Raw genomic sequence first — 57,671 nt, 5'->3', positions numbered from 1 at the left:
GCTGGCGAACATCTCCTCGTTACGCATAGTTCCGCGGTATATCTGATGGAAAACCTCCCCATCCTTGATAAACAGCACCCTGCCCGCATGGCTTGCTGCCATGGTGCTGTGGGTAACCATCAGGATGGTCTGTCCTTCCCTGTTTACCTGGGAGAACAGATTGAGCATCTTCTCCGCTGCCCTGGAATCCAGTGCACCTGTGGGCTCATCGGCCAGCACTATCTGCGGATCAGTAATCAGGGCGCGTGCCGCGGCCGCCCTCTGCTTCTGCCCTCCTGAAACTTCATACGGGTATTTCTTCAGAATATCCTGGATTTTCAGCTTTCTGGCCAGCGGCGTGATCCTTCTGACCATCTCCTCATGAGATTTGCCTGAGAGGACCAGCGGCAGATAAATATTATCCTCGAGAGAAAACGTATCCAGCAGGTTAAAATCCTGAAATACGAATCCCAGATTTTCTCTTCGAAAAGCAGCCAGTTCCTTTTCTCTGACCTTGTTCATGCTCTTTCCGTTTAGCAGGACCTCTCCGCTGGTGGGCCTGTCCAGGGATGCAAGAATATTCAGAAGAGTAGTCTTTCCCGAACCACTCTCCCCCATAATAGCTACATATTCCCCTTCTTCTACAGAAAAATTTACATTTTTAAGCGCCTGGACCTGATTTCCTCCAAACCTTGTTGTATATACTTTTTTTAAATTTTTAACTTCCAGCAATGACATTTTTCGTCCTCCTCATTAATACTTTTCTCAGGTTCTGACACTATTTTAATCATAAACAGTCTGTACTGCCATAATTTCATATTACATTTAAGACGGCATCCTTACATTTTTGTAAGAATGTTACTGGTCACTCCGTGGCCAGTAGCACGCTTTGCGATGCACAGAAACGGCTAAAAACGCCGTTTCGCGCTGCAATCCTCGGGATTTTATGCATCAAAAGCGATATCAATTGCAGAAACAGTATAGTATAATATCATCAGGCAGCTAAGTTCAGCCTGTCTTTTTACCATCTCAGATCCCATCACATCTAACATTCCCATGTCAAATATTTCCTCCCCCAATTCAAAAAAGAGCACTGAAGCCACGTATCTGCAGACGAGGGGATGATCCGTCAAAAACAAGCTTATCACAGACTGATTCCATAGTAAAGGAGCTGACAATCAAATGAAAAAAACAACAAAACCACTAATTCTTGCAGCCTGTACGGCCCTCTGCCTTTTTCCTGCAAGTATTCTGACCGCCTCTCCTGATGCCAAAAACAGGGTCCCTGCTCAGCTGGCACTGACAGGCAATTACTATGACTATATGATCATTGAAACCGTGGACGGATGCCAGTGGTTCCTGGATAATACGCCGTCCCTTCGGAATCCTTATATGAAATATGAAGCAGGGCGTTATATACCGGCTTTTGAAGACGGGCAGCTGGTCCAGGTGCTCTTTGACACAAAAGGAACGGCGGATGTGACAGACGACAGTATCATATGTGTCCGCAGCATTGATTCCAGATACCCTTTGTGATCCTGCCGCATCCTTTCCTGTATGCGAAGTCAAAAAAAGACCGCACTATATAAGCGCGGCCCATAGTATAAACTGCATTCAGATCTTAACTGTAACCATTCAGCAAAACTGTATATTTACTCTTAACTCTTTTTCTTCAGCCTGTCAAAAAGGCTCTGTACTTTTTCTTTCCGGCTTGCAGTTTCTTCCTCCAGCACAGAAGCTCTTCCAGCCTCCCAGGTTATCACATCCCCCTCTACCGGTCTGGTATCAAATGCCTCAAGGGGGATCTCTATCATCCTGCGCTGCTCCATCTCACAGACAACTATCTGCCCCTCTATCCTGTCTATTGTCCCTTTCATCCTGATCCTCCTGAATTATTACTGTGGCGGGCTGCACTTACTGCAGGGAGTATATCCGCTTGCTTTTGCATCCTCCAGCGAAATCTCGATATCTGATTTCTTAAGGTACTGACACCCGGCACTGTGATACTTTTCCCCCGTTTTTGTGATATGTACGATTGTGGCCTGACTGCCATCATCTGAACTTGCTGCCTCTCCTTCGCCGTCTCCCTGTTCCGCTTTGCCTTGTAGCATTGATGTGTTGGCTGAAGTCCCCCATACAATCTCTTTCCCATCAGATACAGCTACGACCGTACCCTGCTCATCTGTCCTGAATACCTGTATATTCCTGTCTCTGAGTTTTTCCAGCGTAGATGGTGTGGGATGGCCGTAGGAATTATCCCTCCCACAGCTGATCACCGCATATTCAGGGTTCACTGCATCTAAAAACTCTGCTGTGCTGGAGGTATCGCTCCCATGATGGTTTACTTTATAGACATTTGAGGCAATATCCGGCTGCCCTGCAATAATGTCCTGTTCAGCTTCAGCCTCGGCATCTCCGCACATGATAAAGCTGTTTTCTCCGTTTACAAGCCTGATGCCCACAGACCAGTCATTCAGCTCATCACCGTAATCCCTGTTTGGAGCCAGGATTGTAAATACTGCGCTTCCAAGCTCATACTTCTGACCCGGCTCTGGAATAGTAACTGAAAGACCTTTTTCGTCAACAGCTGTCAGAACATCCTCAAAACTTTTAGAAGTATGTGCCTTATCAGGCATCAGAACATTTTCTACATTAAAATGTTCAATCACTGAATCCATGGACCCGATATGGTCCTCATGAGGATGTGTGCCTATCACATATTCCAGATTCTGGATTCCCTGGTCTTCCAGGTAGGATATGATAGTGTCCGCATCATCATTATTGCCCGCATCTATCAGCATAGCTGAACTGCCTGATTTAGCAAGGATACAGTCCGCCTGCCCCACATCAATAAAATGCACTTCCAGATTAACACCAGCCTCATCTGAGGCATCAGCCGCATTTAAAGTAACTGCCGGTACATTTACAAGGCCGCTGACCATCAGTATCAGGCTCAGCATCCATATTATAACGCTGCGATTTCTTGTTTTCATACAACACTCTCCCTTTTCATTTGTTTTTTTCTATTATTCTCTTTATACAGACCTTCAGATCTCCACATATTCTCTGCGTGACATATCTATCATGACCTTCGTTCCCCTGCCGGGCACAGAACTCACGCTTATGGAATGGCCAAGCTTATCAAGTATCTGCCTGCAAAGATACAGGCCGATCCCTGTTGATTTTTTCTCCATTCTCCCATTATATCCTGTAAATCCGTTCTCAAAGATTCTCGGAAGGTCTTCCTCCTTGATCCCCATACCGTTATCTTCGATCACAAGAGTATTTTCCTCACCCTCCAGCATATATACAGAGATACTGCCGCCTGTGTCTGTATATTTCAGAGAATTAGACAATATCTGTTCTATCACAAATACAAGCCATTTCTCATCTGTCAGCACTGTATTCTCCATATCCTGAAGGTTCAGACTGATTTTCCTGTGTATAAATATAGTTCTGTCCTTTTTGACAGCTGCATTAACCAGCTTTTTGACTTTTACCTCCCTCAGCCTCAGGTCTGAGGACATGTTCTCCATTCTCAGATACTGAAGGACCATCTCCACATAGCGCTCTATTTTAATAAGCTGCTGGGAAAGCTCTGCCTTTCCTCCCCCCTCCTGCGCCTGGATGAGCAGGTTCAGTGCCGTGATAGGTGTTTTGATCTGGTGGGCCCACAGGGTATAATAGTCTGTCATATCCTTCTTTCTGGCATCCTCCAGTGAGATCACTTCTTTATTGCAGGCATACAGTCTTCCCAGGACAGCCTGATAGTCACTCTCCAGAAGGCTGTCTGCCTTGGGAAGGCCCTTCAATTCTACATTTATCCTGTCGTATATATCGAGAAGCTCCATATGCTTCTTTCTGTATCTGATGAAATCCCATCCCAGAAACAGGAGCAGAAAAAAAACTGCCAGCAGATATGCATACCCATAAGACTCCGGCGGAACTCCTCCCAGGTAAAATACAAACCAGAACACAAATGCCAGAACAAGGACAGCGCAAAACAGCCGCCATTTCCCCTTTGCATACGTAAATGCCAGAAACCAAAATCCTGTCTTTCTTATATCTTCAGTCTTTTTATCTCTGCCCTCTTTAACGCTTTCTGCCATAATATCCTCCGTCAGGACATTCGTCCTGCATCTTTCAGACAAGCATATAGCCAAGTCCTTTTTTTGTTACTATAAAATCCTTCAGGCCTATCTCTTCCAGTTTTCTGCGCAGCCTTGTCATATTCACAGTCAGCGTATTATCATCAATAAAGCTTTCACTCTCCCAGAGTCTTTCCATGATTGAATCCCTGGATACTACCTTCTGGGCATTCTGAAATAATATTTGAAGTATCTTAAAGTCATTCTTGGTCAGATCCAGCTTCTTATCCCCATAATGAAGGGTCGTATCATTCAGGTTTAGTATGACTCCCCTGTGCTCACATACACTTGTCTCCCCCTGAAATGAATAGCTCCTCCGCAGCATTGCCTGCACCTTCGCAGTCAGTACAGCCATATCAAAGGGCTTTGCCACAAAGTCATCTCCTCCCATATTGACCGCCATCACAATGTTCATATTGTCGTTCATAGATGACAGAAATATGATAGGGACCTTTGATATCTTTCGGATTTCCTGGCACCAATGATACCCGTTAAAAAACGGAAGCGCAATATCCATAAGCACCAGCTGCGGAGAAAACTGAAGGAAAAGCTCCATCACATGCTCAAAATCTCTCACATATTCCGTCTCATAGCCCCAGGTCTTCAGGTATTCACACACCGAGGAGGCGATTATCTCATCATCTTCTACCAGCAATATTTTATACATAGCTCTCTTTGTTCACCCTTTCTATAAGCTCCGCATCTATTATAACACCTGACGGCCAGGCGTACAAGGTTTCCTTCCAGCTGGTTATTTTCCGCCGGAAATACAAAAAATGCCGTTTCTCTGTGCCAGCCTGCAGCACATAAAAACGGCATTTAATTATCTGTAGCTGTTCAGCACCTTCACAGGTACGATCATCTTACTGTTCTTCCCCCGGCATCTGCCAGGCATTGTGGTCTGTATGCAGCAGCTCATGTGACCGGTGGGACAAAGGACGCTGCAGATAGCACTCATAGCACTTCTGCACAGAGGGGTTCTCATGTGAGAATCTGATCTCATTTATCTTATCCAGTCCATAAAGTACGTCAGCCCTGTCACCTGCAAGCTCCTGGCCGTCATTGATCGGCTGTCCGCCTCCGCCAGAGCATCCTCCGGGACATGCCATGACTTCCACAAAATCATAGGAAACTTTCCCTTTTCTCAGGGCTTTTATGAGCCTCCTTGTATTTCCCAGGCCGCTGACAACAGCCACCTTCAGAGGCGTACCGGCCAGATCGAAGGAAGCCTCCTTCCAGCCGTCCATACCCCGGACATCCTTGAAGGCATCAGGATCCGGATTAGTTTTTGTTACCAGATAATAGGCGCTTCTAAGTGCAGCCTCCATAACACCGCCAGTTGCGCCGAAGATAACTCCCGCGCCTGAGCCTACACCGAGAGGAGTATCAAATTCTTCCTCCTCCAGCTCCTGGGGCACAATATGTTCAGCTCTTATCATCCTGTCTATTTCTCTTGTAGTCAATACCACGTCTACATCCTGGCCGGCGCCTGCGTCATTCATATTCGGCAGATCACATTCATGCTTTTTCGCCAGGCACGGCATAACTGACACACTGAATATATTTTCCGGATCAACGCCCAGAAGATCAGCGTAGTAGCTCTTAGCCATTGCCCCGAACATCTGCTGGGGGGATTTGGCTGTTGACAGCTGCGGCACCATATCAGGGTACTGGGACTTCAGGAAACGCACCCAGCCCGGACAGCAGGAGGTGAACATGGGGAAAGTTTCCTTATCCTTGTTCCCCAGCCTTTTGAGGAATTCACTTCCCTCCTCCATAATAGTCAAGTCTGCCGAAAAGTTTGTATCGAAGATATAATTGAATCCCATCCTTCTCATAGCAGAAACAAGCCTCTTCACAGTAGCGAATTCCCTTTCAAGCCCAAATGGCTCTCCCCAGGCAGCGCGCACTGCAGGCGCGATCTGTACTACTGTGATCTTATCCGGGTCTGCCAATGCTGAAAATACTTTTTCCGTGTCATCACGTTCCCTGAGTGCTCCCACAGGACAGTGGGTAATACACTGGCCGCAAAGGGCACAGTCAGCCTCGGTGATCTTCCTGTTTTTGGAGACGTCCACCGTTGTCCTGGAACCTGTGTTCGCAATATCCCAGATATTGAGGCTCTGGACTGTATCACATACCTGGATGCACCTCATACATTTAATGCATTTCTCATAATTCCGGATAAGCGGAAATTGCTTTTCCCATTTTGTAAAGCTGACCTTCTTGTCATATGGAATCTCCAGGATTCCCAGGTCATTTGCTATTTTCTGCAGGTTACAGTTCCCGCTCCTTGCACATGACGGACAGCTGCAGTCATGCTGGGACAGGATCAGTTCCACATTCGTCTTTCTTGTCTCTCTGACCTTGGGGCTGTTTGTATGGATGACCATGCCCTCCCCAACACAGTTATTGCAGGCTGTGACAAGTCTTGTAATTCCCTCTATCTCTACTACACAGACTCTGCATGCGCCGATCTCATTGATATCTTTCAGATAGCAAAGAGTGGGAACAGGAATTCCCGCAGTCTTTGCCGCTTCCAGGATGGTAGTCCCTTCTGGTACCTCTACTGTTCTGTTGTCTATTGTCAATTTTACCATTTTTCGTTCCTCCCGCCTTTAAAGATACCAAAACCGAAGTGGTCGCAGCGCAGGCATCTTCTGGATTCCTGACATGCTTCCTGTTTTGTCATGCCGCACTCAATTGGTTCAAAATCATTTTTCCTGTCGCAGGCATCTCTTTCTTTCATGTTCACACGGCCGCACGCCATCCTGTCGTCAAGACTGATCTTGGGGATGGCAATATCTGCTTTTATAGTGTGATGGTATCCAAGATACTCATCAATATTAGCTGCTGCCACTTTACCGGCAGCGATTGCCCTGATAACAGTAGCCGGTCCTGTAACACAGTCGCCTCCCGCAAATACACCCGGTATATCCTTAATACCGCTCCAGTTCAGTGCTTCGATCACGCCCCGCTTCACAGGGATCCCATATTCTTCAAAAGGCTTCGACTCAATACCCTGACCCACAGCCACCAGAACGGTATCACATTTCAGGCATTTTTCAGACTCATCAGCCTTTACAGGCGTTGCCCTGCCCCTCTGGACAGGCCCGATAATCTGCGGCTGCGCCCAAAGCGCTGCTACCTTGCCGTCCTCATCCTTCTCGATCCTGGTCGGCGCCATCAATTCCAGTACTTCGCAGCCCTCTGCAATAGCCCCCTGAACTTCTTCAGGCATAGCCGTCATGTCTTCTATTCTTCTCCTGTAAACGATCCTTACACTCTCAGCCCCCAGTCTAACAGCGGAACGCGCCACGTCCATAGCTACATTGCCGCCGCCGATGACTGATATATTCCTGCCCGTAAAATCGGGCATATCACCGTCGCCAATTTTGCGCAGCATCTCAACAGCAGATATTACGCCCTCTGCGTCTTCACCTTCAATGCCGATCTTCTTGTCAGTATGGGCCCCTATGGCAATATATACTGCATGATAGAGGTTGCGCAGATCTACAATGCTTGGCTCCTCCCCTACAGTCACTTCTGTCTTTACTTTCACTCCCACCGAAAGAAGCGCTTCTATCTCCCTGTCAAGCACTTCCCGGGGAAGCCTGTAATTGGGGATACCGTACCGGAGCATACCGCCCAGCTGCTTTCTCTGCTCATAGATAGTCACATCATGGCCCATGAGCGCCAGATAATAGGCTGCGCTTATGCCTCCCGGTCCTCCGCCTATGACTGCCACTCTCTTTCCTGTAGATGGTGCCGGCTCCGGCACCGGTACATCACCTGCATTGTCAACAGCAAATCTTTTTAATCCTCTTATATTAACAGATGCGTCTATCATGTTCCTGCGGCAGCGGGCCTCACATGGATGTTCACATATTAGAGCACACACAGAAGGCATGGGGTTGTCTTTTCTGATCAGAGAAACAGCATCCGCATAGCGTCCTTCAGCTACAAGAGCCACATATCCCGGTATATCCACACCTGCAGGGCAGAGTGCCACACACGGAACAGGCTGGTTCAGCTCACATGTACACCTTCCTCTGAGCACATGTTCTTCAAAGTCATCCCTGAAGCCTTTTAATGCCTTCAGGACCATATTAGCCGCTTCATAGCCGATAGCGCAGTCTGCCGAATAGTAAATGCTCCTCGCTGTCTTTTCAATTAAGTCAATAGTCTCCATGCTTCCTCTGCCGTCCAGAACGTCCTCCATGAGGTTCTGGAGCTGCCCCAGGCCTACACGGCAGGGCACGCATTTTCCGCATGTCTGTGCATGGCATACCTTTAAAAAGGAAACTGCCAGGTCCACAGGACACAGCCCCGGGGGGCTGGCCACAATTCTTCTCTCAAGGTCTTTATATAATTCTTCTACCGTAGTCTGCGCTTTGTCTCTTGTAATAATGCTAAGCCGGCTCATCTACGTTCCTCCTTTCTGTCACTGTCCTCTGTTTTATTTATCCATCACTTCTGCTGTCTCAGGATTCTTTATTATGGAGGAGCTCATGGGTCTTTCCCTTTAAGAGCCCGTCGTATAATGAAAGCACCAGCGGATTTTCATCTGATTTTTTCAGGATCATATTGTTGTCTGCATTATAGAGGCCCTTTGTCCTCGCCTCTTTTGTCCTGTCGCCTGCCCTGGTGGGCTGTCCGCCTCCCATGATACAGCCGCGCCTGCATGCCATGACCTCTATCAGGTGATAATCAGCCTCGCCGTTTTTCACCTTTTCCATTACTTTTCTGGCATTTGCCAGGCCGCTGACTATGCATATCTTCAGCTCCATATCCTCATATGGGACAGTTACCTCTTTGATTCCCTCATCCCCGCGGACACCGCACTCTGCTATCGCATCAAGCGCAGCTTTCTCATGGACAGGCGTCAGCCTTCTGAGCACCGCCTCTGTCACACCGCCGGTCACGCCGAAGATGACTCCTCCGCCTGAGCCCATGCCAAACGGCATATCACAAGCCTCCGGATCGAGGGTAGAGAATTCGATACCGTAGTTACGAATCATCCTGATCAGCTCTGTTGTAGTAATTACAATATCTGTATCCTGTTTTCCTTTTGTAAAACTGTTTGGCCTGACAGCCTCCATCTTCTTAGCCGTACACGGCATGATAGAAACGACTACCGTCTTCTTTCCGCCTGTGTTCCTCGGATCTCTGTAGTACTCTTTTATAACTGCCGAGAACATTCCCTGAGGTGAACGGCAGGTGGAAATATTATGTACGTATTCAGGATACTGGTCATGGACAAATTTCACCCATGCAGGACAGCATGAAGTGAGCAGCGGAAGGTCTTCCTTCCTGCGCAGCCTCTCCAGCAGTTCTTCTGACTCTTCCATTACTGTCAGGTCTGCGCTGAAAGTGGTGTCATAGACTTCATCAAAGCCCATCCTGTGCAGGACAGCAGCTATCTTGCCCATCACACTCATCCCTTTTTTCATTCCAAACGCTTCTCCTACAGCAACACGCACAGCAGGAGCTACCTGCGCCACGACCCGGACATCAGGATCAGCAAGAGCATCCCATACTTCGTCCACATGTGTCCTGATCGTAATAGCCCCGGTCGGGCAGTATACACGGCACTGGCCGCAGTTCACGCAGTCTGTCTCCGCTATCTTCTTGTTAAAAGCAGGCATTACAGTGGCGTCAGTCCCCCTGAATGCAAAGCCCAGAGCGCCTATACCCTGTATTTCCTCACATGCCCTCACACAATCACCGCAGAGGATACATTTATTCGGATCCCGGATGATAGAAGGTGAGCTGTCATCAATAGGACGTATCTCCCTTGTATTTTTAAACCTGACATCAACAACTCCCATCCTGTGGGCCAGCTCCTGCAGGATGCATTCCCCGCTCTTAACACAGGTGGTACAGTCCCTGCAGTGTGCTGCCAGCAGCAGCTCCACGATCAGCTTTCTGTATTTCTTGATCCTGCCTGAATTCGTATAAATAACCATTCCATCCCTGGGCTCTTCTGAGCAGGATGCGAAGGTCCTTCCTCTGTCATCTTCCACAGTACACAGCCTGCAGGCGCCGAATGTGGATACTTCAGAGTGATAGCACAGCGTTGGCAGGGAGATTCCCGCCTTCCTGATAACGGAAAGGACGTTTTTCTCATCGGTAAACTCTACTTTTCTACCGTCTATTGTCATATATCCCATAGTCAAATCCTCCTAAGCTTCCACATAAACCGCATTAAATGCGCAGTTATCCTTGCAGGCCCCGCACTTGATGCAAAGTTCATTATTGATGGTGTATTTCTCTTTCAGCTTGCCCGTGATAGCCCCTACAGGACAGTTCTTGGCACACTTGCTGCAGCCTTTGCAGAATTCCGGGTTGATCTTGTACTGGCGCAGTGCCTGGCAAGTCTTGGAAGCACATTTTTTCTCAACAATATGCTCCACATATTCATCCCTGAAGGTCTTCAGCGTGCTTAAGACTGGAAGAGGAGCACTCTTGCCCAGGCCGCACAGAGCCATACTCTTGACCATCTCTGCCAGCTCTTCCAGCTGATCCAGGTCTTCCAGCCTGCCCTCTCCTGCAACTATCCTCTCCAGGATCTCCAGCATCCTCTTCGTACCCTCCCGGCAGGGCACGCATTTTCCGCAGCTCTCCCTCTGTGTAAAGCTCATAAAGAATCTGGCCACTTCAACCATGCATGTATGCTCATCCATGACTACCAGTCCGCCGGAACCCATGATCGCGTTATATTTTTTTACTGAATCAAAATCAAGTCCGATATCCAGATGGGGCGTGATCAGACATCCTCCTGACGGCCCGCCGATCTGCACTGCCTTGAATTCGCCGTTTCCCTTGATACCTCCGCCGATCTCATAGATAATATCGCGCAGAGAGGTTCCCATGGGAACTTCGATCAGGCCTGTATTTTCTATAGCTCCTGTTATGGAAAATGTCTTCGTACCCGGGCTTCCCTCCGTGCCTATGGTCCTGAACCACTCCGCACCCTTGAGCACAATATTGGGCACATTGGCAAATGTCTCTACGTTATTTAATACAGTAGGCTTTTCCCAGAGACCTTTTTCCACTGTCCTTGGCGGTTTGACACGCGGCATGCCTCTGTTTCCTTCTATTGATGCTGTCAGGGCGCTGCCCTCACCGCAGACAAACGCACCGGCGCCTCTGTTAATATGGAGATGGAAGGAAAAATCACTTCCCAGAATATTGTCTCCCAAAAGATGATGCTCCTCAGCCTGGGCGATAGCATTTCTCAGCCGGGCCACTGACATGGGGTATTCGGCCCTCACATAGATGTACCCTTCTGAGGAGGCCACAGCATACCCAGCTATTGTCATACCCTCTATCATCTTGAAGGGGTCACCCTCCATAACGCTCCCGTCCATAAATGCTCCGGGGTCACCCTCATCACCATTGCAGACAACATAACGTTCCTTTTCTGCCTGGCGTGCCACCTGTTTCCACTTCCTGCCTGTGGGATATCCTCCGCCTCCGCGGCCGCGCAGACCGGAACGGTCTACTTCTTCGATAACCTCATTGGGCGTCATATCAAATAATGCCTTTGCAAGAGCTGAAAAACCTCCTGCTGCTATGTATTCATCTATATTTTCCGAATCAATGGAGCCGCAGTTCTCCAAAACTACCCTTGTCTGCTTCGCTATAAACGGAATCTCTTCCGGCCTTGCAAAAATTTCTTTTCCTTTAGAATAAAACAGACGCTCCACCGGATCACCATTCAGGACGGTCTTCTCAAAGATCTCCCTGCAGTCCTCCTGCTGTACCTTCACGTACTGGAAATGATACGGTTCGATCCTCATCAGAGGCCCCAGTTCACAGACTCCCTGGCATCCCGTCTTCACAACGCCCAGGTGCGGTACTTCTTTCTGGAATTCTACGGAAACATTTTCCAGTCCCTTACACATCTCAACCATCGTATCATATATCTTCTGTGACCCTGTAGCCACACAGCCCGTTCCGGCACATATGAGAATACGGCACTGGTAGGACGCTATCTCTTCTCTGGCACTGACACGTTTTTCTTCTAATTTCTCTCTGTTATCAATTATCATGCGCCTTCTCCTTTCAATGCATTAATTAAAGCAAGCGCCTTCTCCGGAGTCATTACCGGATGAACCTCATCATTGACAGTCATTGTAGGCGCCAGGCCGCAGGCACCCAGACAGGAAACAGTTTCTACTGTAAACATCATATCATCAGTAGTATGCTTCTTCGGGCTAAGTCCCAGTTCTTTGAAAATGGCCTCCAGTATGGGGGCTGACTTTCTGACATGGCAGGCTGTCCCATCGCAGACCTTGATAACATATTTCCCCTTTGGTTCAAACGAAAAATTCTCATAAAAAGTGGCCACACTATAGGCCTTTGCTTCCCTGATACCGATTTCCTTTGCCACGTAGGTCAGAAGCTCTCCCGGCAGATAACGGTACTCACCCTGGATATCCTGCATGATTGGAATCAGCGAGCTGGCTTTTCGCCCATAATGTTTAATGATTTCATCTACCTTGTCGTAGTATGACTGATCCAGCATCTGTTTACCTCCATTTTATATATTTTTTCTTGTTTTTGTGCCAAAACCTTAATCATTCTTGCGCTTTTGCACACATATGTAGTTTAATTATAGCTTATATTAGTCATAAGCACAACAACAATTGAGAATTTTTTATCAATCTCCCTGTATTCTACCGTTATCATCAATAATCGAATAGTAACACAAAAAAACACTTGCAAAATTTTATAAAACTATATATAATACTAAGGTCGGTAATATTTACCGTATGTAAGCTGAAATAGCTCAGTTGGTAGAGCACTTCACTCGTAATGAAGGGGTCGTGGGTTCGAGTCCCATTTTCAGCTTTGAAATATATAGCGCCAGCCCTGTAAAATGCAGGGTTGGCGCTTTACTGTTTACCTTCAGGCACCTCTCTTGGGGCGCTGCCCGACAGATTTATAATATTGTAAACATCGTCCAGGTATTCTGCCTGAACGGTCATATCGATCCGAAGGTAGCTCATATCTTCTGCGTTCCAAATAAAGCTGACATTTTCATCTTCCCTGTATTGTCCTAAAATGTAATCTGTACTTTCATCCCATAATGCTGTGTTTACCTGCGGTTCCGGAAGGTTTTTCTTACCCCATTCAATAATGCCGGTAAACAAAGCTTCGCATCTTGCATCTGATTTTGTCAGAATAAATATCTCCCATGAAACAAACCGGCCATTTTCAAAATAAAATCTTACATGCTTCTCATCATCCTGGTTAACATCAGGGATGCTGAGATTATCAGCCACTAGCTGGCCATCATCTCTTTCCCTGACATCCTCCCCTAATTTCATCTGGTCAATGACTTCATCCTGTGAAATAAACCATTTCATTTTGCCGGGTAAAATACTTTCGTTCTCATAAGCAACATAATTATCCAAAAAACAACTATCATCTGTGGCGGACGCACAGCCTGATAAAACCAAGGCGCTAAGGCATAATATAATTAAATGCTTTCTCATGATTTTCTCCCCCTCATTGTCCAACATAATAGTATATGGTCATAATTCCTGTCATCAGTACGCTTTGTGTCATACACATATCTTCTATTCTATTTTACCACATTTCCAGCATCTCAAAATATAATCATTTAGTACTTCTTCACAGTTCCCCACGAAGGGTTTAATTTCATAGGGAAAAGCTTTTCCATGAAATTAAAAAGAGCCGCAGCCCAAGACTGTATCACCAGCCTTGAACTGCAGCTCTTACATTTAAAAATATTTTATAAAGGATTATAATCCACGGACATCAGTTGCCTGAAGACCACGGGCTCCTCTAGTGATTTCAAATGTTACTTTCTGTCCTTCGTCTAAAGATTTGTAACCATCATTAACAATTCCTGAAAAGTGTACAAATACATCTTCTCCGTCGGAATCATTTGTAATAAAACCAAAACCTTTTGTTGAGTTAAACCATTTTACTGTACCTTCGTTCATGAAAGATACCTCCTGAATTATAATATTATATTTCCACAAAATAAAAAATCACACACTTTCGTAAGCTATTAATAGAATAATGACTTACAAAAATGTGTGAATCAAAACTTTATTAGGAATACTTCTATATAATAATACACAAATCAGTATATGTCAAGTGGAAATGATAAAAAAATTAAAATAATTATTGCCGGCCGTTATCTGTCTCAAAGCATACTGTTCTGTATACTGCAAAGCAGGCAGCATACCTGAATAAGTACACTGCCTGCCCCTTCGCTGAAGTGCAGCCGATCAGCCGCATCTGGCCTCAAGGCCGCTCACTACCAGCGGCATCACTTCTTCCACAGGTTCATGATATACAAGATCGGCCACATTGTCAGAATAATGTTCCTTCCTGTTTATCAGAATAAGCTTCTGGCCTCGGAAGTATGGAAGTATTTCCCTGCAGAGGCTGGCCGAGAAGTCCATACCGAGCACAAGCAGAACATCCGCTTTGGAGACCTCGTCAGCAGCCGTGCTCATAAGATGGATATCTACCATCTCACCATGCAGGATTCCGCCCGGATGGATGGGAATATTGCACTTATCGCAAAGAGGGATCTTTTCTGCATTCTTTAAGTACTCTACAGGAAAGATCTTCCCGCACCTGGGGCAGTGATTATTTTCATAGATATTTCCATGGAGATTGATCACATTCCTGCAGCCTGCTGCCTGCAGGACATTGTGGATTCCTTTCGTTATAATACATTTTACATAGCCCTGGCTTTCCAGCCTGGCAAGCGCCTCATTTCCCGGCCCAGGGATTATATCCTGGCTGAGGACTTCATTTTTGTAATAATCATAAAACAGCTCCGGCCTGGTATTGAAACAATGTACATTATATAGCTCCTCCGGGGAATATCCGTATTTCCGTTCAGTCTCGTATAGCTGGTCATCATCCTTGTAATAAGAATATCCTTGTTCCCTCAGCATCTCCATTCCTGCCAGGCAAACCAAATGTCTCGAATTCTGAATTGCTTTTTTTAAATATTCCAGTTTCATACGCTGCTCCTCCTGATTTTTAACCCACTCCCAACGTATGCATACCTATTGCCTCATCCCGTCCCTCTATTTAATAAACCGGTCTATTGCTTTATTCAGCTCTTCTATCGTCTGCGTATCGCCGGTTTCCACCGCCTCCACAAGACAATGCTGGATATGGTCATGAAGTATCACTTTTCCTGTATTATTGATCGCTGCTTTCACTGCTGAAAGCTGGATCAGAACTTCACTGCAGTCCCTTCCATTCTCCACCATCCTCTTAATTGATTCCAGATGTCCGATCGCTCTTGAAAGCCGGTTTATTACAGCCTTCGTGTTCTCATGGGTATGGGTATGATTGTGAGAGTGTTCCGTCTGTCCATTTCCATCCTCATGGGTATGGACGTGTTCATACACAGTCCCATCCTCCCTTATATGGGTGTGGATGTGCTGTTCCTTTTGTCCCTCCACCTGTAGTTCACCTGCTTTCTCATTTAGTATTTTCTGATGCCACATGGACATCTATCTGCTTATAGGGAATACTTATCCCCTTTGCATCAAATGCATATTTAACAGTCTCTGTAATTCTCCATTTTGCCGGCCAGTAATCCTCCGGGGCAAGCCATGCCCTGAATCCTATCTGGACACTGCTCTCAGCGAGTTCATCCACAAATACATCCACCGGCTCATTCTGCATAACCTTTTCGTCTGTCCGCAGTATTTCTTCCAAAACTGCTTTAGCCTCTTTAATATCCGCGTCATATGATATCCCCACCGTCAGCCTCAGCTGCCTCTTATCCTGCTTCGTCACATTCGTCATGCTTGTATTTGAGAGGATGCCGTTTGGCAGGCTTACTACCTGATTATCAGGAGTGATCAGCTTTGTGTAAAACAGATCAATGCTGTGGACAGTCCCTTCATTGCCATGGCCATCCTCTCTGATATAATCGCCTACCACAAATGGCTTCATCAGAAGGAGGATCACTCCGCCTGCCAGATTAGACAGGGATTCCTTCAGCGCCAGTACAATGCCGACTCCCATGGAGCCCAGCAGCGCTGCAATTGATGCCTCCTTCACCCCCAGATAAGTGGCAAGGCTGGATACAAGTATCACATACATCAGCGCCTTGATCAGGGAGAGCAGAAAATGAATGGAGCCTTCCTCCAGGCCAGCCCTTGTAAACGAACGCTTTATCATTCTGAGCAGCCAGTTAATGACCTTCTTGCCAATGAAAAATACTGCCAGAACAAGTGCTATTTTTATCAGCAAGTCTATCATGCCCGGAAGCCTGTCCTGAAAATAGTTCAGCAGCTCATTCACCTTTTTCTCAGGTTCTGCCACCATCTCAGCCACATTCTGCGTTAATTCTGTCATATGTTCTTTCATTATTTCTTACTTCTTTTTCTACCCTTCTGTACTTTTGCATCTGCAGCAGGCGCTGCCTTCTGGACTTCTTTTTTAACCGCTTCTGCCGCCTTTTCTGCAACAGGCGCTGCTTTCTTGACTACTGCCTCCACCTTTGCCGTTTCTTTCTTAACTGCTTCCACTGCCTTTTCTGCAGCAGGTTCTGCTTTGGCTGTTATCTGTCTGAGTCCCTCTTCCAGCTGCTTTTCAGCCTCTGCCTGAGCTTCCTGGAATTTGGCAGCCAGTTCATCCTTTAAATTCTTTTTTCCGGCTGCTGCTTTGCCGCCTGCTGTCCCTTTTTTTACAGTTTTCCCTGCTTTTGCTGTATTATTGCTGGAAACTTTTTTATCTGCCTTTGTGTAAGAGAATATTGCAATTCCCATAGGCGGCACTTTTATGGTAATAGAATTCGGCCTGTCATCGCATTCGTCTTTCTTTGACTGCTTCAGCCTCGGATTCACCTCTCCGCTGCCCCCGAACTCTTTTCTGTCACTGTTAAAGATCTCTTTATACTTGCCTGGATACGGAACACCAATCTTATGATTCTCATAGACGAGCGGTGAGAAATTACACACAATGAGAAGCATTTCCTCCCGCTTCCTTGTATTCCTGGTGAATACAAGCATATTTTCATCCGCTGATATATTGTTTATCCACTCAAAGCCTTTAGGATCATAGTCAAGCTGGTAAAGGGCAGGATGCTCTCTGTAAAAAGTATTCAGGGCCTTTACATAATCCTGCATCTTTTTATGTTCCTCATTCTCCAGCATATCCCATTCCAGTTCTTTTTCTTCAGACCATTCAGAGTACTGTGCAAAGTCTTGTCCCATAAACAGAAGCTTCTTGCCCGGGTGCGCCATCATGTATCCGTAGGCTGCCCTCAGATTGGCAAACTGCTGCTCTCTGTCTCCCGGCATCTTTCCGATCATGGATCCCTTTCCATGGACCACCTCGTCATGAGACAGGGTAAGAATAAAATCTTCACTGTACGCATATATCATACTGAAAATGAGTTCTCCGTGATGGCCGCCTCTGAAAAGCGGGTCAAGGCGCATGTAATTAATAAAATCATTCATCCAGCCCATGTTCCACTTATAGTCAAAGCCCAGGCCGTCCTCCTCCACAGGAGTAGTGACCTTCGGCCACGCTGTTGATTCTTCGGCTATCATAAGCGCATCAGGATATCTTTTCTTGAATATGGAATTCAGATGATGGAAAAATTCAACTGCATCGAGATTTTCATTTCCCCCGTAAATATTGGCCACCCATTCACCGTCATTCTTTCCATAGTCCAGATAGAGCATAGATGCCACAGCATCCATCCTGATACCATCTGCATGGTACTTCTCTGTCCAGAACAGAGCATTTGCCAGGAGGAAATTTTTGACCTCAGGCCTTGCGTAATTATATATCAATGTCCCCCAGTGTGGATGAGATCCTTTCCTGGGATCCTGATGCTCATAAAGACATGTGCCGTCAAAATTGGAGAGGCCGAAGGTATCCCTTGGAAAATGGGCCGGAACCCAGTCCAGGATAACGCCGATCCCCTGCTCATGCATGTAATTCATAAAATACATGAAATCTTCCGGGCTGCCGTAGCGGCTGGTGGGAGCATAATACCCAGTCACCTGATATCCCCATGAACCGTCAAAAGGATGCTCCATCACAGGCATCAGTTCAATGTGAGTATACCCCATCTCTTTGACATATTCCGCTATCATGGGAGCAAGTTCTCTGTAATTGCAGAATATCCTGTCTTCCTCCTGGGGCCTCTTCCATGAACCAAGATGCATCTCATAAATATTCATGGGTTCCTTCTTGGTATTCCGCTTCTTTCTGGCAGACATCCAGCTGCTGTCAGTCCACGTGAAATCGCTTATATCTGCAACCACTGATGCAGTTCCCGGCCTTAATTCAGCCGCATTCGCATATGGGTCAGCCTTTAAGAAGGTCAGCCCTCCTTTTGCTTTAATCTCATATTTGTACAGCTGTCCTTCCTCTATCCCGGGAATAAATATTTCAAATATTCCCGAATCCCACAGTCTTCTCATCTGATGCCGCCGGCCGTCCCAGAGATTAAAATCCCCCACAACGCTCACGCGCATGGCATTCGGAGCCCACACGGCAAAGCTGACACCTTTGACTCCATCCACCTCCCTGGGATGGGCCCCCAGCTTTTCATAAATGTCATAACATATTCCGCTGTTAAATTTTTTTGTATCTTTTTCTGAAATCTGAGGTTTAAAGCAATAGGGATCTTTTAACTCTTCTGTCACCCCGTTGTCAAATGTCACCTCATATGTATATTCCGGTATGGATCTCTCCGGCAGAAGGGCAGCAAAAAATCCTGCCTCATCTTCCAGCTCCATCGGGTACTTATCTTTTGTCTTATCCAGCACTACGTTCACACTTACAGCAGTGGGAATAAAAGTCTGAATTAAAATTCCTTCTTCTGTGCTATGGGGGCCAAGCAGCGAATGAGGATTATCCTCCTCCGAATAAACGACTGCTTCTATAGCCGCCCAATCCATCATATCGTACAATTTTTCATTCATAACGTACCCTCCTGTCGAATTTTGCAGACAGCTTCTGCCATTCTGCTTAGTTTACTAACATTCTATCACAGAACGCCTCTGAAAGGAATAAAAAATTCTAACTATTTCAGGCTGTGTATAAAAAGGCCGCTTCTCAGCTTTGGCTCAAACCAGGTGGACTTGGGCGGCATCAGCCTTCCTGCATCTGCCACAGCAAAGAGTTCCCCTATAGACGTGGGATACATTGCAAAGGCTGCTCCGCCTTCGGCATCCACCCTCCGCTCCAGCTCTTCAAGGCCTCTTATCCCCCCGACAAAATCAATCCTTTTATCAGTCTTGGGATCTTCAATTCCAAGGACAGGCCCCAGGATCTCATTCTGAAGAACAGATACATCCAGCCCGTCAACAGGGTCCTGGCTCTTATACTGCTCTTTTATTTTAAGGGCATACCACGTTCCGTCCAGATACATTCCAAGCTCCCCTTTCGCCTTTGGTCCGGCTGCTCCGGCGCACTCACTGACTTCAAAGACTTCTTTAAGCCGAATCATGTATCCTGACTTATCCTGCCCGTTTAAATCTTTTACGATCCTGTTATAACTGAGGATCTTCAGCTCCTCATCAGGGAAAAGAACAGATAAAAAGTAGTTGAATTCCTCCCTTCCTGTATAGCCGGGATTCTCTTCTCTCCTCCTAAGCCCCACCTTCACAGCAGACGCCGCCCTGTGATGTCCGTCGGCAATATAGATCTCATCCACCTTTCCAAAGGCTGCTGCTATGAGAATAATATCATCCGCATCCTGGATCTTCCAGCCTCTGTGCCTGATGCCGTCAGGGGACACAAAGTCGAACACTGCCTTTTCCTCCCTGATCTCAGCAAAGAGCTCCTGAAGGCATTCCTGTTTCCTGTATGCCAGAAAAATGGGGCCTGTCTGGGTATTACATATATCTACATGGCGGATCCTGTCAAGTTCCTTATCCAGCCTTGTATTTTCGTGTTTTTTTATCACGCCGTTCAGATAATCATCTATAGAAGCGCAGGCCACAAGCCCGGTCTGGCTGCGTCCATCCATGGTCAGCTCATAGAGGTAATAGCAGGCTGAACTGTCTTTACAAAATTCCCCTGCCTCCAGCATTTCTTTTAAAATATCATGAGCCTTCTGATATACCTGAGGTGAATACGGGTCCGTACCTTCCGGGAACTGAGTCTCAGCCCTGTCTATTTTCAGAAAGCTCATAGGCTCCTTCTTCACTTCTTCTCTTGCTTCCGCCTCACTGTATACATCATAAGGCAGTGCCGCAATGCGCTCTGCCAGCCCCTCTTTCGGCCTGATACCCTGGAACGCCCTGATTATAGCCATAATTTTCTCCTCTTGATCTTTTTATATATTTCCCTGCCCAGTATCCTGTACTGTTTCTCATGTTTCTTAACTGAACTGATAATTTTTTTTGCAGTCTTTATCTGCCTTATCCTTTTTACTGGTCTCATCTGTATCACACACCCCGCAAACCAATGCCTTCCTGTGAGATAAAAACAGCTGCAAAATATAACTCATTTTGCAGCTGTCCATCTATCACTATTTAATCACACGGACCTTCAGCACGCCGTCGATGGTCTTAATCCTTGAGATCACCTCTTCAGGCGCTGCTTTTTCCAGGTCAAACAGCGAATATGCGAAGTCCCCTTTGCTGGCATTCATCATATTTGCAATGTTAATATCTGCTTCACCGAAAACAGATGCAAATTGTCCGATCATATTTTTTACATTCCTGTGGTTGATGGCAATACGGCATGCATGGATACACTCGCCCATATCGCAGGCCGGATAATTCACGGAATTTTTAATATTTCCGTTTTCCATGTAATCCATAAGTTCTTTTACCGCCATCATGGCACAATTATCCTCAGATTCTTCTGTGGAAGCCCCCAGATGCGGGATCACTATGGCATTCTTTGCACCAGCCATGGTTGTATTCGGGAAATCTGACACATATCTTTTGACTTTTCCGTTTTTCAGCGCTTCCACCATATCTGTTTCTTCAACGAGCAGATCACGCGCAAAGTTGAGCACTACCACTCCGTCCTTCATCTTGGCAATTGACTCTTTATTGATCATCTTTCTGGTTGCGTCCAGAAGCGGCACATGGATTGTAATATAATCGCATTCCTTGTAGATATCCTCCACGGCCTGGATATGCTTGATGCTTCTGGAAAGGTTCCATGCAGCATCCACAGAGATATACGGGTCATATCCATATACTTCCATGCCAAGGTGTGTTGCTGCATTCGCCACAAGCACGCCGATAGCGCCCAGTCCTATAATTCCCAGCTTCTTACCTTTGATCTCACAGCCGGCAAAATTCTTTTTCTCTTTCTCCGTCAGTTTGGCGATGTCTTCATTTGCGCGTTCAGACTGAACCCAGTTGATCCCGCCCACCACATCTCTGGAAGCCAGCAGCAGGCCTGCCAGCACAAGCTCTTTCACGCCGTTTGCATTTGCACCAGGAGTATTGAACACAACGATACCTTTATCTGCACATTTATCCAGCGGAATATTATTGACACCGGCTCCTGCCCGGGCCACTGCCTCAAGTGTGTCAGGCAGTTCCATGTCGTGCATCGAAGCGCTTCTTACAAGGATGGCATCTGCATCATTTACATCCTCGCACTTGTCATATTTATTGTTGAACAGCTCCAGGCCTACACCTGCGATTGGATTTAGACATTTATACTTGAACATCTTACAGATTCTCCTCTTCGAATTTCTTCATAAACTCTACTAACTTCTGCACGCCCTCTATCGGCATGGCATTATAGATGCTGGCACGCATGCCGCCCACGCTCCTGTGGCCTTTCAGGTTTTCAAACCCGGCTGCCTTTGCCTCTTTTACAAACTTCGCATCAAGCTCAGCATCTCCTGTCACAAATGGAACATTCATAAGGGAACGGTCTGCTTTCTCTACTGTCCCGCGGAACATCCTGCTCTGATCCAGGAAGTCATACAAAATGGCTGCCTTCTTCTCATTATACTCCTTCATGGCCTCAAGACCGCCCTGCTTCTTCAGCCATTTAAAGACCTTGCCGCACATATAGATACAGTAGCAGTTAGGCGTATTATACAGGGACTTGGCATCTGAATGTGTCTTATATGTAAGCATCGTAGGTGTTCCTTCCAGGACATCCTCTGTGATCAGATCTTCCCTGATGATCACAATTACCATTCCCGCCGGTCCAATGTTCTTCTGTACGCCGCCGTAAATAATTCCATATTTTGATACATCTACAGGCTCAGATAAAAAGCAGGAGGATACATCTGCCACAAGTGTTTTCCCCTTTGTATTTGGAAGGGTTTTAAATTTTGTGCCGTATATCGTATTGTTTTCACAGATATAGACATAATCAGCATCCTCACTGACCGGCAGATCAGAACAGTCCGGAATATATGAAAAAGTCTTATCCTCAGAAGATGCTATCTTATTAGCTTTTCCATACTTCTGTGCTTCCTGGTATGCCTTCTTCGCCCACTGTCCGGTGACTATGTAATCTGCAACCTTATTCTTCATAAGGTTCATCGGGATCATGGCGAACTGCTGGGATGCACCGCCCTGAAGGAACAGGACCTTGTAATTGTCCGGTATCTTCATCAGATCCCTCAGGTCAGCTTCCGCCTCGCCTATGATGTCATCGAAAACCTTAGAGCGGTGACTCATTTCCATAACGGACATACCGGATCCTTTGTAATCCAGCATCTCTGCTGCTGCCTCCTTAAGTACTTCTTCCGGCAACACGGCCGGTCCTGCTGAGAAATTGTACACTCTGCTCACTTCTTGTTTCCTCCTGTTATACGCTTTTTTACTTTACCGTAACTGTTCAGTACCTTCACAGTTACACTTTACTGTTCTAAATCGATAATGCATGAAACTAATTCTACCTCTTCGTTAAATAATAGTCAATACCTAATTCATTTTTTTCAAGATAAGTCATCCTGATCAAAAGCCTTCTCAATGGATTCTCCTGCCGGTACCATAGGGAATACTTTATCATCGCTGTCGATCTGGCACTCGATCACTACCGGATGTCCTGCCGCTATAGCTCTTTCGATGGCAGGCGCCACCTCTTCCTTCTTTGTGACAAGTATCCCTTCAGCGCCCATGGCTTCTGCCAGCTTCACAAAATCCACTGCGTCATTTAATACTGTATGTGAGTAACGCTTTCCATAGAACAGTGTCTGCCACTGGCGCACCATGCCCAGCACGTGGTTATTGATCACCACCTGGATGATCGGGATATTGTAGCGGACAGCAGTTGCGATCTCGTTCATATTCATCCTGAAGCATCCGTCACCGGCGATATTGAAAACAGTCCTGTCAGGCTTGCCCATCTTGGCTCCCAGAGACGCACCCAGCCCATATCCCATGGTTCCAAGTCCCCCTGAGGTAATAAATGTATGCGGTTTTTTATATTTGTAGTACTGTGCCGCCCACATCTGGTGCTGTCCCACCTCAGTGGTGATGATTGCGTCACCATTGGTAATGCGGTAGATCTCTTCCATGATATACGGGCCTGTAAGCACATCCTTGTCATATTTCAGAGGGAATTTCTGCTTTAATTCTTCTATGTGGGCAATCCACTCACTGTGGTCTTTTGCATTGATCATGGGATTAAGGCGCTTCAGCACCTCCTTCACATCTCCGATCACGCTTGCGTCTACCACGATATTTTTATTGATCTCAGCAGGGTCCACATCTATCTGCACAACTTTTGCATGCTTTGCAAAGCTGGATGGATTTCCAACCACACGGTCACTGAACCTGGCTCCAACTGTCACCAGCAGGTCGCACTGAGTCACACCCAGGTTAGAAGCCTTGGTCCCATGCATCCCCAGCATGCCGCAGTAGCGTTCATCCGTACCGTCAAAGGCTCCTTTTCCCATAAGGCTGTCACCCACGGGCGCCTGCACCTTATCAACGAATTCTTTAAGCTCTCTGGCTGCGTCTGAGATAACTGCCCCGCCGCCCACAAAAATGAAAGGTTTCTTTGCATGGTTGATCAGTTCTGCCGCTTTCTCCAGATCTGCATTTTTGATGTTGTATATGCTCCGCTCAACAGAAAATGGCTTCTCAGGAGTATATTCTGCCATATTCGCAGTGACATCCTTAGTGATATCCACAAGGACAGGACCCGGACGCCCCTCTTTTGCTATCAGGAAGGCTCTCCTGAGTGTCTCTGCCAGTTTGTCCACATCCTTGACAATATAATTATGCTTTGTGATAGGCATGGTAACACCTGCAATGTCAATCTCCTGGAAGCTGTCCTTTCCAAGCAGTGATACTGCCACGTTTGCCGTGATGGCCACCATAGGCACGGAATCCATGTAAGCAGTGGCGATTCCTGTCACGAGATTAGTGGCCCCGGGCCCGGAGGTAGCCATACAGACTCCTACCTTGCCAGTGGCGCGGGCATAGCCGTCCGCCGCATGGGCTGCGCCCTGTTCATGTGATGTCAGGATATGGCGTATTTCTTCACTGTGTTTATACAGCGCATCATATACATTCAGGATCGTACCGCCCGGATAACCGAATACAGTATCAACCCCCTGTTCTTTTAAGCATTCAATTACGATTTCAGCACCTGTCAGTTTCATAGACGCTCTCCTCTCCTATTTGTTATTTCCCGGTATTTCCAGTATAGCACCCCTGCTGGCGCTTGTGACCATTGCCGCATAGCGGCCGAGATAGCCGGTAGTCACTTTAGGCTGGCGCGGCTGCCATTTAGCTCTTCTGGCCTCCATCTCTTCCTCAGAGATATCTACATCAAGCCTGTTTTCCGGGATATTTATTTTAATAGTATCGCCCTCTTCCACAAGCGCGATCGGTCCGCCTACAGCTGCTTCCGGACACACATGGCCGATAGCAGCACCTCTTGAAGCCCCGCTGAAACGCCCGTCAGTTATAAGAGCCACACTGGAACCAAGTCCCATGCCCATGATAGCCGATGTAGGATTAAGCATCTCTCTCATTCCCGGACCGCCCTTCGGTCCTTCATAGCGGATGACTACCACATCACCCTCGTTGATCTGTCCTCCTTTAATGGCGGCTATAGCATCTTCCTCACAGTCAAATACCCTTGCCAGTCCTTCATGGACCATCATCTCTGGTGCAACCGCTGAACGCTTCACCACGCATGAGTCAGGCGCCAGATTTCCTTTGAGAACAGCAATACCTCCTGTTTCACTGTACGGGTTTTCTATAGGGCGGATAACCTCCGGATTCCTGTTCTCACATCCCTCAATATTTTCTTTCACTGTCCTGCCTGTAGCTGTTATCAGATCTGTATAGAGAAGTCCCTTCTTATCCAGTTCATTCATGACAGCATACACTCCGCCTGCCTCATTGAGCTCTTCAATATATGTATGGCCTGCCGGAGCAAGGTGGCAGAGATTCGGTGTCTTTGCACTTATTGAATTAGCAATATCCACATTCAGCTCCACTCCTGCCTCATGTGCGATTGCCGGAAGGTGAAGCATGCTGTTTGTAGAGCATCCGAGAGCCATATCAACTGCCAGTGCATTGTAGAACGCTTTTTCTGTCATGATATCTCTTGGGCGGATATTTTTTTCAAGCAGCTCCATTACCTTCATACCTGCATGCTTAGCCAGCTTCAGCCGCTCTGAATAGACAGCCGGAATCGTTCCGTTCCCTTTCAGCCCCATGCCCAGCACCTCTGTAAGACAGTTCATGCTGTTGGCTGTATACATCCCGGAACAGGACCCGCAGGTAGGGCATGCCTTGCACTCATACTCATTGACCTCTTCCCCTGACATATTCCCGGCCGCATAAGAACCTACAGCCTCAAACATGCTTGAAAGGCTTGTTTTGCCCCCCTGTACATGCCCAGCCATCATAGGTCCGCCGCTGACAAACACTGTGGGTATATTTAATCTGGCTGCAGCCATCAAAAGCCCCGGTACATTTTTGTCACAGTTCGGTATACACACCATAGCGTCAAACTGGTGGGCCTGCACCATGGACTCTGTGGAATCTGCTATCAGATCCCTGGTGACAAGGGAATATTTCATACCGATATGTCCCATGGCTATGCCGTCGCAGACAGCAATAGCAGGAAACATTATTGGCGTGCCGCCTGCCATAGCCACACCCATTTTTACTGCCTGGGCGATCTTATCCAGGTTCATATGTCCCGGCACGATTTCATTATAGGAGCTGACAATAGCCACCAGCGGCCTGTCAAGCTCCTCCTGCGTCATTCCTAATGCATTAAATAAAGACCTGTGGGGCGCCTGCTGCATCCCTTTTTTAACTGCGTCACTTCTCATCTGATTATCTCCTCTTCCGCGATTTCTCTGACTATTATATATATTGGGCGATCAAGTCTCCCATTTTCTGTGTCCCTACCTGTGTGCACCCTTCTGACATAATGTCTGTAGTGCGGTATCCTTCTCCCAGAACTTTCTTGACAGCATTCTCAACTGCATCGGCTGCCTCATCCAGATCCAGGGAATATCTCAGCATCATAGCCGCCGACAGGATAGTAGCGATGGGATTGGCAATTCCCTTTCCCGCAATGTCCGGCGCTGAACCGTGGCTCGGCTCATAAAGGCCGAATTTTGTCTCATTCAGGCTGGCTGAGGACAGCATCCCGATCGAGCCTGTCACCATGCTGGCCTCGTCTGAGAGGATATCTCCAAACATATTCTCTGTAAGGATGACATCAAACTGTCCCGGATCCTTCACCAGCTGCATCGCACAGTTATCTACCAGCATGTGGTTCAGAGCCACATCAGGATAATCCTTTGCAACCTCCTCCACAACAGCCCTCCAAAGCCTGGATGAATCCAGCACATTTGCCTTATCTACGCTCGTCACAAGATGTCTTCTCTTTCTGGCTATGTCAAATGCGCGGACAGCGATCCTGCGGATCTCCTTCTCATCATATGTCAGTGTATCTACTGCTTTTCTGACTCCATCCTCCACAACTGTTTTCCTTTCACCGAAATACAGCCCGCCTGTCAGTTCCCTCATGATCATCATGTCAAAGCCGCTGCCAATAATATCATCCCTTAAGGGGCAGGCAGCCTTCAGCTCTTCATAGAGATATGCCGGGCGGAGGTTTGCAAAGAGGTTCAGAGCCTTGCGGATGGCCAAAAGCCCAGCCTCCGGTCTGAGTGAAGGCTCCAGCTTATACCAGGGGGAAGTGGCCGCATCACCGCCGATAGAGCCCATGAGAACAGCTTCACTGCTCCTGGCTGTTTCAATAGCCTCGTCTGTAATGGGCTTTCCGTGCACGTCTATGGAAGCGCCTCCCAGAAGGACTTTAGTGTACTCCATCTCAAATCCATATTTCTTACCTGCTGCATCCAGCACCTTCTGGGCTTCTGCAACTATCTCAGGGCCGATACCGTCACCCGGAATCACTGCTATTTTATGATTCATAATTTTTCATCCTTTCTGTCCGCTTAGATTCTTTGAGAAATATAATAATTCATTTTTATACAGATTTCAACTAAAATCAATTTCTGTTTTTGCCGCCTGGAAGATTTCCTGCCGGATCTCTTCAGGAATATCCCCCGGAAAATGAGTGGGACGTCCAATATAATAACCCTGCAGATAGTCAATTCCCATGCCTATCAGCATATCCATCTCCATGCTGCACTCAACACCTTCCGCAATGGTCTTTGCGCCATTTTCCCGGCAATAGGCGATCAGGCCTGCCACCAGATCCTGCTTTTTGCTGTCCTCATGGATATTCTTGATAAGGGATCTGTCAAATTTGACAAAGTCCGGGTTCATGCTTAAAAGAATGCTTTCACCATTATACCCCTCTCCAAAATCATCCAGGGCTGTCATACCTTTTGCATCCCCAAAATACCGCATTTTTACCTTCGTCAGTTCTGCATCCGGCCTCTCTTCTTCAGTAAATTCAATAACAAGCCTGGATAAATATGCAGAATATTTCATCTGGAATTCTTTGATTTCCTTATCTGTCATCACCTGGTTGGAAATAGAATTCAGGAAGATCCTGCAGTCCGTCTTTGCAACCTCTTTCTTGCTGAATATCTCCATCCCTTTAAAAAAGGTGAGCTTTTCTATCTGCTGCAGCTTTGACTGGGATCTTGCCAGCGCCAGCAGCGCATCGGGAGATTTAATATTCTCCGTATTAGGCCGCATAAGTGCTTCATATGCATATACGCTTCCGTCCCTCGCATCCACGATCGGCTGGAACGCATAATCAACAAGTCCTTTTTCCAGTATGGTGTTCAGTTCCTCTTTACACTGCAGCAGATATGACTCTTTGCTGTAGCTTTCCAGATTGAACTCTACCACTGCCCCTTTGTTCGTCTTTTTTACCATATACATGGCAAAATCTGCATATCTGATCAGTTCATCATAATTTTCTCCGTCATCAGGATACCAGGCCATGCCGGCGGATGCCCTCACCGGTATACTCGTACCGTCCGGAAGATGGATCTTCGTGTTCTTAAACATCTCATATATCTGATCCATCCTGTGCCTCACAGTGTCCCGGTTCCCGCTCCCGTAGAAAAATGCCAGAAATTCGTCACCGGAGAGCCTGGCCACCACAGAGTTCCTGGTATCCAGGCTTTGAAGCACCCTGGCGGCGGTCCTGATATATTCATCTCCGTAATCATGGCCATAAGTATCATTTACATACTTCAGATTATCCAGGTCGATCATGATCATGGCTCCTATAGCCATACGCTTTTTGTTCATAAATACTTCTTCAATCTGCCTGTAGAATGCTCTTCTGTTATAAAGCCCTGTCAGCAGGTCAAAGTCCCTGTCATGCTCTATCTTCTGCTTTTCCTGCATTTCCTGGGTCATATCCGTGGCAACCGCCAGTATCCGGCCTTTTTCCGAGATCACCTTCAGCCTGACCCACCGCTCCTCTTCAGCTTTTCCAAACTTCAGTATGTACAGTCCTGCTTCCCTGTCACGCTCCACCTGACGTGCCTTCAATTCCGCCATGTGTTTTTTCATGACGCTTGTCGGCAGATAACTGCCTGTCATCTCTTCCTCAGGAATATCCAGGAGCCTGCAGAAATCACCTGAACAATATACCTTCTTCTCAGCTCTGTCCGTGTACTCGCATGCCCCCACTGACACACCTGTCATATCCAGAATCGCTTCCAGCTTGTGGGCATTGTCGGCCACCTCTCTGCTCAGATTCTCAATCGTGCCTGACAGTTTATCGATCTCGTCTATCTTCAGCTCTCCAAGCCTTATAGGGCTTCCGGGATCTGCCATCTTCAGTTTATATGTCAGCGTCTCAATGGGCTTTGTCACAGCTCTTGCCACTATGATTGCCGCCGCCACTCCGATCAATATGGTGACCGCCAGAATAAAAAGGATCGCCCGCTCAAATTCATAGAAGAAACTGAGGAGGTGGTAATCCTCTTCAATCCCTATCAATACCCATCTGTCCCCTGAAAATGGGGCATTTCTCTCATACAGGTTCAGATCATGGATACAGGAGTGTACGGCTCCCTGCCTGCTGCTGGGGCTAAGCAGTGAATGGAAGTTTTTCCTGTAGCTTTCTTTGCTTATACTAAGGACATCCGACTGTCCCTCCAGCTGGTTTATCAAGGCTCCGCTCCTGGCCACTACAGTATATTCTTCAGCTTCACCATCCCCGCTGCCGCTTTTTTTACATGCAAGGATATAGCTACCATAATTATCTTCGCTCAACTCCCTGGCCGGGATCTGCTTTACAAGATAATCCATATTGAGCTCTATTCCCATAACTCCGCAGGGTATGCCTTCTGAATAGACTGGCAGTGAATATGTAAGAATCATGGACTCCCTGCCGCCTGTATCACCGTGCATGGAAAAAGCAGGACACCAGTATCCCAGCTCAGTGCCCTTAAGCTCCGGCCTTTCTATCGCTGTCCTGAATGGTTCATAATAATACTCAGTCCCATCAGCCCCCTCAGTCAGCTGAAAATAAGGGAGCCAGTTGGTGTTAAGAGCTATATTTAATTTTTTCGTTATGCTGGCCGGAGCTCTCACAGCCTGCAGGTCTGAGTTGTCAGAGGCCTCTGTCAGCGGGTCGCTGTCACGAAAATAAAGCCCTGCCTTCTTATCCCTGCCGTCACCATCCAGGATGAGGAATACACCAGTGACCGCGTTGCGCCTCATCCTGAAAATAAGCTCCTCTGACAAGTTTTCCAAAAGCTTTGAAGTATAACTGCTGTCGGGAGTCAGATCAGCTGTGGTGATTCCCTCGCCTTCAATAAAGCTCTCTATGCCATCCCCTATAGTTTCAGCAGCAGACTCTATGGCCGACCATCGTCCAACCATATCATTTTCAAGAGTCCCGCTGCGTCCTGACACCTTTTCGTTGAAGACATCGTAAGCGTTTCCTTTCAGCCCCTCCATGGTGCCGCTGTTAAAAACCACAACGCACAGCAGTATTCCTTCAATCAGCATAACAACCAGAATCGGAATCAAAATCCTCTGCAGCAGTGAACCTTTGAAATGATTCATACCTATTGCTCCTTCTGTGTGTCCTCTAACTTCTGGCAGAAATCACTATACCAGCTTTCAAAATTCTCATCTGTATCATAGCCTGCTGCCGCCTCAGCGCGGCTCATGCCTCCTGCTACAAGTTTATTGATCTCTTCAAGATCAGCATTTATCTTATCCGCCATATTATATTCCAGCACGCTCCTGACGCCGCTGGCGCCCTCAAAAGGCCTGTTCGTATACAGCTTCTGGGAACTGCAGGTATCAAACGCTATTTCCAGCGTTTCCTTTAAATTCTCAGGAATCTGTTCGCCTGAATTTGCAATGGCTGTCTCAAGCTTGTTTTTATCAAGTGCCTCTGTCTTAACCGGCAGATATCCTGAGCTTACTGCAAATTCCAGGTTCCTGTCCGCCTGTGTGAACCACTTCAGGAATTCTACAGCCGCATATTCCTTCTGCGCATCCGATTTAATCACAGCCATGCCGGCCCCCTGCTGGACAGCATATTTTTCTCCGTCAGCAAATACAGGAACAGGCAGTACAAGCGCCTCAATAGGATGGCTTTCGTTCTCCTCATTGAATACTTCCTTTGGGAAATAGCTGGCCGATGTGGTAGATCCTACAAACGCCAGCAGATCGCCTACCTTCGCATCATCCGAACGGAACTTTCCATAAGCCCCAAAATATCCGTTTATGCTCGGCACATAATAGCAGTCCCAGAGCTTGCGCAGTACTTCCTTATCTGTGTTGAAGGTCACTTTGCCGTCCTTCACCTTACACAGCTCTATCCCCAGCTGGCGGCTTCCCACGATGAGATAATTCGCCACCGCATCCCTTCCAAAGAAAGCTTTGCCGTCATCAGGCACATCGGGAGTTCTGGCGTCCGTCCATTCATAATAACCCTTCGCCGTTTCCACTACACCCTCGATCGTTTCCAGCTTATCAAGAGACGCGCCTGTGGCCTCTGCAAAAACATCCCAGTCAGTCTTATTCATCATGAATATCTCTGTTGATTTTGCAGTGGGGAATATTTTCAGCTTATCTCCTTCCCCCAGACGTCCTTCCTCAATATAAGACGGAATGTATTCCTTCAGTTCATCTTCTGAAAGATATTCATCCAGACTGACTATGTTCCCGCCCTTGTCAATATCATATATAGTGTCCCCGTATCCGCATATAATACCGGGGACTTCTGCGGCGCCTACTTTCTTTGCCAGGGAATCTTTCACATCACTGGCCAGCTGTTCCACTGTCCCGTGGTTCTCAGCTTCCACCACGATCCCTCTTTCAAGCCCTTCTGAACTGTTAAATTCTGACACCAGTTTGTTGAAGGCCTCCTGCTGCCCGCCTGCATAATAATGCCATACTGTCACAGTCACCGGATTTTTAGGATCCAGCTTCGCACTCTTTACACCCTGGCATCCGGTCAGCACAAGACTTAAAGCCAGCGTCGCCCCTACCAGCGATCCCATTCTTTTCCTCTTCATTCGCACCATTACCTCCTGTTTCTTATTCTCACTTTTTGCTTTCTCTCTTTATATAGCAAAACACCCCAGTTTCTTACTTCGGAAACTGAGGCGCCCTAAAATACTTTTCTTATTCTGCGTCTGGCTTTTCTACTTCAGCAATTGCTGATTTTCTCATCGGGATTCTGCAGTTTTTGTTGCTTCCAAACTCAACAATGACATCTTCATCTGTAATATCGATTACAACACCATAGAATCCGCTGGTAGTTACTACACTGTCACCTACTGCCAGCTCAGCAAGCATTCCGTTAAGCCGTTTCTGCTCCTTTTTCTGTGGTCTGATTGCAAAAAAATACATAGCGGCACCAATGATGACAACATAGACGATCAGGATGACCATACTGCCGCCCGCATCTGCGGTTAATAAATTCATTTTGTTTCCTCCTCGTGGTTCACACCTATTACTTTCTTATTCTTTTCTTACATATATTACATCATACACAATTTACCAGCGTTCATCAAGTATTTTTCTATATTTTATTTATTTTTTTATATTTTCTTCCTCAAATCCTGCCAATTTTGCCTTTTTATATTCCTGATACCTGTTTTCATCGATGGCTGTTCTGATCTCTTCCATCATATGGTTATAAAAATACAGATTATGGAGAACACACAGGCGCATCCCCAGCATCTCCTTTGCCTTAAGCAGATGCCTGATATAAGCCCTGCTGTAATGCCTGCAGGCAGGACACTGGCACCCTTCCTCTATCGGCCTTGGATCTGTCTCATATTTAGCATTAAACAGGTTGAGCTTTCCTCTGCCAGTATATACATGTCCATGACGTCCGTTTCTGGACGGATACACACAGTCAAAGAAATCCACGCCCCGGTCAACTGCCTCGAGAATGTTGGCCGGCGTGCCGACACCCATCAGATACGTAGGTTTCTCCAGCGGCAGAAACGGCACTACGGCATCAAGTATCCTGTACATCTCCTCATGCGTCTCTCCCACAGCCAGTCCGCCCACAGCATAGCCGTCCAGATCCAGCCGGGCGATCTCTTTTGCATGTTCGATCCTGATATCCTCATAGACCGCCCCCTGGTTGATGCCAAATAGCATCTGGTGCTTATTTATAGTGTCTGGCAGGCTATTCAGCCTTGCCATCTCTTCCTTGCACCTTTTCAGCCATCTTGTAGTGCGCTCTACTGATGCCTGTACATAGATCCTGTCAGCCACGCTTGAAGGGCATTCATCAAAAGCCATGGCAATGGTGGAAGCCAGGTTTGACTGTATCTGCATGCTCTCCTCCGGCCCCATAAAGATTTTCCTGCCGTCGATATGGGAGCTGAAATAGACGCCCTCTTCTTTTATTTTTCTCAGGCTCGACAGCGAAAAAACCTGAAAACCGCCTGAATCCGTGAGGATGGGCTTGTCCCAGACCATAAATTTATGCAGGCCGCCCATTTTCTTCACTATCTGGTCCCCTGGACGCACATGAAGGTGATAGGTGTTAGACAATTCTACCTGTGTTCCTATTTCCTGCAGATCCATTGTAGACACTGCGCCCTTGATCGCAGCCACAGTCCCTACATTCATAAAAACGGGAGTCTGGATCACACCATGTACGGTATGGAGCTCTCCGCGCTTTGCTTTTCCGTCCTGTTTTAATAATTTATACATATTATCTCCATTTCTTTCGTCAATTTTCTAAAATAGTATAGCGTGTATGGATGATTTTTTCAAGACTTGCTATTTGCTATTTTACATAAACTGTCGTATAATGGTATTAGTTCTGCCCGCATTTTGGGACACCATTCAGGGCCTTTTGAACTTGACTGCCGCATATATTATTACTGTATGCAGCTATAGATATTACCTATTAACATGCTATAGAGATAGGAGGATACAGGAATTTCCTGTAAATACATATGAATCAGACTAATTTACATACTCTTGGAATCGATATAGGTTCCACCACAGTAAAGATTGCCATCCTGGACGCAGAAAACAATATTTTATTTTCTGATTATGAGCGTCATTTTGCCAACATCCAGGAAACGCTGTCCTCACTTCTGCAGAAGGCATATGACAGTCTGGGAGATCTTAATGTCTCACCCATGATCACAGGTTCAGGCGGACTTACACTGGCCAAACACATGGAGGTGCCGTTTGTCCAGGAGGTCATCGCTGTATCTACCGCCCTTACGGCTTACGCTCCCCAGACAGACGTGGCGATCGAGCTGGGAGGCGAGGACGCCAAGATCATCTACTTTGAAGGCGGAAATGTAGAGCAGAGGATGAACGGTATCTGTGCCGGGGGCACAGGCTCATTTATTGACCAGATGGCATCACTGCTTCAGACTGACGCAGCCGGCTTAAATGAATATGCCAAGAACTATAAAGCGATCTATCCGATCGCTGCAAGGTGCGGCGTCTTTGCCAAGACAGACATCCAGCCGCTCATCAATGAGGGGGCCACAAAAGAGGACCTTTCTGTCTCCATATTCCAGGCAGTTGTCAACCAGACTATCAGCGGTCTTGCCTGCGGTAAGCCGATCAGGGGGCATGTGGCTTTCCTGGGAGGTCCGCTCCACTTCCTCTCAGAGCTGAAGCAGTCCTTTATCCGTACACTGAAGCTGGACGACGAACATATTATCGCCCCTGACAATTCACACCTTTTTGCAGCCATCGGTTCTGCCATGAATTACCAGGAAGACGTAAATACCAGCTTAACTTCAATGATCAGCCATTTATCAGGGACTATACGGCTGGAATTTGAAGTGGCGCGTATGGACCCGCTTTTTGCATCTGAAGATGAATACCACACTTTCATAGAACGCCAGAATCAGTATAATGTAGTTACTGATGACCTGTCCTCCTATGAGGGGAACTGCTATCTGGGCATCGATGCAGGTTCAACTACGACAAAAGCTGCCCTTGTGGGAGAGGATGGTTCTCTTCTCTACTCATTTTACAGTAACAATAACGGAAGTCCTTTAAAGACTACCATTAAAGCTATCCAGGATATCTACAGCCAGCTTCCTGCCACAGCCAAAATCGTATATTCCTGTTCCACAGGATATGGCGAGGCTCTGATAAAAGCTGGTCTTATGCTGGACGAGGGCGAGGTGGAGACTGTCGCCCACTATTATGCGGCTGCTTTTTTTGATCCTGAAGTGGACTGCATCCTGGACATCGGCGGCCAGGACATGAAGTGTATCAAAATCAAGAACCAGACAGTTGACAGTGTGCAGCTCAATGAAGCCTGCTCCTCCGGCTGCGGTTCCTTTATAGAGACATTTGCCAAGTCCCTGAATTACAGCGTACAGGATTTTGCAAAGGCAGCGCTCTTTGCAAAGCATCCCATTGACCTGGGCACACGGTGTACGGTATTTATGAATTCAAAGGTAAAGCAGGCCCAGAAGGAAGGCGCTGAAGTCTCCGACATTTCTGCCGGCCTTGCTTATTCAGTAATCAAGAATGCCCTCTATAAGGTTATAAAGGTATCGGACGCCTCATCCTTAGGAAAACATATCGTAGTCCAGGGTGGCACCTTCTATAATGATGCAGTTCTCCGCAGCTTTGAAAAAATAGCCGGCTGTGAAGCCATCCGCCCTGACATTGCAGGTATTATGGGAGCCTTCGGTGCTGCCCTGATAGCGCGTGAGCGTTATGATGACAGCAAGGAAACTACTATGCTCTCCATCGACAAGATCAACAGCCTGCAGTTCACCACTACCATGGCCAAATGCAAAGGCTGTACGAACCAGTGCCGTCTTACCATCAACCGTTTTACCGGCGGACGCCAGTTTGTCAGCGGAAACCGCTGCGAGCGCGGTATCGGCAAAGAAAAAAATAAAGAGAACATTCCTAACCTCTATGACTTTAAGAACAGGCTTCTGTTCTCCTATCCTTCACTGGAGGAGGATGAGGCAGAGAGAGGCACAGTGGGTATCCCAAGAGTACTTAATATGTATGAGAACTATCCGTTCTGGTTTAAGTTCTTTACCGCCCTTAAATACAGGGTTGTGCTCTCTCCACCTTCCACAAGGAAGATTTATGAGCTGGGCATCGAATCGATCCCAAGCGAATCAGAATGTTATCCGGCCAAGCTGGCCCATGGCCATGTGACATGGCTGATCAAACAGGGGATACATTTTATCTTTTACCCCTGTATACCGTATGAGAGAAATGAGTTTCCCGATTCCAACAACCACTATAACTGCCCGATCGTCACCTCCTATGCAGAGAATATCAAGAATAACATTGATGAGCTCCGCACAGAGGATATTGATTTCCGCAATCCTTTCATGGCATTTACGAACCTTGAAATACTGACGGAGCAGCTGGTCAGGGAATTTTCTGACATTCCTGCTGAAGAAGTCCGTGAGGCAGCCAGGACCGGCTGGAAGGAGATGGAAAATACACGGGAGGCTATGAAGGTAAAAGGCGAGGAGACGATAAAGTGGCTGAAAGAAACAGGCCGTAAGGGAATCGTCCTTGCAGGGCGTCCCTACCATATTGATTCAGAGATCAACCATGGTATTCCGGAGCTGATCAATTCCTACGGCATCGCAGTTCTGACTGAGGATTCTATCTCTCACCTGAACCAGCCGGAGCGGCCGCTGATCGTCATGGACCAGTGGATGTACCACAGCCGCCTCTATGCTGCTGCCAATTATGTAAAAACTACTGACAGCCTTGAACTTATCCAGCTCAATTCCTTTGGCTGCGGCCTGGATGCTGTCACAACAGATGCTGTGAGTGACATCCTGTCTGATTCAGGCAAGATCTATACCTGCCTGAAAATAGATGAAGTAAATAATCTGGGGGCAGCCCGGATCAGGATCCGTTCCCTGATTTCCGCCATCAAGGTGAGGGAAATGAAAAAGGTGCGCAGAAAAGTAGTGTCAGCCAGCTTCAACCGGGTGATTTTTACAGAAGAAATGCGTAAGAATTATACGATCCTCTGCCCGCAGATGTCGCCCATCCATTTCGGTCTGCTGGAAACAGCTTTCTGTTCCGCAGGGTACAGACTGGAGGTTCCTGAGGTGGATGAAAGGCTGGCAGTTGATACAGGCCTCAAGTTTGTAAATAATGATGCCTGCTTCCCGTCCCTGATCGTTGTGGGCCAGCTGATGAGCGCTCTCCTGTCAGGCAAATATGACCCTGATAAGACGGCGATCCTGATCTCACAGACAGGAGGAGGCTGCCGCGCCAGCAATTATATCGGCTTCATACGCCGCGCGCTTGAGAAGGCAGGATACCCCCAGGTGCCGGTCATTTCCATCAATCTGAGCGGCCTTGAGAAGAATCCTGGATTTAAGATCACCCCTGCTCTTGTGCTGAAGGGAATGTATGCGCTTGTATTCGGCGATATTTTCATGAGATGTGTCTACAGGATGCGCCCCTATGAAAAGGTAAAGGGATCAGCAGATGAAATGCATATGAAATGGGAGAATATCTGCAAAAAGTTTATTTCAAAACGCCATACCTCCATCTCGGAATTCAAGAAGCTCTGCCGTGCCATTATCCAGGACTTCGACAATCTGCCTATCACAGATGTGAAAAAACCCAGGGTAGGAGTCGTTGGCGAGATACTTGTTAAATTCCTTCCTGCTGCCAACAATCATCTTGTTGAGCTGCTTGAGTCGGAGGGTGCAGAGGCTGTTGTCCCTGATCTGATGGATTTCCTGCTCTACTGCTTCTACAACAGCAACTTCAAGGCTGAGAACCTGGGGATGAAAAAGTCCAGCGCCACCCTTGCCAATGCAGGGATCAAGGCTCTGGAAATGTTCCGCGGCACAGCCAGAAAGGAATTTCAGAAGAGCCGGCACTTTACTGCTCCCGCTCATATTGCTGATCTTGCTAAGTATGCGGATCCCATCGTCTCTATCGGAAACCAGACGGGTGAGGGCTGGTTCCTGACAGGTGAGATGCTGGAGCTGATACATACCGGCACAAACAACATTGTCTGCACACAGCCCTTCGGCTGCCTGCCAAACCATGTTGTTGGAAAAGGTGTCATCAAGGAACTGCGCCACCGCTATCCGCTTTCAAATATCGTGGCCATTGACTACGACCCGGGCGCCAGCGAGGTAAACCAGCTGAACCGTATCAAGCTCATGCTCTCAACAGCTTTTAAGAACATGAAGAACCAGGAAGAAGAGAAATAGACAGCATTTATTTTTAGGACCATAAAAAGGACAGCGTCAAAGTTATTTCAGACTTAGACGCTGCCCTTTTTTATATCATATTCTTAGAATACTTTTATCTCATAAGAAGCCTCAAAGCTTTCGCCGCCATCCAGCTTTCTGATGCCTTTCTTTTCGGAAATATCTCCTGCAAAACCTGCATCATCTGTACGGCCATACCAGGGTTCCAAACATACAAAAGGCGCCCCCGGCTTAGTCCAGATCCCCACATACGGAAAGTCACGGCATTCGATCTCGATATATGGCGTCCTGTCAGGATATGATATTCCCACCTCTGAAGCTGTCCATCCTTAAAGATCCACAATAGGCTTTATCCAATTTAATGCTTATTCTCTATCTGCCAGTCAATGGGGCTTAAACCGTTTGCAGTCAGGAATTTATTTGCCCTGCTGAAATGCCTGCAGCCAAAAAATCCTCTGAAGGCAGAGAGCGGGCTGGGATGCGGCGCTTCCAATATCAGATGCTTTGGATTATCCAGCATGCTCTTTTTCATCTGGGCAGGCCTTCCCCAGAGCATAAATACTATTGGGCGGTCCTGCTCATTCAGTATCCTGATAGCGGCATCCGTAAATTCCTCCCATCCGATACCTCTGTGGGAGTTGGCCTGGTGGGCCCTGACTGTGAGCACTGTATTCAGGAGCATAACTCCCTGGTCTGCCCATTTTGTCAGATATCCGTTGTCAGGCACATAACAGCCGCAGTCATCGTGCAGCTCTTTATAAATATTCTCCAGGGACGGGGGAATCTCCACATCAGGCTTTACAGAAAAACACAGGCCGTGGGCCTGCCCGTCACCGTGATATGGGTCCTGTCCCAGTATCACTACCTTTACCTCGCTGAGGGGGGTAAAGGCAAAAGCATTAAATATATCATCCGGCGCCGGGAATATAAGACGTGTCCTGTACTCCTCCATCACCTTTTTATACAGCCTTGCATAATAAGGCTTTGAAAATTCCGCTTTTAAAGGCAGAAGCCAGTCATTTGTAATTGGCGGCATATAAAATTCCTCCTGTATATCACTAATTCTTATTTATAACTCAAAGGCGCACTGATACTCCCTTTTCTGCCAGGAAAGCCTTCAGGTCGCTGATTTCCATCTCTTTATAATGAAATAATGAAGCAGCCAGCACTGCGTCTGCACGTCCCTCTGTCAGGGCATCATAGAAATGCTCCATAGTCCCTGCCCCGCCGGACGCTATGACAGGTATTGATACATTCTCTGCGATAGTCCTTGTCAGCTCAATATCATATCCCGCCTTAGTCCCATCGCAGTCCATGCTGGTCAGGAGTATCTCACCTGCACCCATCCTGTCAGCATTCATGGCCCATTCCACCGCATCCAGCCCGGTGTCGATCCGGCCGCCGTTTTTATAAACATTCCAGCCGCTGCCGTCTTCCCTTTTTCTGGCATCAATTGCAACTACCACGCACTGGCTTCCGAACTTGTCAGCCGCATCACTTATAAGCCTGGGGGTATTGATTGCCGATGAATTGATAGATATCTTATCAGCGCCTTCTCTTAAAAGTGCCCTGAAATCATCTGTAGTCCTGATCCCGCCGCCCACGGTAAAGGGAATGAATACCTTCTCTGCCACCTTGCGTACCATATCCACTACTGTATTCCTGGCATCAGAGGAGGCTGTGATATCCAGAAATACAACTTCGTCCGCGCCTGCCCTGTCATAGGCGGCAGCTATCTCCACAGGATCTCCGGCATCCCGCAGATTCACAAAATTTACGCCTTTTACCACTCTTCCATTATGTACATCAAGACATGGAATTATCCTTTTTGTAAACATCTAACCCTCCTCCTTTCCAAGCTCAGCAAAATTCTTCAGAATATGCAGCCCCACATCACTGCTCTTTTCCGGATGGAACTGGCATGCAAAGATATTTCCCTTTTCCACTGAGGCGTGGATGTCTGTCCCGTACCAGGCTGACGCCTTTACTATTTCCGGCTCTTCAGCTTTCAGATAATAGGAGTGGACAAAATAAACATATGAATTTTCTTCCAGCCCCTCAAACAGCCTGCCGTTATTCGTCAGATGAAGCGAATTCCAGCCTATATGAGGTATCTTCAGCCCCTCCTTATCCGGTATCCGCAGTATCCTGCCCTTCAGGATGCCCAGCCCGCTCACGCCGGGGCTTTCCTCACTGCTCTCAAACATCAGCTGCAGTCCAAGGCAGATCCCCAAAAAAGGAATATCCTTCTCCACAACCTGATGTATCACTTCTTCAAGTCCATAATCCCTGATTTTTCCCATGGCATCCCCGAAGGAACCTACCCCCGGAAGTATTACTTTATCAGCGCCCAGGATCTCATCCCTGTCTCTTGTAATGATACTCTCCTGGCCCAGATAATGAAGCGCCTTCTCCACACTCTTTAAATTTCCCGCATCATAATCAATAATCGCAATCATTTCATGCCTCCATGTCTGTATTTGACAACAGGCAAAAACACGCTGTGCGCATTTCTCTCGCTGCCCGCATAAGCTTCAAAAGGGAACACCGCAAAGACAGCTTCTCTGCAGCATTCCCTTTTATTCTATCATATCTGATTGTGATTCACAATAATTTACTATAGTTTGGAATAACCGTAATTATTCACCATTGCATCCAGCTTTCTTCCTTCTCTGCACATAGGACAGGAGGCTGCCGGATAAGTTTTGTAATCAGGAATATCTTTTTCGGTAAATATAGAATTCACTTCAAGTCCGCCAATCTTTGTGATCGCACTGAAAATAGAAGCAATACCGCTGATCCTGCCTCCATAATACAGAACGCACTCCAGACTGCTCTTGATCGTCTCACCGGTTGTGGCAGAAGCAAACAGCAGAACCACATTCTTATCCCTTATCATATGCTGCATATTCTCCCTGAAGATCAGCTGTCCGCCCGGTGCAGCCTCAGGCGCTGCGATATAGATAGTCTTATGCATGTTCATGGACAGCGTACCCACCTGGGAAAGATCCTGGGCCAGGTAAGCGCCTATGATCTCACACCCGTCCATGCAGATGATGGTGTCCACCACAGTTGATGCGCTGTATCTCGCCGCCAGGACCCTGGCTGCAGCCTCCGCTTCATTCTGCCTTGCCTTCAGATTTGTCATATCAATAAAATAATTAATATGAGAATGTGGTGTGGCAAAATGGCCGCTGTATATCCTCATTGATACAAGATTGTCCGCCCTGGAATAAATCTTAATGCCTTCCTCCATATAAGAACCTCCTATCTTCTGTATTGTCGTGCAAGTTTTCAGATAAGATTATATTACTATATATCGGATATATTTTCCATAAATATTTTGAAAATTTCGAATCTTTCTTTTACCGTTCAGCTTTCTGACCTGTAATATCTGTCATGATTTCACCGCGCCTGCTGTCATGCCGTCGATCATATATCTCTGCAATGCAAAATAGACAAGCATCATAGGCAGTGTTGCCAGAACCAGGCCTGCAAATAATACGTTCCATTGTGTCTGATACTGACCCTTGAACATATAGACAGCCATGATAATAGTCCTGCCTGCTTTACCTGACATGAACATAAGAGGAGTGAAAAAATCATTCCAGATATTGACTGCATTGATGATGACCAACGTACAGATTATAGGCTTGAGCAGCGGAAAGACAATCTTGAAAAAGATTCCGAAAGCGGTGCACCCGTCCAGCGCTGCCGCCTCCTCCAGAGCGATCGGCACCGTATTGATAAAGCCAGTTATCAGAAAAATGCTGAAAGCTGCTCCTCCTGCTATATACAACAGACTGATGCCTCTGTAGGTATTCATAAGTCCCAGGCTTTTGTACAGGTAAAGCAGCGGAATCAGAGTGCTCTGCGCCGGAAGTACAAGCCCCAGCAGAAACAGTACATACATCGTCTGGAACAGGCGCCTGTGTGACTTAGCCCTGACAATTGCATAACCTGCCATACAGTAGATAACTGTGCCGATAATCGTGGAGCTGGAAGTGATGAGCAGAGAATTTCCAAATGCTCTGAAGAAATCCATCTGCTCAAAAGCATATTTGTAATTTTCAAACTGGAAAACCTGTGGAAATGACAATGGAGATACGATCATTTCCATATCTGATTTGACAGACATGAGAAAAATCAAGATAACCGGGTAGAATAATAGGAGTACCAGCAGAATCATGAATATCTCAAAACAATATCCTCTTATTTTTTTCACCTTCATCAGATATCCTCCCTCTTCTTCAAATATGGAAACGTGATCAAGTTCAGCCCTATGATAATCAAAGTCAGTATGACCGCCACTGCACATGCATAGCCATTCAGATTCTGTCCCTGAAGCTTCAGGATATAAGTACCTACTACCTCTGAATGGTTTCCGGGTCCTCCGTTTGTCATAGTATATACCGTATCAAAGACCTTCAGACACCCTATGAAAGACAATGTAAGGTTGATTGTGACAGATGGGGCCAGCAGCGGGAAGGTTATATAGCGGAATCTCTGGAATCCCCCTGCGCCGTCAATAGATGCCGCTTCCGTCAGGTCCGCGGAAATACTCTGCATATTTGCAATAAATATGACAGCAGAATATCCCAGGAATCTCCATATATTAGAAATGGCAACACATACAAGAGCCAGATTTGGTTCCCCCAGCCATGTTTTCTTAAACTGCCCCAGATGTAAGAAATCCAGGATCATATTCACAAGTCCGTTTGTATCATAAATATACGTAAATGCATACGATATAACTATCGTGCTGATTATTGCCGGAGTAAAAAGTAATGTGCGCAGTACATTTGCACTCTTCATTTTCTTACACAGTCCTACTGCAAGAAGAAGGCCGAAAAAATTCTGTATAAGTGTAACCGCCACTGCATAAATCACAGTATTTTTTAATGAAATCCAAAAGGAAGGGTCAATGGCTGCAACCTTATAATTTTTTCCTCCCATGAAATGAAAATCCGTTATGCTCATTCCATCGAAATCAGTAAAGCTGAAAAACACTGTGGTAAGCGTTGGAAGTACCGTAAGTACTATGTATGCGGTAAACAGCGGCAGGACCATAATAAGATAGGGAGCTAACTTTCCATTAGCTATATTACCTGGAAATCTGCTGTTTTTTTTCTTTGCAGCTGTATTCATTTTATCATCTCCTAACACATAAATGCCTCAAAATGAGCGCAATAATGGCGGGACGAAAGTTATTTCTTCCTTCCTCCCGCCTGATTCTTTTAAATCTATGCAGATAACCCTGCATTCTGTACCTGCATTCCCGCGCTGCCTGATTAATTTCCCTGCAGCATCATTGCCTTATCAAATTCTGCGTTAAACTGCTCATTGAGTTCTTCCGGTGTTACTTCCTGCAAGGTGAGAGACTGTGCGGCTTTTGTGACAAATGTCCATTCATCAACAGTAAACTCCTGAGGTATCTCACAGCCAACTGTTACATTGTTGGCAGCCAGCGATTCTGCAAATGGCTCTGCTTCTGGAAGAGACATGCTGGTTCCTCCTATAAGAGGTGAAAAGGCATTCTGGCTTTCTACATATAATTTCAAATTCTCATTGTCATTAAAATACTGCAGGAATTTAATTGCTAAGTCTTTATGTTCTGACTCTGAGTTAACCGCCAGCGCCGTACTGAGAGAACACTGCGCAACAAGCGGCTCCTCATCATTGATTGGAAATGCTGTAAATACAGTTTCCGCGCCGCCTAAGGCTTCGCTCACTTCACCAATCATCCATGTACCTGCCATCAAAAATGCAGAATTCCCTTTTACAAACTCTGTGACAGCTCCTTCATTAAACTCCATTCCCAGAGATTCCTGCCCATTTGTATATCCCTTTTCTATCAGCTCGGAGTACTTCTCAAAATATTTGCCGTACATATCTCCCATGGTCTTTTCACCATTTAAGACTTTTGTGTAGATGTCATTATCATATTCCATAAACTCTGTATACTTGCCGTAGCACATGATAATAGCTCCGCTCCAGCCTGTTTTATTCCCCATAATAAATGGAGTGCCGCCGTTTTCTTTTACCTTCTCACATGCATCTGTCAGCTGGCTCCATGTCTGCGGCAGCGTTTCCACGCCTGCTGCCCTGAGTACATCCATGTTCACAATCATTCCGATACCTGCTTCTTCAATCGGTATGGCAGAAAATTTTCCATCAGGCGAAAGCAGCTTTTTAACATTATCCTGGTATTCTCCTGCAAAGTCTATATCTGAGAGATCTTCTGCATAACCATTCTTTACACAGCTTCTCAGCATGGAATCACTCACCATATATATATCTGATCCTTCACCGGTAGACAGCCTGGTATTTAATACATCATTATAATTATTCGTAGTTGGAATTGCCTCATACTCAATCTTAACACCCGGGTTCTCTTTTTCAAATCCTTTGATGATTTCCGGCAGCGCTCCCTCCTCTTTTCCTGTCTTCCATCCAAGAAAGCGCAGAGTAACTTCCTCCCCTTCTGATGCCTCTGCTATAAAGGGGGCATTTATAACCCCTCCCAATACCATAGCTCCGGCCATCAGCCCGCAGATTGCTCCTGTCATTTTTTTAAACATAAGAATTCTCCTCTCCTGACACATCCTTCTGTATATGTGTCTTTTTTTTATGATGTCAGTATACCAGACTAAAGGAGCACATAAAATGCAATAACGTCGCATACAATGTACACAATCGTTGCATTAAGAGAACTGCCGGTCAATTAATCCTGATCCAGATATATCACTTCACATGGCCGAAAGCTTTCATCTTTTATGCTGGCTGTGAAACCTTCCGGAAGTCTCACCCGCAGAATACGATTCCCATTTTCCGCCGTTATGCCTGCATACAGCCACTGACCTCCCACAGGGATCCTGCACTCACATTTCTCCAGACCCGTATCAGAAAGCCTGAAGCTGATGATATGATTCTGTCTGTCCACTTCACTGATCCCGCAGAGATCTCTGAGATAGCTGTGTATCACATGTGACGCAAAACCATGATTGCAGCTGGCATGGGCAGTCGTGTTCTCCCACAAAGTACCTGTCCGCAATACCATATAGTCAAAAAATTCCTTTGTCTCCTCCAGTATCTGCCCAACCAGGCCGTACCTGGAAAGCAGTTCTACACGCAGATAATTGCCTATAAAAGCATTAGCCGCTCCCACCTCTTTCCACACAGTGTCTGTATTTCTGTCAGGTCCAAAGTCCTGGATAAGGCATTGAAACAGTTCAGGATATGAGTCTTTATCAGCTGTCATAAAGAAGAAGGCATAATACTGGCATACCTCCGTTGATTCAGGAAGCACCACAAGTCTTCCCTGTCCCTCCTTTTCTAAACGTACAGCCTGATCCCTGAAGAATTTTCCGTCAAAGGACTGTTCTCTGATTTTATCAGCCAGCCTCCGGCCTTTTCCGACCCACTCCTCTTCTCCATACATGCTTCCTGCCGCTCTCAGAGCAGCACTGTAAAGCATATTTGAAGGATAATTCACACCCTCTGTAAGTTCATTTGCCCTGGACCACTCTACGAAAATCCAGCCATCCAGATCCTCCAGAAGCCCATCCTCATTTTCAAACTTTTCAAAATATTGAAAAAGCTTTTCTATCTTCCCTCTAAATTTGGCTGTCATACACTCTTCCGGTTTTCGCATCCTGTATTCATACAGCTCCAGAACCAGCCAGAGCGCCCAGTTTGGTATAAAATTACCATCATAATGATCACTTGGATAGCACATAGGAAGCATTCCATCCGGCAGATACGCGAACTCTTCAGGAAGCAGAAAATTCTCCAGAAAAGCATCTTCAACCACAGTCCTGCCTGTCAGATCTGCCTCCACCCTTGCGGTAAAAAAGCTGTCACAGAGCCATCCGGCCCTCTCCCTTGAAGGGCAGTCCATATATACATCCAGGGCATTCTGAGCATACGTTTCCCTGGCCGCTTCAAAAATCCTGTTTAACTGTTCATCAGAAGAATGAAAGACTGTATGGTCACCTGTATGGTTCCTTAATTCTCTTATCTGCGGCCTCTCCACCCGGCATCTGCCCTCAGCTGCCATAATCTTGATATAACGGCAGGTATAAGGCTGGAAAGACTCAAAATCATAATGGCCGCTTTTTAAGTAAAGGCAGATTGTGTTCACACATGACATCCTGTTATATCTCACATCCCCGTCTGTAAGTACCTCATCAAATACAATATAAAGCTTTGAATCCTCTGTACACTGGGCCTGCAGTTTTATAAATCCTGTAGTATTCCTTCCAAGGTCATAGATCTCAAATTCCCCTTTTGAGAGAGTCTCCCTTTTATCTTCTGCCCGGCAGAGTTTACCGGTCACCGTCCTGTCCATCTCCCTGGAGACACAGATCTCCAGCTTATCTGCTTCATACCCCTTCAGTTTATCCCCAATCTCCAGAAGCGCTCTGTCAGGCCAGTATTCTATATGGGCGGCTTTTATAAAAAAAGTACCCTCCCCTATTTTCCTGCTCGCACCGCATACCTTATATTTCCAGTCCGGAAGGCCTTTCAAAAGAAGCTTCTTCTCCCCCTGTACTGCCAGATTCTGTACAGGCAGTATACGGCAGCCCGGACACGGCAGCCCGGTACGCCAGCCCTGCATCTCTTCTTCCAGCCTGTAAGCTTCTATAAACGGTCTCTGGAAACTATAGCGCTGTACCTTCTGAATCCTCTCTGTCAATACCATTGGTATGAATGCAGCGGCAGTATCCTCTGCCACAGTAGCACCTATCACCTGATCCGGACTGGACAGCTCCGCCTGCAGAAAGGAAGGGGCATCCAGTGTATAATAGCTGTTAACATTAAAACCAGCTGTCTCTACAGCCAGCCAGTTCTCTTCCTGCTGCTCATCCTGCCCGATCCTGACTTCATCAACTCTGTAGTATCCGTGTGCTGCTCTTGCAGGGCCATGCAGCAGAAATACACCGTTTAAAAACACGCGGTAAATGGTGGAACCAGTCAGCCTTAAAATCAGGTCTTTGCCCTGCCCCTGGAATTTCAAAACAAATCCCATAGTCATATTCATTTCCTTTTCCCGTCCCTCTGCCCAGACCGGCCTTGCCTTCCTAAATAAATCTGCTGTTTCCATCTTTCTTCTCCTTTTCGATTATAATTGAGACAACAGTCCCTTTTCCCAGGCTGCTGCTGATTTCCATGTGATACGAATCCCCGAAATAAAATTTTAGCCTTCTGTCTATGTTTTTGACCCCAATATGCCTGGACTCCTCCTGCTTCTCTGTATTCTGCCTGAGCATGTCCTCTGCCTGAGCCTTCTCCTCTTCTGTCATCCCCCTGCCGTCATCCTTCACAATGATATACAGATTACTGCTCTCCATGTATGATGAAATCGTTACATACCCCTTTTTTTCCGACTTTAATATCCCGTGAGTAACGGCATTTTCAGCCAGAGGCTGAAGTATCATCTTGGGCATCAAAAACTCTTCCGTCTGGTTTTCTATTATAATCTCATAATCAAATTTATTCTCGTACCGCATTTTCAATATATTCATATACTCATTAACATGATCCATCTCTTCTTTTAGCGTTACCTGCTTTTTTTCTTCCATGGCATAGCGGAATACTCTTGATAGCGACTGCACGATTCTGCCTATCTCCTCCGTTCTCTCGCAGACAGAAAGCGCATCGATCGTCTCCAAAGTATTATAAAGAAAATGAGGATTGATCTGTGCCTGCAGCGCCAGATTCTGTGCTTCTTTCAGTGACAGTTCCTTCTTATACAGCTCTTCATAGCTCCTTTTAAGCCGCACGATCATTTTGTTAAAGGATTCACCCAGAAGGCCAATCTCATCTCCTGACCTGATATCAACCTGGATATCTGGATTTTTATCAGCATATCTCATTGCAGCATTCAATTTCCTGATATTTCTTGACAGGCCCCTGGCAGCGTACATAGATACGATAACAGACAATAGAACACCAGCCGTCAGTATAATGAGCATGAGCCCGTATTCTTTTTTAAGTCCTTCATAAAAAGTATCATATTCTGTCCCGCTAACCAGGATAAAATCCGTTTTTTTAATCGGGGCCGCTGAAAGGACATACTTCTTCCCCCTCAGTGTGCCTATATCAGCTTCATAAGCCAATAAACTCTCTGTATCATATTCCGCCTGCGTCCCATATTCCTGCACATTATCTGAAACCAATATATTGCCGTCAAGGGAAATGTGATAAAATCTTCTGCCCTCAAGGGCCGTGGCCTCAAGTATATTCTTTTCTTCGTGTGAGAAATCATATTTTACTTCCAGATAACCGACCACGTTCATCTGAATAGGAATCATAACTTTACGCACAAAAGTAAGCCTGGTGCCTTCCCCGTCATTATCTAAAAAAACAGCAAAGTCTTTGTTATTCCTGCAAAATGGAGTGTACCATTCCTGGTCAGTATAAACTCTCTCCTCCACAGCTGACTGTTCTTTTGTCACAGTCACACACTTACCGCTGACTGAGTAGAGACGCATATATTCCATCTGATTCATGGTAGCCAGCTTTGATATTAACATAGTTTTGAAAATCTCCTGCTGGATATCCAGTGAATCAACGTCAAAGCTGGCTACTATATCAGGCAGCTGTGCCAAATGACCGTAAATCTTCTCATTCAGGGTCAAAGCCGCCCCCAGATCTCTGACTGACTCCATAATATTCCCAATAGCTGCAGCATTCTTCTGGTTTTCAACATATACGGAACGATACAGAGATTTTTTTGCATTATCTTTCTGGAATGCATAGAGCACAATTAAAAACACACATACAGTCCCTATCATTATCCCTGAAAAAATAAGCGTCAGTTTTTTCTGGTATGTCATACCTCTGTTAAATTTCCAGCCTTTTATCGTCCTCATAGCCCTCCCCTCCTTTATATCCTGCAGGCGTACATCCCATGACCTTGCAGAAGACGCGGCAGAAATACCGGCTGTTGTCGTAACCAACCTGCTCTGCCGTCTCCGTACTTGTCAGTCCTTCTTTCAAAAGGCGGCAGGCATTTTTTATCCTGACCTCTGTCAGGTAATTATTAAATGTTGTACCTGTCTTTGCTTTGAAAATCCTGGCCAGATGGCTTCTGTTTATGTAAAATCTCTCTGCGGTCCCAACAAGCGTTATGTCCTGGTCATAGTTTTTCTCGATATAATCAATGACCTGATCCAGAGATATTCTCCCGTTTTCCTGAAATCCTCCCTTTTCCTCCCCTGCATCCAGCAGCTGGAGAGCTGCTTCCATAGCTGCATCTATAAATTCTTCTTTCGTGTCGTACTCCTGAAGCCATTCTTCATCTGGAAAGTTCTGCATATTACCTCTCTCCTCACAAATTTTCCAGATTATTTTTAAGTATGCCTTTTCCAGAATGGTCTGAGGAACATGATGATATGTAAGTATCCTTTTTATATGATGACGTATTTTCTCCGCTTCCCCCTCTTTCAGACTCTCTCCAAGCAGAAGATACCTGTTCCCAAAGTATTCATCCCACTTTTTTAATTCTCCCTCACTCTGCCGTTCGCTTTCAAAGATAACAATATTCTCGTCCAGGATCAAGCTTTCTTTCAGAACTCTTTTCCCCCTCTTCACACAGTCTGCTATTGCCTCCGGATCTGTGATCTTTCCGGAATAAAAAACCGTGTGGGTGCCCATTCTGCCATTGGCTTCATCCCCTGCTCCGGCTGTGTCATCTGCCGGGATTTCCTGTATAAGACTGACCAGCAGGTTAGGCCTGTCAGCATAGACAAAGCAAAACTTCCCATCCTTCTCTTCTTCAAAACATTTATATCTGCCCCTCCAGTTTCCCTTCAGATACATACGCACAAAAAAACCTGACGGAAAAATATCTCTTATAAGCTTTACTGTATCCTCCTCCAGGCTTGTATCTCCCCTCCCCATTATATGAAAAGCCAGATTGTCTGCAGCCCTGTTCATCCTGTCCATATAGTTCTTTCTGACATCTGCTTCCAGCCTCTGAATCACTGACCTCAGTGCATCCTGTTCTATTGGCTTTAAAAGGTACTCGCTGACCCCCAGCCTGATCGCCTGTCTGGCGTAATCAAAATTGCTGTAACCGCTCAGCACGACAACCCTGACATTATTTTTTAATTTCTTCACCCCTGCGATCACATCCAGACCATTCATAACAGGCATACATATATCCACCAGGAGCACGTCAAAACACTCCTGCCCATTTTCCTTTATATATTCAAACAGCCGGTATCCGCTGTCAGTATCAAACACCACCTCCGCACCAAGATTCTCAGTCTTCTTCCTGATTCCTTTTCGTATCAGCGTCTCATCCTCTACAATAATAATTCTCAGCTTCATAGCCCCTCCTGTCACAGGCATTCCTCCTGCTGCCTCTTTACTTCTGCTTTATATATATCATACCTTATCCCGGTCTGGAATTAAAGAGCGAAGAGCTGCACAAACGTTGCGTTTCAGTGAAAAAGAGTCGCAGTTTTCACAAAAATATAGCAATCCATAATTCGCTGTGCTATAACTATATCAAACGGGACAAGCCGGATTATCAATCTGGCTGCAGAAAAGCATCCCAAATTTGCTTCTGCTAAATATAAACAGAGAAAGGAAACTATTATGCCAGATAACAACTCAGATAACTCCTGCGGGAAATTACAGCTTATTCCCGTCAGCTCTCTTGAAAAAATCTTTCCGGATGAACCCTGTGCATGCGGCAGTACTTATGAACAGGCTTCCATGTTTCTCAATGAACGATTTTCTTATCAGCTGGCCTATTATTATGACGGCCCGCTGCTGCCCAACGTAAAAGTAACTGTAGAGAGCCCTCTTAAGCCCTGGATCACAATACGGAAAACCGGTCTGGTCCCTTCCGAATATCCCTGTCCTCCGCTTACAGATGACAATGTGCTGCGCAGAGTGCCAGGACTTTATCCTGATCCCCTGTATGATATACCATATGATTTCGAATTGCTGCCCGGTCAGTGGAGAAGCCTGTTCATTTCTGTTGGATCAGGCTGTTCCCTGCCCGCCGGCACGTATCCTGTATCGGTCTTCATACATACGGAAACAGGCAGTCTGCTTGGCAGCAGTACCTTTACCATAACGCGCCTTGATATGCATCTGCCGCCTCAGTCACTCTGCCATACAGAATGGTTCCATGCTGACTGTATCGCAGACTGGTACCATACAGAAATCTTATCAGATGAACACTTCCTCCTGATGGAAAGGTATATAAAAACAGCCGTGACATACGGCTGTAATATGATATTGACCCCTCTCTTCACTCCTCCGCTTGACACTGCTGTCGGTACAGAACGACCTACCGTACAGTTAGTGGAGGTCAGGCTTAATGACGGGATGTATTCATTTAACATGGATCTTCTGGATAAATGGATCAGTATGTGTGAAAGAGCAGGGATCACTTATTTTGAATTCTCCCACCTGTTCACCCAGTGGGGCGCTAAATATGCTCCAAAGATCATCCTGACTTCAGAAGCTGGCAGACAGCAGCTATTTGGCTGGAATACCCCAGGTGATTCAGAAGAATACAGAAGCTTTCTCAGCCAATTCCTGCCTGTTTTATCAGATTTTGTTGAAAAGAGAGGACTAAAGGGCCGCTGTTTTATTCATGTATCGGATGAACCTCAAACAGAGCAGGGACATCTGCCTTCTTATCAAAAAGCAAAAGCCATCGTTGACGCTTTCCGCGGATGTCTGCCGGTTATGGATGCTCTTTCCTCTTATTCACTTTATAAGCAATGTAAAGTGGATTATCCTGTCTGTGCGACAGATTCGATCCAGCCGTTTCTTGAAAACCATGCTGAAAACCTCTGGTGTTATTATTGTTCAGCCCAGTTCAGAGATGTGTCTAACAGATTTTTCTGCATGCCCACTGCAAGGATACGTATTCTGGGCATGCAGATGTACAAATATAATATCCATGGTTTCCTCCATTGGGGCTACAACTTCTGGTACAGTGAACTCTCAAGGTATCCCGTCAACCCCTATATGGTAACAGACGCTTCCAGGCGCTATCCTTCGGGCGATGCTTTCCTTGTATACCCCGGTGAAAACGGCCCCGTCCCCTCACTCCGCCTTGAGGCTATGGGAGAGGCAATTCAGGATATGCGTGCCCTGTATCTTCTGGAATCTTTGACTTCCAGGGAAGCTGCTCTGAAATTTCTAGAAGAAGGGCTGGAGGCTCCCCTCACCTTTTCCAGTTACCCGGCAGATTCGAAATGGCTCCTTGATAAAAGGGCTGCACTCAACAGAAGAATACTGGAAGCATCACAGAGGAACTCATAAGATTTTATCCTGCAGGCAGAAGCTGACCGCTGTCACCTTCTGCCTTTTCCTGTAACATGCTCTATCTCTATTACATAAACTCCTGTCTTACCTGCTGATCTGCTTATATATTCCATACCTTCTTTTTTAAACTGACTGCTGTATTTATCGACCAGCAACTCCAGAATCTTCTTTTTATCCTCCGCCTCATGTACAGTGCCAAATACTACAGCGCTTTCATACTTTGTAGAAAATTTTGAGGGAAGTATTTCTGTGTCCCCTACCACGGTAAAGCATACTCTGCTGTTAAATTTTATATTTTCTAACTTATGGCCTGCATCCGGCGCACAGTGAAAGCCTATCTTATTATCTGCATATACATAATTTACAGGAATACCGTATGGGTAACCGTCCCCGCCCACAGTAGACAATATTCCGTATTCACCGTTTTTCAAAAGCTCCATCACTTCTTCCTTTGGCAGCTCTCTTTTAAAATTCCTCATCTTATGAAACATTTCATCTTCCTCCTCATGTATCCATTCTTGTCAGTTCTTTTATACACTTATTGCGGTAGTAGAGATCTTCCCTTGATATAAATCCACGCTTCTCCCAGAATTTATTGCCTGTCTCATTACTTGCAAACACTACAAGAGCCACCTTGCTGATTCCTTCCTCCCCAAGTGCATTCATGGCATGATCGAGCAGAGCCGTACCTATACCCTGATTCCTTTCATCTGCTGCAACCGCCATATGATATATATATCCTCTCCTGCCGTCATGACCGCTCATAATGACACCTGTAATTCTGCCTTCCCTCTCAGATATAAAGCATGTTCCGGGATTTCTCTTAAGAAACTTCTCTATCCCTTCCTTTGAATCATCTATATTATTGAGTCCCATACCGGGAGTACTCAGCCACAGTGCCCGTATATCTTCGTAATCTGTAATCTGCATCTTTCTGATTTCCATAATACTGTTCTCCTTCTATTTACTGTCTTCTAACCTTAAACTTTCCCCTTTACTCCTTCCCCTGAAATTTTAAACTTTTCCAATCTATAGAGATTGTCTTTATCCAGCTGCCTGATTCCGTCCTTGTAATCATAGCCTAATTTGCGATAGAATTCACATGCAGTAATCGAGGCCGGAATCTCCACACGCCTGGCTCTAATATATAAATCATCATTTTCAAGGGTCTCAATAATCTTTCTTCCAATCCCCTGTCCATGCAGCTGCGGCGCAACAAAAACAGTCAGAAGAATGCTTTCATCCTCTCTTCCCCAGTAACTTGATATCGAACCGCATCCGATGATCCTGCCCTCCAGACAGAATAAATACATATGAGCATAACTTGCTGTATTTATCACCCATGCTGCATTATGGGTCCTGCAAAGCTCTTCCACAGCCTCTTCACCATAATCCTTTATATTTACCTCTCTGAAATTCCTCTGAATCAATGCAGCTACTTCCTCTGCATCATCCTCTGTAAACTTTCGTATTCTTAATAAATCCCAGTTAAACTCCCGCTTTTTCACACGCATTTCCTCCTCTTCTATCGCATATCAGATTTTCCACATATATTACAAAATAAAAAAACCGCGCCAGACAACCCTATATGCCTGGTGCGGTTCTGATATAACGTTCTAAATGCTTCATGGGCTACATACAAACCCTCCCACTTCAGAGCTCTGTTAGAACAGTTATCTTACATTCTGCACAGACATATAAGACCTAAAGGCCTGCATCTGTGCGTCTCACGACAGCAGCAGCTACAAGCCGTTAAGTCTGCAATTATGTCTGTACATGACTGTTATAAAATGTAAATAACTGTTCATTTCTGCTCCTCCTTCTTCCATTCAGGGCAGCCAGAGCCGGCCCTGAATAATTTTTATTATACTACCACTTAAAGATGTCCTTGTCAACAAAATTCTCATTCGCCTGTACTTAATATGAGCCTGTACTTAAATTCTCCAGCAAAAAATCTACAGGATTCTCTCCCACAGATATTCCCTTGTCCTTTAATTCCTCCGACATCTGGGGAAACTTGGAATGTACTCTGATAAAGTCTGCCTTTTTATTTAAATATCCCGTTTTTTCAAATGGCCAGCGTATCACTGAGGGATATTGAAACCCAACCCCTAACTCCAAAATACAAAGCTTCCTGTTCAGGGTATTTTGAAGCCATTTAAGATAATTCTGCCACTGGGGAAGGTAACAGGATTCATCATAATGTTCATTGGTGACCACATTTCCGGACATATCGCTTCCGCACGGGGCAACGATCTGTGATGCCTTCAGATCTGTTCCGAATATCAGATCATCTGTCAGGAGCGTGACAATAAAATAAGATTTATCATCAAGCAGCCCGCTCAGATTCTTATACGCCTGCAGTACCTTTTCTTTAGTTCGGCCTCCATCTTCTTTAACGGCAAATTCTTCCCCTATGCCAACCAGGACATACTGGGCATCTCTGATTTTATCTTCAATTAACTGTCTGTTTATGTCCATATCTCCATCCTCATAAAAATATCTTTATTCCCGCGAGCAATGAGCCAAGTGAACATGCTTGCATGTGCATTTGGCGAATGCCGCGAGGGTCAAATACCCCGCTGCTCTGCAGCGTTACAAGTTTGATACCCCGTCTGCTTGCAGCGGGGTCTTTGATTCTCCAAGCTTCTTACCCATCAGAACTCCCATGACGGACGCCATCATGAGACCTCTCGTCCAGCCGCTGGAATCGCCCAGGCAGTGAAGTCCCTCAATACTTGTATTAAAATCTGTGTCCATCTTTACTCTGTTGCTGTAAAATTTAAGCTCCGGAGAGTACAGCAATGTCTCTTCAGCTGCAAAACCAGGGACAACTTCATCTACTGCCTGGATAAAATTTATGATGTTCAGCATGGACCTGTACGGCATTGCTGCAGTTATATCTCCAGCCACAGCATCTGGAAGAGTAGGCCTGACATTAGAGCGTGCAAGTTCCTTCTGCCAGGTACGTTTCCCATCCAGGATATCTCCATACCGCTGGACCAGGATATGACCGGCCCCCAGCATATTTGTCAGTTCTCCCACTTTCTGGGCATAGGCGATTGGCTGATTAAAAGGTGCATTAAAATTATGCGAGCACAGGATCGCCAGATTCGTATTATTCGTCTTCAGGTCCTTGTATGAATGGCCGTTTACCACAGCCAGATCATTATCATAATTCTCCTGACTCACAAAACCGCCGGGATTCTGGCAGAAGGTCCTTACTTTATTCTTAAAAGGCTTTGGATAACCTATCAGCTTTGATTCATACAGTACGTTATTAACCTTCTCCATTACCTCATTGCGCACCTCAACACGCACACCTATGTCGACTGTCCCCGGCTGGTGCGCAATATCATGTTCTGCACATAGTTTTTCAAGCCAGTCAGCTCCGCGCCTTCCTGTTGCAATTACAATATTATTCCCGCGGATCTCCTTATTTTCTTTTCCGTTTTCAATATAAATGCCTTTGCATGTATGTCCTTCCAGAATAATATTTGTACATTGATATCCAAATACCAGCTCCACACCTTTTTCCATAAGGTATTTTTCAATCGATAAATATATTTCCTGGGCTTTTTCAGTCCCAAGATGGCGTATGGGACAATCTACAAGCTTAAGTCCCGCCCTGATGGCACGCCTTCTGATCTCTTTTACTTCTTCTGTCTGCTTTGCGCCTTCCACATGATGATCCGCCCCAAACTCCAGATAGATCTTATCTGTATAATCAATCATCTCCTGGGCAAATTCTTCTCCTATAAGCTCCGGCAGGTCACCTCCAACTTCATAGCTGAGTGATAATTTGCCGTCCGAGAAAGCTCCTGCCCCTGAAAACCCAGTAGTTATATGACAATACGGTTTACAATTTACACACTTTTTTGTCTTACTCTTAGGACATCGCCTCTCTTCTATCGGTCTGCCCTTTTCAACGATAACTATTTTACTCTCCGGCTTCTTTTTAATCAGCTCAAGCGCTGTAAAAATACCTGCCGGCCCTGCTCCCACAATTACCACGTCATATTTCATTTAGCTACCTCCTAGTACCTTTCTTCTATTAAAAACCAACTGCCATAATTACCTATACTATCCAATATAGACAACTGTTACGGCAGTTGGTAGAGACATTCAACCAATTATGAATTTATATATTGCACAATATCTGCATATTTTTACACACGACCGTATTTATGATATCATTCTGCCGACGCTGTGTCAATGAATTTCAAAACAAAAACACCGGTATCTCTACCGATGTCATCCATTATGTCTCGTGTTCTCAAGTTTGTACCTTCAAAACCACACACAGTACTGATTCATTTCCATCCGTTTTCTTTTGCCTAAACCTTTATGGATAAGCCTTCGACCTATTAGTATTGGTCAGCTCCACGCATTGCTGCGCTTCCACCTCCAACCTATCTACCTCGTCGTCTTCAAGGGGTCTTACCGCTTTCGCGGGGGATATCTCATCTTGAGGGGGGCTTCACGCTTAGATGCCTTCAGCGTTTATCCCTTCCCGACTTGGCTACCCGGCCGTGCCATTGGTATGACAACCGGTTCACCAGAGGTCAGTCCAACCCGGTCCTCTCGTACTAAGGTCAGCTCCTCTCAAATATCCTGCGCCCACGCCGGATAGGGACCGAACTGTCTCACGACGTTCTGAACCCAGCTCGCGTACCGCTTTAATGGGCGAACAGCCCAACCCTTGGGACCTACTACAGCCCCAGGATGCGATGAGCCGACATCGAGGTGCCAAACCACTCCGTCGATGTGAACTCTTGGGAGTGATAAGCCTGTTATCCCCAGGGTAGCTTTTATCCGTTGAGCGATGGCAATCCCACTTTATACCACCGGATCACTAAGTCCTACTTTCGTACCTGCCCCACCCGTCGGTGTCGCAGTCAAGCTCCCTTCTGCCTTTGCACTCTTCGAATGGTTTCCGACCATTCTGAGGGAACCTTTGAGCGCCTCCGATACCCTTTCGGAGGCGACCGCCCCAGTCAAACTCCCCGCCTGACATTGTCCCCCAGCCGGGTCACGGCTGTTGGTTAGAAACCCAGTACTGCAAGGGTGGTATCCCAACATCGGCTCCATGATGACTGGCGTCATCACTTCTTAGCCTCCCACCTATCCTGTACATGCAATACCGAATCCCAGTATCA

46 protein-coding genes, 1 tRNA gene, 1 rRNA gene and 1 riboswitch (1 of these 49 running past the window's edge) are annotated in these 57,671 nt (G+C 46.3%); of the genes, 4 read left to right on the top strand and 44 right to left on the bottom strand.

The window, feature by feature from the left end; all coding sequences use genetic code 11:
- On the bottom strand, positions 1 to 717 hold the 5' portion of the coding sequence (locus tag NSB28_RS06370; RefSeq protein WP_109626084.1) for an ABC transporter ATP-binding protein. 51 nt of this gene lie to the left of the window's left edge; 717 of the gene's 768 nt are visible here — the first part of the coding sequence; the start codon lies at positions 715 to 717; the stop codon falls past the left edge of the window.
- A 444-nt stretch (positions 718 to 1,161) separates the two neighbouring features.
- Between NSB28_RS06370 and NSB28_RS06365 the strand changes: the two genes are divergently transcribed.
- Positions 1,162 to 1,515, top strand: coding sequence for a hypothetical protein (locus NSB28_RS06365; RefSeq protein ID WP_109626083.1), 354 nt, complete (start codon positions 1,162 to 1,164; stop codon positions 1,513 to 1,515).
- 122 nt (positions 1,516 to 1,637) lie between these two features.
- Here NSB28_RS06365 and NSB28_RS06360 read toward each other — a convergent pair whose 3' ends face one another.
- From NSB28_RS06360 to NSB28_RS06320, 9 genes are all read right to left on the bottom strand, one after another.
- Positions 1,638 to 1,856 (bottom strand): DUF3006 domain-containing protein, encoded by a 219-nt coding sequence (locus tag NSB28_RS06360; protein WP_109626082.1) that lies wholly within the window; start codon positions 1,854 to 1,856, stop codon positions 1,638 to 1,640.
- A gap of 18 nt (positions 1,857 to 1,874) precedes the next feature.
- On the bottom strand, positions 1,875 to 2,972 hold the full coding sequence (locus NSB28_RS06355; RefSeq protein ID WP_109626081.1) for a ComEC/Rec2 family competence protein: 1,098 nt from the start codon (positions 2,970 to 2,972) through the stop codon (positions 1,875 to 1,877).
- A gap of 54 nt (positions 2,973 to 3,026) precedes the next feature.
- The gene (locus NSB28_RS06350; RefSeq protein WP_109626080.1) at positions 3,027 to 4,088 is read right to left on the bottom strand and encodes a sensor histidine kinase; all 1,062 of its coding nucleotides are present in this window, start codon (positions 4,086 to 4,088) and stop codon (positions 3,027 to 3,029) included.
- 34 nt (positions 4,089 to 4,122) lie between these two features.
- Complete coding sequence (locus tag NSB28_RS06345; protein WP_109626079.1) at positions 4,123 to 4,794, bottom strand: response regulator transcription factor; 672 nt, start codon at positions 4,792 to 4,794, stop codon at positions 4,123 to 4,125.
- 196 nt (positions 4,795 to 4,990) lie between these two features.
- Positions 4,991 to 6,727 (bottom strand): NADH-dependent [FeFe] hydrogenase, group A6, encoded by a 1,737-nt coding sequence (locus NSB28_RS06340; RefSeq protein ID WP_109626078.1) that lies wholly within the window; start codon positions 6,725 to 6,727, stop codon positions 4,991 to 4,993.
- Complete coding sequence (locus NSB28_RS06335) at positions 6,721 to 8,553, bottom strand: NAD(P)-binding protein (protein ID WP_109626077.1); 1,833 nt, start codon at positions 8,551 to 8,553, stop codon at positions 6,721 to 6,723. Before NSB28_RS06335 ends, NSB28_RS06340 begins: the two co-directional genes overlap by 7 nt.
- Positions 8,554 to 8,611: 58 nt before the next feature.
- Positions 8,612 to 10,300 carry a [FeFe] hydrogenase, group A gene (locus NSB28_RS06330; protein WP_109626076.1) on the bottom strand — a complete coding sequence of 563 codons (1,689 nt, stop codon included), beginning with the start codon at positions 10,298 to 10,300 and terminating at the stop codon, positions 8,612 to 8,614.
- A gap of 12 nt (positions 10,301 to 10,312) precedes the next feature.
- Positions 10,313 to 12,184, bottom strand: coding sequence for an NADH-ubiquinone oxidoreductase-F iron-sulfur binding region domain-containing protein (locus NSB28_RS06325; RefSeq protein ID WP_109626075.1), 1,872 nt, complete (start codon positions 12,182 to 12,184; stop codon positions 10,313 to 10,315).
- Positions 12,181 to 12,660 carry a complex I 24 kDa subunit family protein gene (locus tag NSB28_RS06320; RefSeq protein ID WP_109626074.1) on the bottom strand — a complete coding sequence of 160 codons (480 nt, stop codon included), beginning with the start codon at positions 12,658 to 12,660 and terminating at the stop codon, positions 12,181 to 12,183. Before NSB28_RS06320 ends, NSB28_RS06325 begins: the two co-directional genes overlap by 4 nt.
- 253 nt (positions 12,661 to 12,913) lie before the next feature.
- Here NSB28_RS06320 and NSB28_RS06315 point away from each other — a divergent pair.
- Positions 12,914 to 12,986 (top strand) — tRNA-Thr (locus NSB28_RS06315).
- A 44-nt stretch (positions 12,987 to 13,030) separates the two neighbouring features.
- Here NSB28_RS06315 and NSB28_RS06310 read toward each other — a convergent pair.
- The 17 genes from NSB28_RS06310 to tgt form a co-directional block, all read right to left on the bottom strand.
- Complete coding sequence (locus NSB28_RS06310; RefSeq protein ID WP_109626073.1) at positions 13,031 to 13,633, bottom strand: hypothetical protein; 603 nt, start codon at positions 13,631 to 13,633, stop codon at positions 13,031 to 13,033.
- Between the two features lie 270 nt (positions 13,634 to 13,903).
- Positions 13,904 to 14,107, bottom strand: a complete 204-nt coding sequence (locus NSB28_RS06305; RefSeq protein WP_109626072.1) for a cold-shock protein — start codon at positions 14,105 to 14,107, stop codon at positions 13,904 to 13,906.
- A gap of 291 nt (positions 14,108 to 14,398) precedes the next feature.
- A complete protein-coding gene (locus NSB28_RS06300; RefSeq protein WP_109626071.1) occupies positions 14,399 to 15,148 on the bottom strand; it encodes an SIR2 family NAD-dependent protein deacylase in 750 nt (249 codons plus the stop codon).
- A gap of 66 nt (positions 15,149 to 15,214) precedes the next feature.
- Positions 15,215 to 15,643: a metal-sensing transcriptional repressor gene (locus tag NSB28_RS06295; RefSeq protein WP_109626070.1), complete on the bottom strand. Its 429-nt coding sequence runs from the start codon at positions 15,641 to 15,643 to the stop codon at positions 15,215 to 15,217.
- The gene (locus tag NSB28_RS06290; RefSeq protein WP_257497591.1) at positions 15,618 to 16,514 is read right to left on the bottom strand and encodes a mechanosensitive ion channel family protein; all 897 of its coding nucleotides are present in this window, start codon (positions 16,512 to 16,514) and stop codon (positions 15,618 to 15,620) included. Before NSB28_RS06290 ends, NSB28_RS06295 begins: the two co-directional genes overlap by 26 nt.
- Entirely contained in the window at positions 16,514 to 19,087 is a 2,574-nt protein-coding gene (glgB, locus tag NSB28_RS06285; RefSeq protein WP_109626069.1) for a 1,4-alpha-glucan branching protein GlgB, read from the bottom strand. Before glgB ends, NSB28_RS06290 begins: the two co-directional genes overlap by 1 nt.
- A 101-nt stretch (positions 19,088 to 19,188) precedes the next feature.
- On the bottom strand, positions 19,189 to 20,424 hold the full coding sequence (locus tag NSB28_RS06280; RefSeq protein ID WP_109626068.1) for a DUF1015 domain-containing protein: 1,236 nt from the start codon (positions 20,422 to 20,424) through the stop codon (positions 19,189 to 19,191).
- Positions 20,415 to 20,552, bottom strand: a complete 138-nt coding sequence (locus NSB28_RS06275; RefSeq protein ID WP_187374271.1) for a hypothetical protein — start codon at positions 20,550 to 20,552, stop codon at positions 20,415 to 20,417. Before NSB28_RS06275 ends, NSB28_RS06280 begins: the two co-directional genes overlap by 10 nt.
- Before the next feature lie 88 nt (positions 20,553 to 20,640).
- Positions 20,641 to 21,804 carry a phosphoglycerate dehydrogenase gene (locus tag NSB28_RS06270; protein WP_109626067.1) on the bottom strand — a complete coding sequence of 388 codons (1,164 nt, stop codon included), beginning with the start codon at positions 21,802 to 21,804 and terminating at the stop codon, positions 20,641 to 20,643.
- 1 nt (position 21,805) lies between these two features.
- A complete protein-coding gene (serC, locus tag NSB28_RS06265; RefSeq protein WP_109626066.1) occupies positions 21,806 to 22,888 on the bottom strand; it encodes a 3-phosphoserine/phosphohydroxythreonine transaminase in 1,083 nt (360 codons plus the stop codon).
- Between the two features lie 146 nt (positions 22,889 to 23,034).
- Complete coding sequence (gene ilvB, locus NSB28_RS06260) at positions 23,035 to 24,708, bottom strand: biosynthetic-type acetolactate synthase large subunit (protein ID WP_109626065.1); 1,674 nt, start codon at positions 24,706 to 24,708, stop codon at positions 23,035 to 23,037.
- 15 nt (positions 24,709 to 24,723) lie between these two features.
- Positions 24,724 to 26,400: a dihydroxy-acid dehydratase gene (gene ilvD, locus NSB28_RS06255; protein WP_109626064.1), complete on the bottom strand. Its 1,677-nt coding sequence runs from the start codon at positions 26,398 to 26,400 to the stop codon at positions 24,724 to 24,726.
- Between the two features lie 34 nt (positions 26,401 to 26,434).
- Positions 26,435 to 27,517, bottom strand: coding sequence for a 3-isopropylmalate dehydrogenase (gene leuB / locus NSB28_RS06250; protein WP_109626063.1), 1,083 nt, complete (start codon positions 27,515 to 27,517; stop codon positions 26,435 to 26,437).
- Between the two features lie 66 nt (positions 27,518 to 27,583).
- Positions 27,584 to 30,589 carry an EAL domain-containing protein gene (locus NSB28_RS06245; RefSeq protein ID WP_109626062.1) on the bottom strand — a complete coding sequence of 1,002 codons (3,006 nt, stop codon included), beginning with the start codon at positions 30,587 to 30,589 and terminating at the stop codon, positions 27,584 to 27,586.
- A 2-nt stretch (positions 30,590 to 30,591) separates the two neighbouring features.
- Positions 30,592 to 32,055: an extracellular solute-binding protein gene (locus tag NSB28_RS06240; protein WP_109626061.1), complete on the bottom strand. Its 1,464-nt coding sequence runs from the start codon at positions 32,053 to 32,055 to the stop codon at positions 30,592 to 30,594.
- 109 nt (positions 32,056 to 32,164) lie between these two features.
- Positions 32,165 to 32,467, bottom strand: coding sequence for a preprotein translocase subunit YajC (yajC, locus tag NSB28_RS06235; RefSeq protein ID WP_109626060.1), 303 nt, complete (start codon positions 32,465 to 32,467; stop codon positions 32,165 to 32,167).
- Between the two features lie 108 nt (positions 32,468 to 32,575).
- Positions 32,576 to 33,715, bottom strand: coding sequence for a tRNA guanosine(34) transglycosylase Tgt (gene tgt, locus NSB28_RS06230; RefSeq protein ID WP_109626059.1), 1,140 nt, complete (start codon positions 33,713 to 33,715; stop codon positions 32,576 to 32,578).
- Between the two features lie 248 nt (positions 33,716 to 33,963).
- On the opposite strand from tgt, the gene NSB28_RS06225 reads away from it, so the two are divergent.
- On the top strand, positions 33,964 to 38,211 hold the full coding sequence (locus NSB28_RS06225) for a 2-hydroxyacyl-CoA dehydratase (RefSeq protein ID WP_109626058.1): 4,248 nt from the start codon (positions 33,964 to 33,966) through the stop codon (positions 38,209 to 38,211).
- A gap of 83 nt (positions 38,212 to 38,294) precedes the next feature.
- On the opposite strand, the gene NSB28_RS06220 is transcribed toward NSB28_RS06225, so the two are convergent.
- The 11 genes from NSB28_RS06220 to NSB28_RS06170 form a co-directional block, all read right to left on the bottom strand.
- Positions 38,295 to 38,522 (bottom strand): aldose epimerase family protein, encoded by a 228-nt coding sequence (locus tag NSB28_RS06220; protein WP_109626057.1) that lies wholly within the window; start codon positions 38,520 to 38,522, stop codon positions 38,295 to 38,297.
- Between the two features lie 47 nt (positions 38,523 to 38,569).
- Entirely contained in the window at positions 38,570 to 39,247 is a 678-nt protein-coding gene (ung, locus tag NSB28_RS06215) for a uracil-DNA glycosylase (protein WP_109626056.1), read from the bottom strand.
- Positions 39,248 to 39,287: 40 nt separating this feature from the next.
- Positions 39,288 to 40,049 (bottom strand): imidazole glycerol phosphate synthase subunit HisF, encoded by a 762-nt coding sequence (hisF, locus tag NSB28_RS06210; protein WP_109626055.1) that lies wholly within the window; start codon positions 40,047 to 40,049, stop codon positions 39,288 to 39,290.
- Positions 40,050 to 40,670, bottom strand: coding sequence for an imidazole glycerol phosphate synthase subunit HisH (hisH, locus tag NSB28_RS06205; protein WP_109626054.1), 621 nt, complete (start codon positions 40,668 to 40,670; stop codon positions 40,050 to 40,052).
- A 158-nt stretch (positions 40,671 to 40,828) separates the two neighbouring features.
- A complete protein-coding gene (locus NSB28_RS06200; protein ID WP_109626053.1) occupies positions 40,829 to 41,467 on the bottom strand; it encodes an orotate phosphoribosyltransferase in 639 nt (212 codons plus the stop codon).
- Positions 41,468 to 41,608: 141 nt separating this feature from the next.
- A complete protein-coding gene (locus NSB28_RS06195; RefSeq protein ID WP_257497585.1) occupies positions 41,609 to 42,442 on the bottom strand; it encodes a carbohydrate ABC transporter permease in 834 nt (277 codons plus the stop codon).
- Positions 42,442 to 43,359 carry a carbohydrate ABC transporter permease gene (locus tag NSB28_RS06190; RefSeq protein ID WP_109626051.1) on the bottom strand — a complete coding sequence of 306 codons (918 nt, stop codon included), beginning with the start codon at positions 43,357 to 43,359 and terminating at the stop codon, positions 42,442 to 42,444. Before NSB28_RS06190 ends, NSB28_RS06195 begins: the two co-directional genes overlap by 1 nt.
- A gap of 143 nt (positions 43,360 to 43,502) precedes the next feature.
- Positions 43,503 to 44,792, bottom strand: a complete 1,290-nt coding sequence (locus NSB28_RS06185) for an ABC transporter substrate-binding protein (protein ID WP_257497584.1) — start codon at positions 44,790 to 44,792, stop codon at positions 43,503 to 43,505.
- Positions 44,793 to 44,935: 143 nt separating this feature from the next.
- Complete coding sequence (locus NSB28_RS06180; RefSeq protein WP_109626049.1) at positions 44,936 to 47,317, bottom strand: alpha-L-rhamnosidase-related protein; 2,382 nt, start codon at positions 47,315 to 47,317, stop codon at positions 44,936 to 44,938.
- Complete coding sequence (locus tag NSB28_RS06175; RefSeq protein WP_109626048.1) at positions 47,295 to 49,088, bottom strand: sensor histidine kinase; 1,794 nt, start codon at positions 49,086 to 49,088, stop codon at positions 47,295 to 47,297. The genes NSB28_RS06180 and NSB28_RS06175 overlap by 23 nt, the downstream gene beginning before the upstream one ends.
- Positions 49,060 to 50,550, bottom strand: coding sequence for a response regulator (locus NSB28_RS06170; RefSeq protein WP_257497583.1), 1,491 nt, complete (start codon positions 50,548 to 50,550; stop codon positions 49,060 to 49,062). The genes NSB28_RS06175 and NSB28_RS06170 overlap by 29 nt, the downstream gene beginning before the upstream one ends.
- Positions 50,551 to 50,820: 270 nt before the next feature.
- Between NSB28_RS06170 and NSB28_RS06165 the strand changes: the two genes are divergently transcribed.
- A complete protein-coding gene (locus NSB28_RS06165; protein WP_109626046.1) occupies positions 50,821 to 52,509 on the top strand; it encodes a DUF4091 domain-containing protein in 1,689 nt (562 codons plus the stop codon).
- 32 nt (positions 52,510 to 52,541) lie between these two features.
- Here the strand turns inward: NSB28_RS06165 and NSB28_RS06160 are convergent, their stop codons facing one another.
- The 6 genes from NSB28_RS06160 to NSB28_RS06135 form a co-directional block, all read right to left on the bottom strand.
- Positions 52,542 to 53,003, bottom strand: a complete 462-nt coding sequence (locus tag NSB28_RS06160; RefSeq protein ID WP_109626045.1) for a pyridoxamine 5'-phosphate oxidase family protein — start codon at positions 53,001 to 53,003, stop codon at positions 52,542 to 52,544.
- A 13-nt stretch (positions 53,004 to 53,016) separates the two neighbouring features.
- A complete protein-coding gene (locus tag NSB28_RS06155) occupies positions 53,017 to 53,457 on the bottom strand; it encodes a GNAT family N-acetyltransferase (RefSeq protein WP_187374267.1) in 441 nt (146 codons plus the stop codon).
- Positions 53,458 to 53,492: 35 nt separating this feature from the next.
- A complete protein-coding gene (locus tag NSB28_RS06150; protein ID WP_257497582.1) occupies positions 53,493 to 54,020 on the bottom strand; it encodes a GNAT family N-acetyltransferase in 528 nt (175 codons plus the stop codon).
- A 409-nt stretch (positions 54,021 to 54,429) separates the two neighbouring features.
- Positions 54,430 to 54,993, bottom strand: coding sequence for a hypothetical protein (locus tag NSB28_RS06145; RefSeq protein ID WP_109626043.1), 564 nt, complete (start codon positions 54,991 to 54,993; stop codon positions 54,430 to 54,432).
- Between the two features lie 114 nt (positions 54,994 to 55,107).
- Entirely contained in the window at positions 55,108 to 56,538 is a 1,431-nt protein-coding gene (locus tag NSB28_RS06140) for an NAD(P)/FAD-dependent oxidoreductase (RefSeq protein ID WP_109626042.1), read from the bottom strand.
- 47 nt (positions 56,539 to 56,585) lie between these two features.
- A riboswitch (purine riboswitch) is annotated at positions 56,586 to 56,681 on the bottom strand.
- Between the two features lie 178 nt (positions 56,682 to 56,859).
- A 23S ribosomal RNA gene (locus NSB28_RS06135) occupies positions 56,860 to 57,671 on the bottom strand; the annotation flags it as partial.

The organism is Murimonas intestini (assembly GCF_024622195.1).
Lineage (GTDB): Bacteria > Bacillota > Clostridia > Lachnospirales > Lachnospiraceae > Murimonas > Murimonas intestini.
Note: the sequence above shows the minus strand (reverse complement) of the source record. Positions and strands in the feature narration are given on the sequence as shown.

What these genes read in the sequence shown, in the direction of transcription:
- NSB28_RS06365 (WP_109626083.1), top strand. Translation starts at nt 1,162, where the DNA reads ATGAAAAAAACAACAAAACCACTAATTCTTGCAGCCTGTACGGCCCTC.
- NSB28_RS06360 (WP_109626082.1), bottom strand. Translation starts at nt 1,856, where the DNA reads ATGAAAGGGACAATAGACAGGATAGAGGGGCAGATAGTTGTCTGTGAG.
- NSB28_RS06355 (WP_109626081.1), bottom strand. Translation starts at nt 2,972, where the DNA reads ATGAAAACAAGAAATCGCAGCGTTATAATATGGATGCTGAGCCTGATA.
- NSB28_RS06350 (WP_109626080.1), bottom strand. Translation starts at nt 4,088, where the DNA reads ATGGCAGAAAGCGTTAAAGAGGGCAGAGATAAAAAGACTGAAGATATA.
- NSB28_RS06345 (WP_109626079.1), bottom strand. Translation starts at nt 4,794, where the DNA reads ATGTATAAAATATTGCTGGTAGAAGATGATGAGATAATCGCCTCCTCG.
- NSB28_RS06340 (WP_109626078.1), bottom strand. Translation starts at nt 6,727, where the DNA reads ATGGTAAAATTGACAATAGACAACAGAACAGTAGAGGTACCAGAAGGG.
- NSB28_RS06335 (WP_109626077.1), bottom strand. Translation starts at nt 8,553, where the DNA reads ATGAGCCGGCTTAGCATTATTACAAGAGACAAAGCGCAGACTACGGTA.
- NSB28_RS06330 (WP_109626076.1), bottom strand. Translation starts at nt 10,300, where the DNA reads ATGGGATATATGACAATAGACGGTAGAAAAGTAGAGTTTACCGATGAG.
- NSB28_RS06325 (WP_109626075.1), bottom strand. Translation starts at nt 12,184, where the DNA reads ATGATAATTGATAACAGAGAGAAATTAGAAGAAAAACGTGTCAGTGCC.
- NSB28_RS06320 (WP_109626074.1), bottom strand. Translation starts at nt 12,660, where the DNA reads ATGCTGGATCAGTCATACTACGACAAGGTAGATGAAATCATTAAACAT.
- NSB28_RS06310 (WP_109626073.1), bottom strand. Translation starts at nt 13,633, where the DNA reads ATGAGAAAGCATTTAATTATATTATGCCTTAGCGCCTTGGTTTTATCA.
- NSB28_RS06305 (WP_109626072.1), bottom strand. Translation starts at nt 14,107, where the DNA reads ATGAACGAAGGTACAGTAAAATGGTTTAACTCAACAAAAGGTTTTGGT.
- NSB28_RS06300 (WP_109626071.1), bottom strand. Translation starts at nt 15,148, where the DNA reads ATGAAACTGGAATATTTAAAAAAAGCAATTCAGAATTCGAGACATTTG.
- NSB28_RS06295 (WP_109626070.1), bottom strand. Translation starts at nt 15,643, where the DNA reads ATGTGGCATCAGAAAATACTAAATGAGAAAGCAGGTGAACTACAGGTG.
- NSB28_RS06290 (WP_257497591.1), bottom strand. Translation starts at nt 16,514, where the DNA reads ATGAAAGAACATATGACAGAATTAACGCAGAATGTGGCTGAGATGGTG.
- glgB (WP_109626069.1), bottom strand. Translation starts at nt 19,087, where the DNA reads ATGAATGAAAAATTGTACGATATGATGGATTGGGCGGCTATAGAAGCA.
- NSB28_RS06280 (WP_109626068.1), bottom strand. Translation starts at nt 20,424, where the DNA reads ATGGCTATAATCAGGGCGTTCCAGGGTATCAGGCCGAAAGAGGGGCTG.
- NSB28_RS06275 (WP_187374271.1), bottom strand. Translation starts at nt 20,552, where the DNA reads ATGAGACCAGTAAAAAGGATAAGGCAGATAAAGACTGCAAAAAAAATT.
- NSB28_RS06270 (WP_109626067.1), bottom strand. Translation starts at nt 21,804, where the DNA reads ATGTTCAAGTATAAATGTCTAAATCCAATCGCAGGTGTAGGCCTGGAG.
- ilvB (WP_109626065.1), bottom strand. Translation starts at nt 24,708, where the DNA reads ATGAAACTGACAGGTGCTGAAATCGTAATTGAATGCTTAAAAGAACAG.
- ilvD (WP_109626064.1), bottom strand. Translation starts at nt 26,400, where the DNA reads ATGAGAAGTGACGCAGTTAAAAAAGGGATGCAGCAGGCGCCCCACAGG.
- leuB (WP_109626063.1), bottom strand. Translation starts at nt 27,517, where the DNA reads ATGAATCATAAAATAGCAGTGATTCCGGGTGACGGTATCGGCCCTGAG.
- NSB28_RS06245 (WP_109626062.1), bottom strand. Translation starts at nt 30,589, where the DNA reads ATGAATCATTTCAAAGGTTCACTGCTGCAGAGGATTTTGATTCCGATT.
- NSB28_RS06240 (WP_109626061.1), bottom strand. Translation starts at nt 32,055, where the DNA reads ATGAAGAGGAAAAGAATGGGATCGCTGGTAGGGGCGACGCTGGCTTTA.
- yajC (WP_109626060.1), bottom strand. Translation starts at nt 32,467, where the DNA reads ATGAATTTATTAACCGCAGATGCGGGCGGCAGTATGGTCATCCTGATC.
- tgt (WP_109626059.1), bottom strand. Translation starts at nt 33,715, where the DNA reads ATGTATAAATTATTAAAACAGGACGGAAAAGCAAAGCGCGGAGAGCTC.
- NSB28_RS06225 (WP_109626058.1), top strand. Translation starts at nt 33,964, where the DNA reads ATGAATCAGACTAATTTACATACTCTTGGAATCGATATAGGTTCCACC.
- ung (WP_109626056.1), bottom strand. Translation starts at nt 39,247, where the DNA reads ATGCCGCCAATTACAAATGACTGGCTTCTGCCTTTAAAAGCGGAATTT.
- hisF (WP_109626055.1), bottom strand. Translation starts at nt 40,049, where the DNA reads ATGTTTACAAAAAGGATAATTCCATGTCTTGATGTACATAATGGAAGA.
- hisH (WP_109626054.1), bottom strand. Translation starts at nt 40,670, where the DNA reads ATGATTGCGATTATTGATTATGATGCGGGAAATTTAAAGAGTGTGGAG.
- NSB28_RS06200 (WP_109626053.1), bottom strand. Translation starts at nt 41,467, where the DNA reads ATGGAGGAAGGCATTAAGATTTATTCCAGGGCGGACAATCTTGTATCA.
- NSB28_RS06195 (WP_257497585.1), bottom strand. Translation starts at nt 42,442, where the DNA reads ATGAAGGTGAAAAAAATAAGAGGATATTGTTTTGAGATATTCATGATT.
- NSB28_RS06190 (WP_109626051.1), bottom strand. Translation starts at nt 43,359, where the DNA reads ATGAATACAGCTGCAAAGAAAAAAAACAGCAGATTTCCAGGTAATATA.
- NSB28_RS06185 (WP_257497584.1), bottom strand. Translation starts at nt 44,792, where the DNA reads ATGTTTAAAAAAATGACAGGAGCAATCTGCGGGCTGATGGCCGGAGCT.
- NSB28_RS06180 (WP_109626049.1), bottom strand. Translation starts at nt 47,317, where the DNA reads ATGGAAACAGCAGATTTATTTAGGAAGGCAAGGCCGGTCTGGGCAGAG.
- NSB28_RS06175 (WP_109626048.1), bottom strand. Translation starts at nt 49,088, where the DNA reads ATGAGGACGATAAAAGGCTGGAAATTTAACAGAGGTATGACATACCAG.
- NSB28_RS06170 (WP_257497583.1), bottom strand. Translation starts at nt 50,550, where the DNA reads ATGAAGCTGAGAATTATTATTGTAGAGGATGAGACGCTGATACGAAAA.
- NSB28_RS06165 (WP_109626046.1), top strand. Translation starts at nt 50,821, where the DNA reads ATGCCAGATAACAACTCAGATAACTCCTGCGGGAAATTACAGCTTATT.
- NSB28_RS06160 (WP_109626045.1), bottom strand. Translation starts at nt 53,003, where the DNA reads ATGTTTCATAAGATGAGGAATTTTAAAAGAGAGCTGCCAAAGGAAGAA.
- NSB28_RS06155 (WP_187374267.1), bottom strand. Translation starts at nt 53,457, where the DNA reads ATGGAAATCAGAAAGATGCAGATTACAGATTACGAAGATATACGGGCA.
- NSB28_RS06145 (WP_109626043.1), bottom strand. Translation starts at nt 54,993, where the DNA reads ATGGACATAAACAGACAGTTAATTGAAGATAAAATCAGAGATGCCCAG.
- NSB28_RS06140 (WP_109626042.1), bottom strand. Translation starts at nt 56,538, where the DNA reads ATGAAATATGACGTGGTAATTGTGGGAGCAGGGCCGGCAGGTATTTTT.